Origin of the sequence: Marinilactibacillus psychrotolerans (genome assembly GCF_900101525.1) — a bacterium.
Lineage (GTDB): Bacteria > Bacillota > Bacilli > Lactobacillales > Carnobacteriaceae_A > Marinilactibacillus > Marinilactibacillus psychrotolerans.
The window spans coordinates 1-57,671 of sequence record NZ_FMZD01000010.1; the positions used below are offsets into that span (position 1 = coordinate 1).

Here is a 57,671-nt window from a genome sequence, read left to right on the forward strand (position 1 = left end):
TTGAATTAAAAAAATAATAAATTTTAATTTTAATAATTCCATATACCTACATTTAAAAATATCTAAGGAGACTATTCTTGAGTGAAACATATTATATAGTAAAAGAAATTATAAAAGCGAATTATAAAGAGCGATATGGTAGTAGTATAAGACAAAGAGGTTTAATAATAGCTATTTTTATCACTTTTGGTTTTTCTGTTCTTTCTTTCTTTCTTTCTTTCTTTCTTTCTTTCTTTCTTTCTTTCTTTCTTTCTTTCTTTCTTTCTTTCTATAAATTTTATAATATCTTTGGGAAAATATTCTTAATTATCTCAATAATTTCTTTAGTTTTTTTTTATTATAAACTATACAAAGAATTGAAGGTTATTAATCACGAGCCTACCGAGTTAATTACGAACATGAAGCAATCACTGATAAATAACAAAATTAATTCAGTGAAACTAATAGAATTACTACAAGAAGAAATCGACAAAGAATTAGAGAATATAGAAAAAGAACAAAAGAAATTGTTTAAACGAATTTCCGTAGTATTTGTTTCTGTATTTTGGATACCTTTTGCTTTTTTAACAAAATATTATACTGAACAGTTAGATTCAGTACTAACATGGGAAAGCTATTTATCATTATCCACTTCTTTACTAACGATATCTTTACAATTTATCGGATTGCTTTTTGCTGTTGGAAGTCCAATAGAAGAGTTTATATCAATCACAAAAAAAGAACTTTTATTAACAAATAGGTATTTAAATGATGTCAAATATCTTTACAATATGGAAAGTAGTGAATAACTTAAAATTTTTTTTAGACTACGCAAGATAAAAACCGTGAATCCTTTAATTGCTGTAAACTAACCTACTGATTTGCAAAAAGGATTTGTCTGACAACCTTTGAAATCTTGATTGTCTAGTAGATTTTTATTATTTCAACTATCTACTTTATTAGGCGCATATCACACAGGGGTTTTCGTCTATTTTTTTACAGTTTTAAAGTAAGCACGCTATTATTTTCTTTACATCACTTTAGTTAAATCATATTAAATATAAACCACATGATAAAAGCAAAGAATAGAAACCCAATAATATAAGAACATCCCCAACCGACCAAGAATAATCCTGCAAGTTTTTTTCTCAAAACAATCTCCTCCTATTAGATTCAAAATCCAATACTTTTTCACTTCCAATCATCGTATCAATGACGATGCTAGTATTTCTTTTTTCTTAATTTCTTTGACCCTTAACCTCTTTTTGTTCAATTTATCACAATGCTTTTGCGTTTGCAATTTTTTTTATTTGTTTTATCTTGTTAAAAAGTCTATTATTTTTTATGTTTGCAAAATAAAATCACTTATCAATTAATTCATTACCTTTATATTCTTCTAATATATTTTCATACTCTCATATAATCTAAAAAAATGGCTAGAGTAACTACAATATTCAATCGTAGTCAATCTAACCAAACTCATATATTATTTAATATCTTTATACTCTACTTCCAGTGCGCGTTTAACAGCAGGTCTTTCTTGAATTCGGTTAGCCCACTCTAGTAAGTGTGTATATTCATTTGCTTTTAAAAATTCCGCAGCGTCGCCATACAATTCACCTTGAACAAGGCGTCCATACCAAGGCCAGATTGCCATATCCGCAATCGAGTACTCATCGCCTCCGATGAATGGTTTATCTGCTAAATGTTTGTCCAACAAATCAAGCTGACGTTTTGTCTCCATTGTAAAACGGTCGATTGGATATTCTTGTTTAGTAGGTGCGTAGTTGTAAAAGTGACCAAATCCGCCACCTAAATACGGCGCAGCGCCGGTTTGCCAGAATAGCCAGTTCATCAGTTCTGTCCGCTCAGCCAGTGTAGTCGGCATAAACTGTTCGAATTTTTCGGCTAGATAAAGCAGGATTGAAACAGACTCGAATACACGAATCGGTTCGTCCGTTGAGTGATCTACCATTGCCGGGATTTTAGAGTTAGGATTGATCTTAACGAAATCACTACCAAATTGGTCGCCTTCAGAGATATTGATTAGGTATAAATCGTAATCAGCTCCCTCAACGCCAGCTTCTTTCAATTCTTCCAGCATGATCGCTACTTTGATTCCATTAGGAGTGCCTAGTGAATAGACTTGCAGCGGCTTTTCTCCTACCGGAAGCTTTTGCTCAAATCGACTACCTGCTACAGGTTGATTACCAGATTGACTTTTCTCCTCTTCGTTCCATTCCCACACTTTCGGGACTTCATAATTTGACATCATATCCACTCCTTCTGATTTATCTTCAGTATACTGGTTTAATATTTTATCGTCCACTTTTTAGAAGTAGCTTAGTTTGAAGAGCTCTGCTTGAAAACTGGTTTTAATAATAAGTGGTTTAAACATCATCACTTCAATTCTTATCAGTTAAATGAGATCCATTGGATAATAAACGGTGCTAAAACGGTCAATACTATAATCATAACTATCGTATAATATACGGTGTTTACTATCATAATACCGCTTTTAACTTGCGTTGGTTTCAAGGAGTCGTTCTCTTTTATTATACTTATCACACTTCTCTTGCTAATGTAACCAGAAGCTAGTATAACCAGTAAAATAGCTAAATATATTAATGGTATTATTATTGCTGCATACATACGTATCACATCCCAATCGTCCTTATAACCGTATCACACATAGCAGATTTTTTATAACGATTTAAAAAGCACGACTAGTTTCTGATTAAACCAAAGAAAGCAACCCATTGATGAGGGCTGCTTTGCTTATTGAACAACTTGGATTGAATTTCCATCGCTTGAAACTTGGATATTCCCTTCTCTCGTGAGATAGATTGTTGTTCCTAATTTTTCTAGAGCCGAAACAACCTCTTCTTCTTCCATATTTTTATCCGAGCTGGTGATTATTGCATATTCAGGATTGACCGTTTCAAAAAATGTCTCGCTGTTCGCTGTAAGTCTTCCGTGGTGAGGAACTTTAAGCAGTGTGTATTCTCCTTCTGTCTGATTCATCACTTCTTCAAGTCTCGCCTCTTCTGCATCTCCGTCGAACAAGAAACGATTCTCACCATGTTCTACACTCACAACTAGTGAGTAGTCATTCTCGCTTTCATATGCATCAGCTTCTGGAGGATAGACTGTAAAACTAGCAGATTCTGTTGAAAATTCCAATGTCTCTGTCAGAACTGTAGCTGTAAGACCTGCTTCTTCCATAGCAGTAACAAATTCCAAGTAGTCTGTACTGTCGCTTTCGTAATCCGGTACCAACACATTTTGAACGTCCACTTCATTTAAGACCGTATCTGCACCTCCGACATGATCTTTGTCAAAATGTGTGATAATCAGGTAATCTATGGATTCAATTCCTTCTTTTTCTAAATACTCCACGATCTCTTCCCCATCTTCCTCTTCACCGGTATCAATGACGATAGTCTGATCACTGTTTGATAACACCATACTATCAGCGCTGCCGATTTTGAAAAATGTGATGTTTAAACTTTCCAGAGCACTAGCTTTACTCTGTAAAGAACAGCCAGCCAGTGCTATTGAGACGACGAAAGCAGTCACCATTTTTTTACCCTTTTTAATAAACTTGTTTTTCTTAAAATACATTTTATTTCCTCCTTCTAAATTTTTTATACCTGTCTCACAAGTAAATTACATTAAATAACTAAAGAAATTTCTCCCATCAGATTAGGCTGTTTTAGTTCCATGCTAAATGATTGCAGTTTGATATTTGGATTAAATGCAGGAATAACAATATAAGGTTACATACTCGACACCTTCCTAGGACTCTTTGAGTTCATCTCTTTTAAATGTTTAGAAATTTTGTATGTCTTCTATACTCTTACTATACTCATATAGAAGAATTCATTCTCCGTAATACTGACTGAATCCTGTGGCAATTATGCGGGAAAGAATATTTTTAAAAACAACTCTACAAAAAAGCACAAGATCCTTATGGTTAATCCAAAGGTATCCTGTGCTGAGGTTTACTGATTAAATTGTAGTCACTAAGTGTGATAAAGTGATTAAAAACAGATTCCTTCTGATAAATTCATCAAATGTTAGGATGTTCATTATGATATATTTTATTGCAGATATGCATTTTCATCACGAAAATGTTATTGAGTTCAGCCATCGTCCCTATAAAACGGTTGAGGAAATGAACAAGCAGCTGATTGAAAACTGGAACAGTGTCGTCACCTCTCCAAAAGATGAAGTTTATATTCTAGGTGACTTTCTTTATAGAGGGACTGGCGAACAGGCAAATACCATTTTAAAACAACTACAAGGTAAGAAGTTTTTAGTTAAAGGTAATCATGAGCAATATCTAAAAGATAAAGCATTTGATCTCAGCCTTTTTGAATGGTCCAAAGATTATCATACGCTTAAGTATTACAAGAAAAAATTCATCTTGTTTCACTATCCAATCCTAGAATGGGATGGTTACTTTAGTGAGGCCATTCACCTTTACGGACATGTCCATGACACTCAGACTGTTCATTTTGATTCTATTTTAGGACTTAGAGCTGTTAATGTTGGAGCTGATATTATTGGGTATAAGCCGATTAGTATTGAAGAAGTGATGGAGATTCTGGACACTAGAGTACAAGCCGCTCAGGATGATAATGATTATAGTGAGAATCATAGAAAGAATGTTGAAGAATAGTGTTTTGTATCTCGTAGACTAATACCTCATTAAATCCTTCCAGTATTTATTCTGATTAAGTCAGTTCAGGTTGGAGATTCACTAAAGTTAACAAGTATGAAGTTGTTAAATACATTCAGATATATTCATGTTCTGGCATCAATTATCATTCAGTACATTATCCAAATGAGGATCTTACAATCATTGTCTGTTTGAATAAATCTTCAGATGCGTTTAATATGTAATCTGTGATAGAACTGGAATAATAAAAAATCAATTATTTAAAAACCGAATTTGTAAATAATAATATTTATTTTCATACGTAGTATTTGAAATACTAAATAATCGAGATATTTCGTTGCTCGTCTTTCTTCAAAATAAACTTATTCTGTGACTTATAATCTCCGTAAAGTCGACTTGGCTCGATATTTATCATTTTTCTCTACATCCAACAAGCTGTAATCTATGGTTTATATTTTAAAACGAATAGCTAATAAGGTTATCTTATCAAAATATTCTTAGTTTATTAAGGATCAGTATATTCAAACATCTATTACTTGGCTGAAAGACAATTTAAATACTGATACTTCAAAGACTATATAATGCATTTTTCTACATTTCGCCTATTTATATAACTAGATTTAATCTGATCCTTATTATTTGAATTATTTAGAGTGATGTGTTTCTAATATTTAAAATTCCAGGTAATCATCTGGGGCATTCTTAGTTAATTGTGCACCTGTGTTCTTTTATAAAAAGCTATTCTGGTTGATGGTGTATATAAAAAAATATAAATATTCTATTTACCTTCTAAGTTTTTTTGCGTTGAAGTTCTGGTGGATATATAATGAAAATATAAAAGACTTATTATATCTATTTGAAAATAAAACTTAAAGGACTGGTAAAATGGTTACATCCAAATTGTTAGACCCTCTTAAAATATCTTTAGATATGAATAATCCAAGGTTCTCCTTGTTTCAATTCGAAAATGAAGAGGATATCATAGATTACTTGGTGCAATATGAAGATATAAAATCTTTGGCATTACAGATTATCAATAATGGATATATTAGTTTAGGAGAAAGAATAATTGTGTCAGAATATAAAAAAGATAAAGTACTACGTCATACTGTGTTAGAAGGAAATCGCCGTATTGCTGCTCTTAAAATAATTTTTACTCAAACTGATAGATTCACACGATCTGAACGAGATAAAATCTCTTCTCTAGATAAAAATGATTTCTTAGTAAATTGTGATGTTATAAACGAAACTGAAAGAAATTCTGCTTTATTTAAAATTACATCTAAACACATTGAAGGTATTAAACAATGGTCTGCCACAGATAAACGTATATTTTATGGCAACTTATTCGAAAAATATAAAACTCAAGGGAAAACTTCCACTGAAGCATTAAATGATATTGGAAAAGTAACACCAGAATCTATAGCCAAAGTTCGAAACTCTCTTAAAAAGTTGCATTTTTTATCTCAAGTTCACCAAGCTGTGAAAAAGACTAATCCTGAATTGAATGAACTTTCTCACTTAGATACAGATGTGTTAACCTCAAGAGTATATAATAGAATCAGATCTGATTTAAATTTGAAACAAGATGAAAATTTCTATCTCATAGCAAAAAATGGAAAAGAAAATGAATTCGAAAAAATATTAAATACATTAGGTAAAGCTGCATGGATTAGTAAAACGCTTGATACAAGAAGTTTCTCTAAGCAGGAAATGTGGACTAAAATACTAAATGACAATGTAATTGTTCCTAATTTAGACGAGTTAATCCAATCCTATTTAAAAAGCACCTCAAATATGCAAGTTTCTCCAGATTCAAGTTCTCTTCAATCTCCTACATTGGAGGATTTGCCCGATACAGTAAAAGAAATTAATCCTGAATCGAATTCTCAGATCACACCCTTGGTAGATGGAAATAGTGACAGTAACAGCGAGAGCAATATTCCTAAATACAGGCTCTTTATAGTAGAAAACACTCTCAATGTCAGTACAAACGAATATAACTTATTGAATAATATAAAAATTCTCGATGACCAAAGTGAAGAAATATCTAACAAAAGTTCTCTTTACAGTAATGTTTTATTCGAATGTGCCAATGATAATATTGCAATAAAAGAAAACAAAATTTTACCATTATCAGAAAACGGTATTTACAGTATTAAAGTTAAATTTCATAGTGCTGAAAAGTTTTTTTCTTTAGTGTTAAATATTCCTCAAAAGAAAAAGAAGAAGGAGATAAAAAACTTATTCACTTCAAAATGGCATCATGAATCTACCGCTCTTCTGTCTTCAAAAGAAGAGTATTCTAATATAGTTTCAGTACTAAATCGACTAGATGATAATAAAGATATCTCCATTAATAGTGACAATTTTGTTGTTATTGCTTTATTAATTAGAATACTCATCGAGTACACATCTAAAGCTTACTGGGAAAAATTTAGAGATGATCAAAGAATGCCGAAAGATTTACCTCAAATAGTAAGCTTAATTTCAACACATTTATTTAATACAAAAATAATCGGTAAAGAAACTAAAAAATCATTTGCAAATGGATCGGATCTAGAAACCTTAAATGGCCAGATACACGATTATAAATCTAATATCAGTTCAATAACTCTTGAAACTATTTTCAAGTCTTATCAAAGTTACCTAGATATCCTTTTTGCTGAACTTAACAAGCATAATAGCTAATAATGGAGATGTATGCATGAATAATTATAGTCCCTTAAGGTATCCAGGGGGGAAAAACAAAACTTACGATTACCTAAAATATCTTGTAGAAAAAAATAATATCCAAACTTATATCGAGCCTTACTGTGGTGGTGCGGCTGTGGCATTAAAATTGTTGATTAATAATGATGTAAAAAAAATAATGATTAATGATTTTGATCGTTCAATTTATGCCTTTTGGTATTCAATATTAAACTACACTGACTCATTTATAGAAGAAGTTGAGAAAGCAGTTTTTTCTATAGAAGAATGGGAAAAGCAAAAAACAATTCAAAGAAATAAACAGACTACTGATCTATTATCACTAGGATTTTCAACTTTTTATTTAAATCGCACTAATCGCTCTGGAATAATAAGCGCTGGGCCTATTGGTGGTAAAAACCAAAACGGAAATTATAAAATGGATTGTAGATTTAATAAGAATTCATTAATTAATAAAATCAAATTAATTGCCTCGAATAAGTCTAAAATCAAGTTGTATAATTTAGATGCTATTGATTTTATTAAAAAGAATATAGTTAGAACAAAAAATTCTCTTATCTTTTTTGATCCTCCTTATTTTGTAAAAGGAAAGGATCTGTATACAAATTTCTATGAATTACCTGACCACCAAGAGTTAAAAAAGAATATAGAAAAATACTTGAACAATCACAAATGGATTCTAACATACGATACCCATGATAGTATTCAAAACATATATTCAAGTTTTGAATATTATACTTACCAGCTAAATTACAGCGCCGGAAGTTCGAAAAAAGGCTTGGAGTATATTTTCTTTTCACATACTTTATCTTCCTCTGATATTGAGAAATATCTTTATGTAAGAAAAACAGAATGATTTATGTATTTTAATTTAAAATTAATCGATTTATCTTGCAATAATATAAGCAATGAACGACCAGAATATCTGATCGTTCATTGCTTTCTTTTGTCTTATTTAATATCACGTCTTACTCCCACTCAATCGTAGCAGGCGGCTTGCTTGTAATGTCATACACTACTCGGTTAATATGATCCACTTCATTTACGATTCGTGTTGAGATTTTTTGCAGTACATCAAACGGGATTCTTGCCCAGTCTGATGTCATACCATCGATCGATGTTACGGCGCGGATTCCGATTGTGTAGTCGTAAGTTCTGCCGTCTCCCATTACACCAACGGATTTGAACCCTGGTAATACAGTAAAGTATTGCCATACGTCACGTTCTAATCCTGCATTGGCTATTTCTTCTCTTAGGATTGCGTCACTTTCACGGACGACTTCCAGTTTTTCTTCTGTGACTTCGCCAAGTACACGGATTGCAAGTCCTGGTCCTGGGAAAGGTTGGCGCCAGACTAAGCTTGATGGCATACCCAATTCTTCTCCAAGTGCACGGACTTCATCTTTAAATAGCGTATTCATCGGTTCGATCAGTTCAAACTGCATGTCTTCTGGCAATCCACCTACGTTATGGTGTGATTTGATGGTTTGTGCAGTGGTTGTTCCACTTTCGATGACATCTGTGTACAGCGTTCCTTGTGCCAGGAAGTCGATGCCTTCTAGTTTAGTTGCTTCGTCGTTAAAGACTTCGATAAATTCATTTCCGATGATTTTACGTTTTTGTTCTGGATCGCTGATGCCAGCTAATTTGTTCATGAAGCGTTCTTTTGCATCTACACGAATCACGTTCAGTCCAAATTTGCCTTCCAGACTGTCCATAACTTGGTCACCTTCATTTTTACGCAATAAGCCGTGATCTACGAAGATACAAACCAGTTGGTCCCCGATCGCTTTATTTAGTAAGACTCCAGTAACACTTGAGTCTACTCCGCCTGATAATCCAAGCAGGACTTTTCTGTCGCCGACTTGTTCACGGATTTTATCCACTTCAAGATCGATGAATTGTCCCATGTCCCAGTTACCTTCAAAGCTGCAGGCGTTGAATGCAAAGTTGCGAAGGATTTCATTTCCATGTTCTGTGTGACGAACTTCCGGGTGGAATTGTACTGCGTGGAAGTTCTTGGCTTTGTTTTCAATCGCTGCTATTGGACAGTGCGGGTTAACAGCTGTTACTTCAAAGCCCTCAGGCAATTCTGTAACGTAGTCTCCATGACTCATCCAAACCGTTTCTTCTCTTTCTAAAGTCGTAAACAATTCAGCTGAACGATTCGTGATTTCTAGTGTCGCTTTACCGTATTCACGTGTTCCTGCTGGTTCTACTTTTCCGCCTAGGTTGTGTGCCATCAACTGCATTCCGTAACAGATTCCTAAAATCGGAATCCCTAATTCAAAAATTTCAGGATCAATTGAAAAAGCTTTTTCATCATAGACACTCATCGGTCCACCAGAAAAAATAATCCCTTTAACGTTGGAATCTTTTAGTTCTTGGGCTGAAACAGTATGTGGTAATAGTTCTGAAAATACACCGAATTCTCTGATGCGGCGTGTAATTAACTGATTGAACTGACTACCAAAATCTAGGACAGCCATTTTTTCTACTTGTTGCGTAATGGATTCGCTCACTAAATCTACACCTCTATTTTGAATTTTAAAGACTCTTTTTCCGAGCCGTTTCGTAATGATTTTTACTAGTGTATCATGATTGTTCGCTTTTATGTACCATAATTTCATTTTTTCACCGTTTTCTTTCTAAAATTAAAGAAAAGACAATCATCCACAAAATGACTGTCTTAGAAAAATCCTATTAAAATACGTACATCATACTTATAAAAAGAACCAAGTTATTCCAAAACACGAATAATCCTTAGATTTCTAAAGTCGATAAAACGTATTCAAATAGCGAATAAGGAAATTTTTACATTTGATCATCTACCAAACCGAACGAACGCCAACTTAATATAAAAAACCAATATTCAAAATTTATGAGTACTTACGCATGATTCTTACAATATCAAGACCATATTTATTAGCTTTAGTTTCTCCAAACCCTTCTACTGCTAAAAGGTCATCTTTGGTTGTAGGCATCTTTTCAACTAGAGCTTCCAACTGCTTATTAGTGAAAATAGTGTACGCCTTAAAGTTTTCTTCACGACTCTTATTTAAGCGATAAGTTTTTAACTCTTCATATAAATTTGTTTTATTTATTGGCGCTGCTTTTTGCATTATAGGCATAAACTTGTCTTCAGACTTATGACTAACGACTTTTTTGACAATTTGTTGATTCGTAGGCACTTTATAGGGTTCATACTTTTTAGTATAGTCTTTTACGCTATCTTTATGTACATCCTTATATGATTGTGCCCACATCAGCATATCTTTTTCAGAAATCGCTATTCTATTCGATTGTTTATAGGTATCTTTTATGTATTTTACTAATTGATCTGCTCGAATGACTTTTTCTTTCACTTCTTTTTTTGCGAACTTTGCATTCAGTATAGTTTTAGGATTAGATAACACTACTACCGGCTTATTAGACTCTTCAAAATTTCGTTTTGATAATGATTTAGTCAGTAGATTTCTTTTACTATTCACTCTAATTTTTTTCATTAAATCCATATGGCGTTGATTCTGGGTGATTGGAGAATATACGCCTTCTTTCTTTTTTCTCCTATTAAATTCTGTCGTACGTATAAAATCTCCCGCATTATTTATTTCGATATTCCCATAAAGGTTTTTACTTTCTATTATAAAACATAACTTTTTTGTAAAGACTAAGTAATCTATCTGGGCACTTAAGTCACCATCTTCCAGATAGATATCATGTAGTACATACATTGGCATATGACTATTTTTCAGTTCAAATTCTATCTTCTTTTCTCCTGTTATTCCATATTCAAGATTTTTTATATCTTGCTTTAATATCTTAATCCCTTCAGCATTAAGATGTGGCTCCAAGTCTTTCAATAATTTTAATTGTTCTTTAGCATTACTGCTTTCTTTAAGAAAGACAGGTTCTTTCATATTATTAAAAAAACCCATTTATTATTCACTCCTCAATTGTGATAAAAATGTTCTAATTTAGTATGTTTTCATATTAAATTGTATCATATTACTATTACATCAGTAAAAGGAATATTATTGCTTATGTAAATCATGGTTGTCTCTAATTAATAAAAACTATCCTCTTTTTACTCTATTTTAAAAAAATTCTTTTAGTTTATATTAACAATCTACTACACCTATCAATAATAAATAGTTCATAAATTTCAACTTAAAAAATTCATCCAGTTATAACAGAATCGTTAAAAGAGTGGTAAACTATACCTATTCATATCAACCAAAATGAAAGAAGGAAGAAGAAATGACTCAAGTTAGATTAACTACACTCACTACTAAAGGCGGTTGCGGCTGTAAGATTGGTCCAAGTGATTTACGTGACGTGCTTCATCAACTTCCGGTACAAAACAGCAACCCCAATCTTCTTGTCGGTTTAGATACAGGAGATGATGCGGGTGTCTATAAATTGACCGATGATCTAGCTATTGTGCAGACTGTCGATTTCTTTACACCCATTGTGGATGATCCATATGATTTCGGTCAGGTTGCAGCAGCAAATGCTTTGAGTGATGTCTATGCAATGGGCGGAAAACCAATCACTGCACTGAATATTGTAGCTTTTCCCATTCATACATTGGATAAAGCGATTCTTACGGATATCTTACGCGGTGCAAGTGATAAATTAAAAGAAGCAGATTGCGCTCTAGTTGGTGGTCACTCAATTGATGACCAGGAACCGAAGTTTGGTCTTGCGGTCACGGGTACAATCCACCCTAATCACATACACACAAATGCCGGAGCTAAAAAAGGCGATAAATTGATCTTAACAAAACCAATCGGCGTTGGAATTTCGACTACAGCGATTAAAAGGGAATTATTAACATCAGAAGAAACAAAGCGTGTAACTCAAGTAATGACCACACTTAATAAATCAGCGGCTGAAGTTATGAACCAATATAATGTCCACGCATGTACTGACATCACGGGCTTTGGTTTATTAGGGCATCTTACTGAAATGGCTACCGAAAGTCATCAAGCCATTACCATCAAAAAAGACGACGTGCCAGTGTTAGCCCGTGTTCGTGAGTTAGCGGAACAAGGTGTCATTCCTGGTGGTTCACGTAATAATTTAAAACATGTACAAAACGTTGTTCATTTTGAGGATCATCACGATGAGATCGACCAGCTTATTTTAGCTGATGCAGTTACCTCTGGAGGACTACTGATGGCAGTAAGTGAATCAGATGCTCCATCCTTACTCGAAGCACTTCAGCTCAAAGGAATAGATGCAAAGCTGATAGGCGAAGTCTCCAATGGTGATGCTGGTCATATTTATGTTAAGTAAGGAAGGATTCGTTTTATGCTAACTAATATTACACCGCAAGAGCTTTTTCAATCAAAAGAACAAGGGAAGACCATAGTGGTCGATGTTCGTGCACCAAAAGAATTTGAAGAAGCAACCATTCCGGGTGCAATCAATATTCCTCTCTTCACTGATGATGAGCGGGCACAGGTCGGCACACTCTATAAGCAGCAGGGACAGGAAGCGGCAAAAGACCTTGGTTTAGAGATCTTTTCAAAAAAATTACCTGCCTTTATTCAGGAATTCAAGCAACTAAAGGTCCCTGTTACCGTTTTTTGCTGGCGCGGAGGTATGCGCAGCAAAACTGCTGCAACAGTCGTGGATTTAATGGGGGTTCCTGTTAATCGTTTAACTGGCGGGATCAAAGCTTATCGTCAATGGATGCAAGAACAACTTGATACCCTGTCTATTCCATCATTATATGTCTTGAATGGTCACACCGGAAACGGGAAAACTCTCGTTCTTCACCAGCTTAAAGAAGAAGGTTATCCTGTTATCGACTTAGAAGGTATGGCTAATCATCGCGGCTCGATATTCGGTCATATTGGATTAAAACCAAATAATCAGAGAATGTTTGATCTGTTATTGGGCGAAGCTTTATTACGCTATCAAAACGAACCGTTCATACTGATTGAAGGAGAAAGCAATCGAATAGGCAAAGTCATCATACCAGAGCGCTTTTATCAACTTAAAGAAAAAAGCCCTCAGCTGTTTATTCATCTCCCAATAGAGGAACGCGTAAAAAATATTCTAGCGGATTATTCACCTCATGACTATCACGATGAGTTTGTTGAATCTTTTAAGAGAATCAAACGTCGCATACATACACCTGTAGCAAATGCGACTGATAAATTACTTGAACAGAAAGATTATCCACTCGTAGTAGAGAACCTTTTGACGCATTATTATGATCCTCGGTACACGCACTCATCTGCATGTTCCGAAGATTTAAGTACATTGATCGAAGTAACATCTGTAGAAGATGCAAAGATAAAACTAAAACAGTTGCTTCCGTTAAATGATTAGTTTCATTATAAACTACTAAAGTAAGTAAAAGAACTATTTATGGATCATGAATAGTTTATTATGTACACTAATATCTTTATAGAAAAATTCCAATGTCGTTACTTATCTGGAGTGTTGAAGTTCTAGAAAGCTTTTTTTAGGATGGTATTAAAAACATTTCTAGCTTAATTTGATAAATGATATTTAATAAAAAGATACAGCTGAACAAGAAGCCTATCCTTCTTCTCTTCAGCTGTATCTTAGTTTTGATTTTATTCTGACTTTTTATTCAGGGGAGAAAGAAAGTCAATTATGGGTTCCGCTTCTCTTCAGCATAGTTACTCAGTTATTCATTGGATGTTGTATCTGACTCATCACTCTCTGGTGTTGTCATACCTTCAGGAGGTGTCATACCACCTGTAGGTCTTTCTCCACCGTTGGCACCAGGCATTTCACCTCCTCCATGTGCACCGGGCATTTGACCTCCGCCCATGCCCATGCCAGTAGCTGCTTGCTCGGTTGTTGCTTCAATTTCTGCTACCACTGTTCCACTATAATAGTCAGAAGTATCAAACACTCCATAATTTGATTCACTTGTTAAGCTTTCGATTGTCGAAACTGTATATGTCTCACCTTCCACGAGATCAGCGGATGAGTATACAAGAGACTGACTGTCTTCTTGAAGTTCAAAAGTGAATATCACGTCGTTATTTGAATTAGCTATTTGAATCACGTCTCCTTGTGTTAATGATATATCTGTTATGAATAAGCTTGGTTGTTCTGAGGTGGCTGAAGTTGCCATTGCCATTTGCGAACTACCATTTGCAATCAGCGTGCCTCCTGAAACATCAAAACTTCCATCATAATCCAATGCGCCATTTCCACCATCTTGTGGACCATTAACCACGACTAATCCATTTGTCATTTCAACATTACCGTTACTGTCGATTCCATCTCCATCAGCATTAACGTATACTTGACCGCCATTAACCGAAATGGTAGCCGTCCCACCATCACTTGCAGCATTTAATCCGTCATCTGAAGTATTGACTTCGATTGTGCCTCCATTGATGGTTAATGCCGCACTTTCTAACCCTTCATAACTCTCTTGAATTAAAATATTTCCATCGCCTATCGTTAATGCGGTATTTGCATGAATGCCATCATCTCCAGTAGCGAGATCATACTCTCCTCCGTTAACTGAAATTGTCCCATCAGAATGAATCGCGTCATCTTGACTATCGATGGCAAATTCTCCATCATTTAAGACTATTGTCCCTATTGCTTTGATGCCCTTTGTACTTGTCGATTCTTCTGTATCCTCTTCTACATCTGTAGTATTCTCATTTTCGGACCAGCTTCCCCAGTCGCTCATTGTAGTTTGCATTTCAGCATTTGCACTACCACCATTTGTAACGATATTGAACTGTCCACCATTAATCTCCAGATCCGTTTCTGCCTGGATTCCATCTCCTGAAGCAGTTAAATTAAAGGTGCCATCTTCAATGAGAATATAGCCTGTACCTTCATCTGTATCGTTTGTAGATTGAATGGCATCTTTTGCGGCTGTGATATCAAATGTACCGCCGAGAATAACGATCGAGTCTCGTCCTTTGATTCCATCTTGTACAGAATCAATCGTGTAGTTCCCGTTCGTAATAGTAACATCATCTTTACCTTTTATAGCATTTTTATAATTTGCTGTAATGGTCAGACTACCAGATCCATTCAGTAACAAGTCATCATCACTGAATAAAACTGCATCAGGTTCATCTCCATCTTCGTTTTCGAATGTATAGTCTGTTCCATCTTCTAACGTATTTTCCGTTTCTTCTGCAAGCGTCACAATTGTTTTATCAGCATTGACAGCATAAATAGCTGCCCCAGTCTCATTTGTTATTGAAACTCCATTTAAGACAATGTGTACTTCTGCTTCATCTGCTGCTTCGATTCTGATCTGTCCGTTCGTCAGGGTACCTTCCAGTACATACGTACCTGCTTCAGTAATGGTTACAGTGTCTTCACTGACTGCTGCGCCAGCACCTTCAACTGATGATACACTGTCTTCTAAGGTGATGACTGTACTCGTTGCCAAATCCCATTCCTCATCTGCTGCAGAAACTTCTTCAGAGTCTAATCCCAAAGTTTCAACGGTAACTTCCTGAGCCGTTTCGTCGGTAATTGCATCCTCAGCAACGGTTTCATTGGAACTGGCCGCAGTATCCGAACAAGCACCCAGAAAGATGATTAAGCTAGCTAAAATGGTATATAGTCCTTTTTGGGGATTAATTTTTATGTTCCTGTTCATTTTTTTCACTCCTTATTTTATTATACTAATGTACTATGCATTTAGTTCTCCGTTATAGCTAACTAATGATGCATTTAGTACCCCTTCAGTAGCAAACAGTTCACTCATGAAGGCCGTATCGTTTTCTTTGATTTTAACTTCATAAATCAGTTCTGGTTGTCCATTGACTAATGTTTTAGATTTCAGTTTCAAGCGATTAATTTGTTTTCTCAGAACATCATTTGCTGCTACTTCTGCTGTTTCATTTTTCAGATCCAGCATTAGAATGTAGGATAATTCTTTTTCTTTGTGTAAAGTGAAGACAAAAAGAACAGCAGCGATAAAGAATGATCCGCCGTAAGCTAGGACGTAGTAGCCTGCCCCTAAAATAATCCCTACACCTATAGACCAGAATAGAAATACTAGATCAAGTGGATCTTTTATAGCCGTTCTAAATCGAACGATCGATAGTGCTCCAACCATTCCCAGAGACAGTACAACGTTTGTCGTTACTGCCAGAATCACGAATGTTGTCAGCAAGCAAAGCATGACCAGTGAAGTATTAAAAGGTGTAGAATACATCACCCCTTTAAATGTTTTTTTGTAAATAAAGTAGATACATAGTCCGATTATTAAGGACGATGTAAGCGCAAAAACTGCATTTAGTGCTGAGAACTCGCTCATTTCTTCTAAAAAACTGTTTTTGATAATTTCTGTATAAGATAACATCTTCCATTTCTCCTTTGATTTGTTTATTGGTTTAAGTTGTTAGCACTCTTGAAATCATGTATTTCGAATGGCCGCATGAAGTGGTTTCAGCGATCTGTACCAGCTCTCTGATCCATCCTGGCAGATAAGTATCATACTTCACTTCTAGTACGCAGGCTACATCTGATTCTCTTTGCATAACTGCTTCCGTTTCCAGAAAATCATGAACCCGATTAGAAGCTTTCATATTATAGTCGAGTGTTACACGTGTGTTTCCCATTTTATAAGCAAAGGCTTCGCGATCATACGCAACGATCACTTTAGGTTTCAGCAGCTTTGTTCTAGCATTGACATAAAAATCCTGCTTAAGCGGGTCATTCGAATCTTTTAAAAAGAAGAGATCTCCTTGAATCATTTTTTTTGCTTCTCCTTTTGTCAACATTGTGCTGAGTTTATAGCCTGCATTGTATTCTTTTACTTTCTTTTCTAATCGAATAAAATTTAAATTCTGGTTATAATACCTGATTCGAAATTTCTCTCTTATAGCATTTCCATCTTGATTATCGTAATACGCTTCGTCTTCTATGTTGTCAAAATACAAACTTGAAATATGGTAATGCGTTCCAATTACATGCTCGTCATGAGGGAGTAACTTCCTCAATCTCTTCATTAAAATTTGTTTGGATAATTCGGATATTTCGTGTTTATATTCATGTCTGTAAAATTTCTCTTCCATTTCGTTTACCCCTTCTTTCCTTGTCCATGTGTTTATAATACGCTGAAAGATAAATGCGTTCTCCGTAAAGTTGATAGAAAATTGCGGTAAAATTACCGTAATTTAAAAAAAGAGCCTGCAGAATTCACACTACATCCGTATTCTTCATATAAGAGTGAACAAACTAGGAAGAACAAAAAAACTATTGAACAGTCCACTTTTCAGTGAATTGCTCAATAGTTTAATTTATCAGTCAATACTAGGAGTGTGCTTCATCTGCAATTAATCGCTGGATTTATTAAAATATAAGGTGAAAGTTGTTCCAGCAATGTCTGAATGGACTTCTATTCTACCTTTATAGGAAGCAACGATTGCCTTCACGATTGAAAGCCCGATTCCATGTACGCCTTTTTTACCAAAGTAAAAGCGGTCAAAGATATGCGGTAAATCTTCTTCGCTTATCGCTTCTCCATCATTATAGATACCTAAAATGATGCGGTCACCTTGCTCTTTACAGATGAGTCGAATCGTGTGTTGGGCGTATCTTAGTGCATTCGATAATAGATTCTGGAAAATGCGTTCCAGTTCTCTTTCGTCGTATTTGTAATAGACTGGTGCTTCTGAAAAATCGTAGATGATCTGAACATTGTTTTGTTCAAAGAGTCGACTATAACGTTCGGCTGTATAAGACAAAGTTTCTCTTAAATCATTCGCACTCGTTATCCTATCTGGAGATTTCGATTCCAGCCTGGATAAGAATAATATATCTTCTACTAAGTCACTTAATTTATCTGTTTCCGTTTTAATAATATCTGTTCCAGTTTTTTCTTCAACGATACCGTATTCAATACCTTCGGCTGTATTTTTGATAATTTGCAGAGGTGTTCTCAATTCATGGGAGGCATTCTGAAAAAAAGCCCGCTGTTCTGTATCATACTGACGTAGCTTAGTTGTTGTCTCATTCATTGCCTGTTTTAGTTCATGTAGTTCCTGATCGGAAAAATCATCATTAATCGTATCGTATTCTCCTTCTCCAATTCGTTTCGCAAACACTGCTAGACTTCTCATCGGATTAGCGATTCTAAGTGATATAAAATAAGTAACCACTAAAGCCAGTATAAGCGCGACTACCATGACACAGACCAGGATGAGATTCAGATAATTTTCCAGATTATATAAATCCGTCATATTAATAAAATAAGCAGCTGTAGATCCTGCCAGTGCATCATCTTCTGTCAATGTGTAATAATAGAGATTATTATTCCACTCTAAACGCGCATTTTCAACTTCTTCCAATGAAACGTCTTGATTTTCCAACCCTTCCACAAAATTCAAGGAATCAGTATCCTGCTGAATATTTACTGGAAAATCAGCAGGTAAACGTAATTCATAATCCGATCCTATTAGTGCTCTATTTACAGAAACTGCAAACGCCGGATTATTATCTCTCACTATTTCATTAGAACCCATTCCCCCTTTTTCATCATTATCCATTCTTCCTTCCATAGGAACTCTCTCTATTCCCTGACCGGAAAAGGATAGCAAACCAGTAGCAGTTGTTTCGATATACTGAGTAAACAGCAGATTGAATACAACAATGACAATCACAAATGTCCCAATCATCAAGCTCGATACCATACTGATCAGCTTGAACTGAATACTTTTTTTCTCTGATTTAAACCACTTCATTTTTCTATCTCCTTCAAATGAAAACCAAAACCCCAAACAGTTTGGATTTTTACTGAAGCATCTGCTATTTTCTTTCTCAATCTCCTAATTGTGTCGTCACATGCTCGTGTTTCAATATCTTTTCCGTATCCCCATATTGCATCAAGCAACTCTTCACGCGAAACTGCTCTATCTTTATTCTTCATTAAGTATAAAAAGACATTATATTCATTAGGGGTTAATTCGATTGTTTCATTACCAACCGTAACTTTCATGGATCTGTGATCTAATAAAATGTTTCCAAGTTTATAGGTTTCCTGATCTGTTCCGTTCTGGTTTTCCTTATCCATTTTGATTCTTCTTAACATCGCTTTAACTCTCATGTTCAACGCTATAGCACTGAATGGTTTTGTGAAATAGTCATCGCTTCCCAAATTGATTCCTGTTGCATAATCTAAATCGCTATCTTTGGCAGTCAGGAGAATAATTGGTACTGAACTAACTTCTCGAATATTTCTAGTAATATCAAATCCACTTGATCCTGGCATCATCACATCTAAAATGACTAAATCTGACTCCTTTTCTTGAAAAGCTTCAAACAATAAATCTCCATTCTCAAAGTCTTTCACTTCATATCCTTCACTCTCTAAAAAAGATCTGACTGTTTTTCTGATTGTTTCTTCATCTTCTGCTATATAAATTAATTCCGGCACACTACCCACCCCTATTCTATTTACAGTATACTAGAGAATCCCTGGAAAATTCACGCCAAAGTGTGGCAATCCTGACAGAATTTTACAGAAAAACACTTCGGATGACTAAGAATCAACTTAGTCATCCGAAGTGTTCAAACTAACATTTTGTTTTATTTATTTCTTTTTAATACGAAACTTTCAAATTAGAAACAAGCTCTTCTGCCGAGCTGAATAACGACTCAATAATTTGTTTTGCAGGACGAATTTCTTTTACCATACCTGTTATTTGTCCAGCCATAACTGATCCGTTTTCTACGTCCCCTTCATAGACAGCTTTACTTAATGATCCCAACGCGATCGCTTCAATTTCTTCCCGTGGGGCGTTACGTTCTTCTAGTTCTATGAATTTAGTCAACATTTTATTTTTGATTGAACGAACAGGTGCACCATTTCTTCTTCCTGTTACAACAGTTGCTGTATCATTAGCTTCTAATACCGCTTGTTTGAAAGACAGCGGTACAGGACACTCTTCAGCAGATAAGAACAAAGTTCCAACTTGCACGCCTTGGGCACCCAACGCATACATTGCTGCGACGCTGCGGCCATCGCCTACACCACCAGCTCCGATAACTGGAATATTGACTGCAGAAACAACTTGAGGAACCAAGCACATTGTAGTCGTTTCTCCAACATGTCCCCCGGCTTCAGTTCCCTCAGCAACGACAGCATCTGCTCCTAATTCTTCCATTTTCATAGCCAGCTTAACAGATGGTACGACTGGAATAACTTTTACATTATTTTCTTTAAAGGCTGGCATAAACCGTTTAGGCGTTCCAGCTCCAGTAGTTACGACTTTTACGCCTTCTTCGATCAAGACGTCCACTAATTCCCCGCAATTTTCCATCATCAACATCAAATTAACTGCAAATGTCTTATCTGTCATAGCTTTACATTTTCTGATTTCTTCTCTAAGTTGATCGGCTGTCATTCCGCCGGAAGCAATAATACCTAACCCACCTGCATTCGATACAGCTGCTGCTAGATCAGCTGTTGCAATACGTGCCATGGCTCCTTGAAAAATGGGATAGTCAATTCCTAATAATTTACAAATACTCATGATTCATTCTCTCCTTATTTATATATATTTAAGCTTGGGATAAAGCCATGCTCTTTCTTTTTCTGAACATATAAAAGATATTTAATGCTAATCCACCTAGAGCTACAGCAATCGCTACATAGAATGCTTTTGTAAAATCTCCGTTAGCTGATGCCGCCATTCCAGCTGCAATTTTTGGTGCGAAGTAAGCTGATACAGAATAGCCGATAAAGACAATTCCATAATTAACACCTTGGAATTTCGGTCCAAAATTCTCCATAACAAGTGAGGGAAAAACACCCATAACGCCACCAAAGCACAATCCTAATCCTATTATTCCAATTGTAAATCCAACTGTTGAGCGAACAAAAATTAAAATAAAGAATGTAATTACAATGACACTATACATAACATTAATCGTATTTGAACGACCAATTTTATCTGAAACTGCTCCCCATATCACACGTCCTAAGGTATTGCTTAGGGAATATAGACTTACATATCCTGCTGCTACTGCTGCAGTTAGCCCAAACATACTTTGTCCAATTGGTGAAGCATTTGAAGCAATCATAAGTCCAGAGAATGCACCCATAGCCAACATAAACAGAATTAAGTAGAAATTGACAGATTGAAGCATTTCTTTCCAGTTCTTATTCTCTATTGCTGGTGGAACTGATCCAGTCTTGACCGAAGCCCTTGAAGCAGGAACATAATCCTTGGGAGCGGCTTTTATAAATAAGCTACAGATGAAGCTGATTGCGACATATACTATTCCCATGTAGATAAAAGCTTGGCTTACACCCATACTTTGAATCAAATTGTTCGCGATTGGAGCTGCGATGATTGCAGCTCCACCCATTCCGGCCGTAATCAGTCCTGATGCTAGACCGCGCTTGTCAGGGAATAAACGCATCGTATTGTTTAAACATCCTGAATAAGCAAATCCTTGTCCGATTCCTCCTAATATTCCATAATAGAAATATAGTTGCCATAAGCTTGTTGCCGTTCCAGCCAAAGCAAAACCAGATCCAAACAAAATCCCTCCTGCCATGATACTCCATTTTGACCAACCTTTATCTGTCAAAAATCCACCTAATATCATGGGAATTGGCCCGACTGCTGCATTGATTGCAAAAGCCACCATAACGTTTTCCATTGTCCAACCTGTTTCGGCTGAAAGCGGTCCAGCAAAAATACTAAATGCATAAATCGCTCCTGTACACATCAGTATCCCCATAGAGCTGACTAAAACAGCCCACCTATTTAATGTCTTATGCATGAATAATCTCCTTTTCATCTTTATTTACATTTGTAACAATATCTTTTAATTTCCCCCAATGTTCTTCGAACATTTTTGGGTCCATTTCTTTCAGGTTGTCACTAATTACTGGTTCAAAATCCATTTGATTTAAAATATCTTTTTCAAGATCTATGCCTGGGGCAATTTCGATTAGACGCATTTTCCCGTTTTCCAAATCGAAAACAGCACGCTCTGTGACATATAATACTTCTTGTTCAATCTCTGAAGCATATTGCCCACTGAAGGTTACTTGTTCTACGTCTTGTACGAATTTTTTCGCTTTCCCTTCTTGCAGAATGTTCAGTTTTCCATCTTTCACTTCTTCTTTTAATCCGCCAGCTGTAAACGTACCTGCAAAGACTAGTTTTTTAGCAGCTTGTGAGATATTGATAAATCCACCACATCCAGAAACTCTGTTACCGAATTTTGAAACATTTACATTCCCATATTGATCTGTTTGGGCTAATCCAAGAACAGATAAATCCAATCCGCCTCCATCATAATAATCAAACTGGGCATGGTGATCGACGATTGCTTCACTATTATAAGCATGGCCAAAATCTTTAAGACCTGCGGGGATTCCGCCAACTGATCCTGCTTCAGTCGTTAAATTCAGTTTATCGCTGATCCCTTCTTCTGCTGCGACAATGGACACATTAACTGGAATACCTACTCCTAGATTTAAGACAGCTTCTTGTTTCAATTCTGCAGCTGCTCGTCTTCCAATAACTTTTCTAGCATCTAATGGTAACGGTTCAACAGAATCCAACGGTACTTTTATTTGTCCAGAAAATGCTGGATTATATTGCGTATTTTCAGTTTGGAAGTGGTTTTCTGGTTTGGAGACTACTATATAATCAATTAGTATTCCAGGAACCTTTACTTCTTTTGCATTAAGTGTTTCAGCAGCAGCAACGGATTCAACTTGGGCAATTACAATTCCACCTGAATTTTTAACTGCTTGTGCAACTGGAAGAACTTCCATATGTAGTCCTTCTTTTTCAAGTGTTAAATTACCTTTTTCATCCGCAACGGTTCCTCTAATCAATCCTACATTGATTGGAAATGTTGGGTAAAACAGCCATTCTTCTCCTTCTATTTTAATCAATTTTACAATCTCTTCAGTGGTGCACTCTGAGATTTTCCCACCTTCTAAACGTGGGTCTACAAATGTTCTCATACCAACTTTAGTGATGAGCCCCGGTCGTTTTGCTGCAATTTCACGATATAACTGAGCAATAACCCCTTGAGGTAGATTATAAGCCTCACATTTATTCTCCATAATCAATTCACTGATTTTTGGAGAAGCTGAGACAATTCCCCCAATCCAACGCTTAATCAGACCTTCATGTGCTAAATGGCTCATACCTTTTTCTCGGCGATCCCCTACAGCGCTAGCATGGATCATTGTTAAATTCTTTGGATGACCTTCATTTATAAATCGCTCTTCAATTGAAATAGCCATTTCTTCATTCACACAAGCTAGACCAAATCCAGTCAACGCTACTGTACTATTGTCTTTTATCAATTTTGCTGCTTGTTCTGCGGTAATAATTTTTGACATTTCCATTCTCCTTTGTTAATATTTTCACTAATAATATTAAAGAATAATGCTTACTCTAAATTTTTATTCATGAAATATATGTTTATTTATAGATGTTTCTTAATATCTATTTAAAAAATCACAATAACAGCTCTACTAATTTGCTCACTTATTAACTTTCTGATCACAAAGAAAATTATATCGGTTTCAGAGCATAAAATAAAATTCTAATTTATCTATATATTCCATAACCAAAAAGTTATATAATAAATTCACAATATATAAATGCTTAAAATATTTATCTTGAAAAAGTATTTTTAAAAGGGCCAGTTTTTTGGCTAATTATTTTTTTCAGAATAAATTTGGTAAAAAAATAAACGTTTCAATTAAAAAAACGTTGTCATTATAGAATTATCTAGACATTTCATACTTAATTAGTTACTATCTGAGTAGGGAAGAAGTTCATATAAAGGAATGAAAAAATGATGGATTCAGAAACAATGATTTTATACTTAGAAACACTTATACAGGAAAAAACATTTACTCAAGCTGCAAAAAAGTTATACATTTCACAACCTTATTTAAGTAAATCCATTAGTTCTGTAGAATGTGAATTAAAAACTAAACTCGTTGACCGTAACGCCTCTCCTATTAGGCTGACTTATGCTGGAGAACGTTACCTATACCATTTAAGAAAGATTCGAAATCGATATGCCGAAATGGTCAATGAATTATCTTTAGTCTCACAGTTAGATTATGGAAGAATCAGGATAGGTGTACATGCAATTATGGGATCCTTTTTACTCCCTTTGATCTTACCCAGCTTTAATTCTAAGTTTCCTGGAGTCAAAATAGAATTAATTGAACAGAATCCTTCACTTTCAGAATCCGACTTGATTGAAAATAAAATTGATTTATATCTTGGTATGGATCCTGTAACGAATAAAAAACTTGCCTATAATGAACTTACTAGGGATGAATGGTGTATGATTGTACCGCAATCCAGTTCACTTTATCAGACTGATAAAACAGAAGTCTGTCGTTTTCCTTTTCCAATTTCAACATTAAATAATGAAAAATATGTGTTGACTAGTCACCAATCTGCGATTAGAAAACAAACAGATTTATTTTTCGACAAGCATGATATCAATCCTACTATAGTACTCGAAAGCAACAACATTGGAACCGTGGCAGCATTAGCCAGACAAGGCATGGGGATCACGTTCCTTCCAAAGAGTGCACTACTTGAAAATGAATCTTTTAAAAATTATACTATTTATGATTTTGAGACAAAGGATCTGATGACCACATATTTTATAGCACATCTGAAGAATAAATCCCTATCCGCAAGTGATAAAGCATTCATGGAGAGTGCTCGAGAATCACTTATGGATAGCTACATTCTTTAAATTTTATATAAAATTAATCATTACTTAATAGTTTTTTATCTAATTATCTCTTAAAAATATGTATACTTCACTTATAGATTTTAATATTATACGGAGGTTAATTGGGAATATGGGGTTATTAAATATTGGAAGTTTAGGGTTCGGTTTACTGGCATGGGGGTTACCACTGTTTAATTTGATAAATCCAAAAACTAAAGCATCAGAATTCTATTGGGATGCAATATGGAGTTTATCTTCCTGTGGTATTGCTTTATGCTTTCAAATTATTTATACAAATTATATCGTTACAATCGAAGATTGGATTGCATTAATGGATACAGCCCAAACAATGGCCGTCGCTTCTGCTACTCTATTAATTATGACTATTTTATTGAATTTTACTGCATTAATTATCCTTAAAAAGAAACAAGTAGAATAGTAAAAAACGGTTCACTTATTTGAAGTGAGCCGTTTTTTTACCATTATTCATTTTTTTGTTCGCGTTTTTCTAGTAAGCCAATCAGTCGATCCAATTTCACATTTTTCTCCTTTGTTAAACTAACCATATCGTAACAAAGCTTCAGAAAAAAGATAATTGCAGCAGGAACTGCCAGATATAGTACAATCATGAATAGAGATATAAATATCATGGATTAACCTCCCATAGTTTCTTCTTTTTTAGTGCTTTTTCAATAGTAACTGGTCAATATAATGATCTGTTGTTTTATGGATGATCATGTCCGCTCTGAATCGAGTTGGTAGAATATATTCTTCTAAATTGGTTAAGTTTACATCCTGCCAAACCTCTTTAGCCATATCAAACGCTTCTTTTCGGTTACCCATGGCTACATCATAATAATAATTGGTAGGATTTTGAAAAGCTGTATCTAATAGTAATCCGAATCGTTCTAAATACCACTTCTCAATTCTTTCGGGTTCAGCATCTACATAGAAACTGAAATCAAAAAAATCACTAACAAATATTTTTTCATTTGCTGGAAGCTGTAAAACATTAATTCCTTCAACAATCAAAATATCCGGCTGGTCAATTACTACGTGTTCATCTGGAACGATATCATAAAATTTATGTGAATATACTGGCACTTCAATATTCCTGTGACCACTTTTGACATCTCCCATAAATGTGATCAACCGTTTCATATCATAGCTTTCAGGAAATCCCTTACGGTCTAAGATATTTTTTTCTTTTAGCACTTTATTTGGATATAAAAATCCGTCTGTAGTAATCAAGTCTACTTTTCGGTTAGGATACGCACGATCGATCATTGTCTGTAATAACCTAGCTAATGTACTTTTCCCTACTGCCACACTACCAGCTATGCCAATAATATAAGGATCCTTTTTAGCAGGCTGATTTAATAATGTTTTCATTTCTCGCTGCCGTTCATCATAATATCTGATGTGCGTATGCAAAACCTGGAGAATTGGTATATAAATTTCTTTAACATCTTTCAAAGAAATTCGGTCATTCAATGAACGCAGTGATTCCAGTTCTTCATCTGTTAAAGTCAGCCTAGTATGTTCATTCAATTCTTTCCATTCATCTCTTTCAATAATGTAAAATGTATCTGATTCCTGCATGCGGTTAAATCCTCCGCTCCTATAGTGTCGATTTCGAGTACAAGTTTACCAAATTTTTTCGTTCTTGACTATCTTTATTGTAAAGCGCTTAAAATTTAAGTATTTTCTTATTGATACTTTCATCAATCCCTCTGTCTTTTTTGATTCTTTAAGTATTTTTAAACTTAAATTGGTATGATATATTGGTGTATAATAGTCAAATATAGTAGGATTAAACTACACCAATTTGACGGTATATTGGAATTATATTATATAAAAGAACTTACTAAGGAGTTGACAGGATGAAAACTCTCTCCGATCAAGCCATTGGAACGGCTCACGGAAAGATTATATTAATTGGAGAACATTCAGTGGTTTATAATGAACCTGCAATCGCTCTTCCTTTTCCGGCCGCTAATGTTGAAGTTCGCATAAAAGCTATCGAGGGAGAAAGCAAAATTTTTTCCAGTTATTATAACGGACCCTTAGCAAGCACTCCTGCTTCCCTATATAACCTAAAACATACGATTGAAATGATTTGTGAAGATTTAAATGCAGATTTATCTGGCATGCTTATTACAATATCCAGCCTGATTCCTCCTGAAAGAGGAATGGGATCTAGTGCAGCAGTTGCAACTGCTCTAATTCGTGCAATATATACTTTTTTTGACTATTCTTTAGATAATGAAACCTTACTTTATTATATTGGAGTTTCTGAAAAAATTGCACATGGAAACCCTAGTGGCTTGGACGCTCGTATTACTAGCGGCACTCAGCCCGTGTATTTCATCAAATCACAAACCCCACAAACTTTTGATATAGAAGTTACAGGTTATTTAATTGCTGCTGATACCGGCTTGACAGGACAGACAAGAGAAGCTGTACATGACGTTGCTCAGTTGCTTAAGAAATCCAAAAGAAAAACAAAATTGCTTATTTCATCACTTGGATCTTTGACGGTTCAAGCAAAAAAAGCGATTGAAGAAGATGATATAAATGAATTAGGTATGATTCTTTCAAAAGCTCATCGTCATTTATCGGATTTAAGTGTTAGCAATGAAAAATTAGATCTTTTAGTGCAAACAGCTCTAAAAAGTGGGGCTCTTGGTGCTAAACTAACAGGCAGCGGTCGTGGAGGCTGTATGATCGCCTTGGCAAAATCATTCGATCAAGCAAAACATATTGCAAGTGAATTAATAAATAATGGAGCCGTTGAAACTTGGATCCATTCATTAGGAGTCAACACACATGAGTAAATGGGTACGTGCACATACAAATATTGCCTTAATAAAATATTGGGGAAAAGAAGATGAAGAATTCATTATTCCAAAAAACAATTCTCTTTCTTTAACATTAGACGCATTCTATACAGATACTAGAGTTACATTTGATTCTTCTCTAAAAGAGGACCAACTCATTCTTGATGGCGAAGAGCAAGATGCTTCGGCTTTAAAAAAGGTCTCTACTATTTTAGATATTGTCAGAAACAAAGCGGAGCTTACCGATTACGCACTTGTTGAAAGCATCAATTATGTCCCAACTGCTGCTGGTTTAGCATCTTCAGCGTCTGGACTAGCTGCGTTGGCAGGCGCTGCTAATGAAGCTTCTGAACTGAATTTATCTGCGCAAGAACTCTCTCGCCTCGCACGAAGAGGATCCGGCTCAGCTTCTAGAAGTATTTATGGGGGCTTCGTAGAATGGGAAAAAGGCATAAATGATGAGACCTCTTTTGCACATCCAATTGACAACGCTAATTGGGATATCGGTATGCTTTTTATTATTGTTAAACAAGCCAAAAAAGAAGTATCAAGTCGAGATGGTATGCAAAGAACCGTTACAACCTCTCCTTTCTACGCTGGGTGGTTGTCTACCTTGGATCAAGATTTAACAGATATGAAGCTTTCTATAGCAGAACAGAATATTGATAAAGTAGGAGCCATCGCAGAACGTAATGCTTTGAAAATGCACGCAACCACCTTAGGAGCTCAACCACCTTTCACTTACTGGACAGCTGACAGTATGATAGCAATGGACGCAGTCCGTAAGCTTCGTAAAGAAAATTATTCAGTTTACTTTACAATGGATGCCGGACCTAATGTTAAAGTGATTTGTAAACAATCTGAAATGGATAAAATCCAAAAAGCTTTACTGGCTTATTTCGATGAAGAACAAATTATTTCGGCAAAACCTGGACCTGGAATCCAAGTGTTAGAAAATAGATAGTCTAATGTTCTAACATACATAAGTGTAAACTAAAATCGAATTAGAAAAGGATCGGATCGAATGAATCAAGTAGTAGCCTCGGCCCCTGGTAAGTTATATATAGCTGGTGAATATGCAGTCGTTGAACCTGGACATCCTGCTATCTTAGTAGCGGTAGATCAGTTTCTGACTGTTAAAGTTAGCCATTCAGAAACAGTCGGCACCATCCATTCTTCCCATTATTCAAGCATTCCTCTGCAATGGAGAAGAGAAAACGGCAAAATGATCGTAGATGAAAGAGAAAATCCCTTTCACTATTTGCTTGCAGCTATTGACTATACGGAACGCTATGTAAAGGAATCTAGAAAAGAATTATCTATTTACCATCTAGGTGTAGAAAGCGAATTAGATAGCTCGAGCGGGTTGAAATATGGCCTAGGATCCAGCGCTGCTGTTACAGTGGCAACCGTTAGGGCTTTACTTAAATATTACGATCTGAAGATATCAGATGAACTTGTATTCAAATTATCTGTTCTGGCCCATTTATCAGTAAAAAGTAATGGATCCTTTGGAGATATTGCAGCTGCAACTTATACTGGCTGGTTAGCATACAGCAGTTTTGACAGAGAATGGGTCAAAGAGAAGCTAAATACCCATAGTATCACCGCTCTTGTTGAATTAGATTGGCCTGCCTTTATGGTGGAAAGATTATCTCCACCAGCTGAATTAAATCTTTTGATTGGTTGGACGGGCTCGCCTGCTTCCACTACTGATCTAGTTGATCAAGTTAAAGCCAAAAGAGAAGCCAAGGAAGAAAACTATCAAATCTTTTTACAAAAAAGTAAATCCTGCGTCGAAAACATGATTCGTGCTTTTAGAGATAAAGACTTATCCGCCATTCAAAAAGAAATCAGACAAAATCGTCAGCTTCTTAAAAGTATGAGTGAAAGTACGAGAGTTCCGATTGAAACCTCTGCATTACAGACTTTATGTGATATCGCTGAGCAATATCATGGTGCTGCAAAGTCTTCTGGTGCTGGTGGTGGCGATTGTGGAATTGCCTTATTTGATCATAAAGCTAGTATGAACGATTTAGTCTCAAAATGGACAGAACAAGATATTACCTTGCTTCCCCTACAAGTCTATACTCGTTCATGATAAAATGGATAATAGTCGTTGCTATTAATTGATAATAGCTTAAAGAGTTCTATACGTTTTTTAAACTGACATATTGGAGAAAACACTATGCCAAAACAAAATAATCGAAAAAATGAACATGTATCCCTATCGGAAAAGTTTTATGACCAAGGAAAGTCTTCATTTGAAGATATTCGCTTCGTCCATCATTCTTTTCCGCAGATGGATGTTAGAGATGTAGATTTGTCTGTACAACTAAATGGACTAAACTTTACAGTTCCCTTCTTTATTAATGCAATGTCTGGAGGAAGTCGCTGGACTGGGAAAGTCAATGAAAAACTTGCTATTATCGCCCGTGAAACAGGCTTAGCCATTGCTACGGGTTCTGTTAGTGCTGCGCTTAAAGATCCTGAACAAGTGAGTACGTTCAAAATTGTAAGAGAAACAAATCCCAATGGGTTAGTCTTTGCTAACCTCGGTGCCGGACACGGTATTGAAAATGCAAAAAAAGTGGTTGATATGCTAAAAGCAGATGCTATACAGATCCATATCAATGCTCCCCAAGAGATCGTGATGCCTGAAGGTGATCGAGCATTTTCTGACTGGGTTGATAATCTTCAAAGTATTGTGGATGGCATTGATGTACCCGTTATCGCAAAAGAAGTTGGTTTTGGAATGAGCCGAGAAACAGTTCAGTTACTTGAAGCAATCGGTATTCAGATAATGGATATAAGCGGAAAAGGCGGAACAAATTTTGCCCAAATCGAAAACTATAGAAGAACTGATCAAAAACTTGATGATCTTGAATCGTGGGGCCAAACAACTGTCGAGTCTCTATTAGAAGCACAAGAAGTCGTCCAGCAGGCCCAAATCATTGCTTCTGGCGGAATCCGTCGCCCATTTGAAATCATTAAAGCTTTATCTTTAGGCGCTTCTTTAGCAGGTCTATCTAGTCAATTTATGCATATGGCACTGGAAGATGTTGATCAAACTATCAAAACAGTACACGCCTGGAAATCTGAATTAGCTAGTACAATGACTCTTTTAGGTGCTAAATCTGTTTCTGAGCTTCAAAAAACTGATTTAATCATCTCGGGTCAGTCTTCTGACTGGTGTACAGCTCGCAATATCTCAATCCAAAAATACGCTTCTCGTTCTTAGCGAGAAACGTATTTTTTATTAGCTATCCTTATTAGTGAAAGGGTTTATTATGAAACGAAATCAAACTCAAAAGTTAACGTTAGCCTTGCGCTGGAGAATTATTTATATTTTAATCCAATGTACTTGGGCGATTCCACAGACATTTGTTGGTTTTCTTTTATTCTTAAAATACAGAAACCAGCCTCACACCTTTTACTATGGCTGTATTCGTACTCATTGGAATCGACTTGATGGAATCTCTTTAGGACTTTTCATTTTTACTGCTAATGATTCTACTCCCAATCATTTAAAAAGAATCGCTAAATCACAATCTCAGCAGAAGTCTGAAAAAATGGCTGTACATGAGTATGGGCATACCTATCAGTCACTGCTGCTAGGCCCTCTCTATTTACCACTAGTCGGGCTAATTTCTTTTTCCTGGGCGAGATTACCTAGGTATCAAAGAATGCGTAAAGATTATAGTGTCCCTTACTCTTTCTGCTGGACAGAGCAATGGGCAAACTATTTAGGAGAAAAAATTTTAAAACAACCTTCACTAAAATAACCGTTATGTAATCTACCAACTATCAAGATAGAATCATTACCACACTGCAGTGATTCCCTATTAAATTAAAAAATTACTCTTCATTTAGGCACTCATTTTCCTGTTATTGATTCTCAAGAAAATGAAATAACTAACTACTAGAACTATTAAATAAAACAACTCCGGAAACTTAATAGCAGAGAGTCTGCTATCCCTTAAATTGAACAAATCATAAAGAAAGTTGCTTAATAAAAATATGAATAGTGTACTCCAACTTTGGATAATAGACTTCTGTTTTATAGTTCGTTTACGCTCATCATCATTTGGTCCTATAATATATTTTTTACTCCCTGTAGAGAATCCGTAAAAGCCTATAAAAATAAGTACACTAATGATTGAAATAACAATTTTCAATTTTCATCCTTCCTTTCATTAATAAAAACTTCATCAATACGACTATTTAAGTGCTCAGCGATATCAAATGCTAGCTGTAAACTAGGGTCATATTTATTATTTTCAATCGCATTGATCGTTTGTCTGCTCACATCACACATTACCGCTAATTCTCTTTGGGATATTTTCTGCCTTTCTCTTAGTGGTTTGATTATGTTTTTCACTATTCTTTGTAGCTCCTTTTTCAGAATGTGTAAAATATGTTTGACACATTCTATAATAAAAAAACTACTTTTAAATGTCAAATACTTTTGACACTTAAAGTAGTTAATTTACACTATTCTAACTAGTTTGTTAAAAAATCCCCGCCAACAACGCAATACCACCTAATCCTATTGCTATCGACCATAGTAGACTTTTAGTTTTATATGCGATTAAAAAAACTAGTATTGAGGGAAGTAATTTAATATTTATTACTGGGTTTATATTAAACGTTCCATTCCAAAAAAATATATCTGAAGCCACTAATGCAGCAAAAATAGAAACCGGTATATAAGTCATCCAGCGACTAAATGAAGGTGAGATTTCTTTCTTGCTGAGCAAAAGCATTGGCAGCAGTCTTGGGATGTACGTTACTACTGCCATCCCCGCAATTAAGGTCCATTGGCTATTCAATTTCATTACTCCCTTCAATATCCGGTTTTGTACGTCTATTCTTCCTCACTTCTAAGTAATAGCCTACAAATGAAGCGATTACTGTGGCGATTACAAGTGAAATATTATGCTGAATTAAAACCATCAGCAATACCGTAGTTCCTGCCGATACTAGTCCAGCAATTAAGTGTTCTAAGGAGATGAACTGTAATACTAACATACAGGAAAACATAGCAATTAACGCATAATTCATAATAATCGTGTTTACTTGAAACTGGCTGCCAACTGCTCCACCAACAATTGTACTGATCACCCAAGTTGCATAAGTAGACAAACTCATTGCCATTGCTTCTTCGGGAGACCAGTTCCCATCTCGAAATTTTGTGTAATTCAGTCCATAAGATTCATCGGTTAGAACATGACTGAACAAAGAAATAAATCCAATTGATTTTTCTTTTACAAAACTGGATAAACTTGCTGACATTAATACATGTCTTAAATTTAAAAAGAATACCATTAAAATGACTGAAGGGATAGAAGCACCTAAGACAATCATGCTTGCTGCCAGAAACTGGCCGGCTCCTGCATATACGAAAAAACTCATTATTCCAATGCCTAAAACGGTAACTCCTGCATCATATAAGACAATTCCGCAGGCTACTCCTAAAGCAATATAGCTAATCATAACCGGAGAACTTATTTTCACGCCACTTTTAATTGTTTCTATGTTCATCCAATTCTCCTTGCTTTTATTCATTTTTCTGGTAAAAAAAGAGACATTTAGCGAAGTAAAAAACCTTCGCTGATTCTCTGTTATAAAGCGGTAATTAATTTTTTTTCTGAATAATTTCATGAATGAGTGTTAAAGGTTCTGCTTTTTCTTCAATATGCATATTTATTTTTATAGTTTCTTTTACATTATGATCAATTGGTTTATTTGAATATAGGGTTGCTAGTACATCACCTGCTTTTACAGTATCTCCAACTTTTTTGTGTAAATACACGCCTGCAGCTAAATCAATTTTACTGTCTTTGGTTTCTCTTCCAGCACCGAGTCTCATTGCAGCTAATCCAATTTGATCAGCTACTATAGTAGAAATGACACCTGAGTGGTCTGCTTGAACTTCTACTTTATTTGCTGCTTTAGGAAGCACTTCATCTGTCCGCTCTACTACAGAGGTATCTCCTCCTTGTGATCCAACAAATACTTTAAATACTTCCAGTGCTTTTCCATTTTGCAGATTCTCTTCTAATTTAGTGCGGGCTTCTTCAAGAGAATCTCCCACTCCACCAAGATAAGCCATCTGACTGCCAAGAACAAGACACAGTTCTGTTAAGTCTTTCGGCCCATTCCCTTTTAGTGTCTCAATGGCTTCTTTAACTTCTAATCCATTACCAATTGCATTCCCTAAAGGCTGACTCATATCAGAAATAACAGCCATAGTTTGGCGACCTACGGAGTTTCCAATCTCTACCATTGCTTCTGCTAGTTCTTTAGCTTGTCCTACATTCTTCATAAAGGCACCAGCACCTGTCTTGACATCTAAAACAATCGCATCTGCTCCAGACGCAATCTTTTTACTCATAATCGAACTAGCAATCAACGGAATCGATTCTACAGTACCCGTTACGTCTCTCAAAGCATATAGCTTTTTATCTGCTGGGGTTAAATTGCCGGATTGCCCCACGACTGCAACTTTGTTTCTATTTACTGATTTTATAAATTCTTCTTTTGATAATTCCACATGAAAACCAGGAATCGCTTCAAGCTTATCAATAGTTCCTCCGGTATGGCCTAATCCACGTCCACTCATCTTAGCAACAGGAACACCAACACTTGCTACAAGGGGTGCTAAGATTAATGTTGTCGTATCCCCAACTCCACCTGTAGAATGTTTGTCTACTTTAATACCAGCAATCTCGGATAGGTCAATTTGTTCTCCAGAAGCCACAATTGCCATCGTAAGATTACTACGTTCATCCTTTGTCATCCCATTAAAATAAATGGCCATTGCCATAGCACTCATCTGATATTCTGGAATACTCTCTTCAGTATATCCCTTAATCATCCAATCAATTTCTTGTTTAGTTAATTCTTTATTGTGCTGTTTCTTTTCAATTAAATCGATCATTCTCATACTGTAACCCTCCAAAATGATTTAATTCTCTTATTGTAAAGTCCTGTTAATGCTAATAGATAGATCAAACTTTTATTCACTTAGTTTCAACGACTTATACAATAAAGTTTACAAAACTTCATTTGTATTATGAACATTTAAACAAACGAATAAAAAGAAAAGCTATTTTTGATAACGAATTTAAAATCCTCTAGAGGATCCGCCGCCGCCGGACATACCGCCTCCACCAAAGGAACCACTGCTTCCGCCATTTGAGGATCCGCCTCCGAATCCGCCGTAATAACCTCCGCCAAATCCACCGCCTCGACCTCGTCCGCCTCTATTTCCACCAATAAAACGACCAACGAATAGAATAAGCACTACAAGGATAATCCAATAATTATTCTCTGAATCGGAAGATGACTCTTGGGGTTCAGGTACAAATCCAAGTATTTCTTCCTGATCATAACCATATTCCTCGTTAACAGACTGCGCTATATTTGTAAAAATCCCTTCTACTGCTGTAGAGTAGTCATCAGCTCCTAATGCATCCATCTGGCTATCAATCATCCGTCCAGCACTAGCATCTGTAATAGCACCTTCTAGTCCATATCCGACTTCGATTCGAATCTCTCGATCACTTTCAGAAATCAGTAAAAGTACCCCGTTATCTGAATCTTCTTGTCCAATTTTCCATTTTGTAAACAGTTCGGTTGCATATTCTTCTACAGACAATCCGTCCAAAGATTCAACAGCTGCAACAACGATTTGTGGTTGTTCATCTGTATTTTCATAATTCCGGTTGACATTCAATATAAAATTCTCTACTTCTGAGTCAATAATATCAGCTTCATCGTAGACATAAAAATCAGTTGATGCTTCTGGCAGTGTGCTTGCTGATACAGTCATAATTGGGTTGAACATCACAAATAAAATACCCAAAACTAATATAATAGATTTTTTCAAAGAGATAATCCTTTCTTATAAGCAGATTTTTAATCTATTCAAAATCAACGGCAGGTGCATCTTCAGCACCCTCATTTGCTTCAAAATAAGGACGTTCATCAAACCCTGCAATGCTTGCAAAAATAGATGTCGGGAATGATTTCACCTTTGTGTTATAGGATCGAACAACTTCATTAAAGCGTCCACGCTCAGTTGCAATTCGATTTTCTGTTCCTGCTAGTTCATCCATTAAAGCTGTTACATTTTCGTTTGATTTCAACTCTGGATAATCTTCCACAGAAACCATTAGGGATCTTACAGCTGTACCTAATTGCTGATTTGCCTCAATACTTTCATCAACGCTTTCAGCGGAAGTAACCCCAGCTCTTGCATCTGCAATGGCTGTAAAAATTTCTTGTTCATTATCCATTGCTCCTTGAACAGAGTTAACAAGATTTGGAATTAGATCATATCTTCGTTGTAATTGAGATTCGACCTGTGCCCATGAGGAATCCACTTTACTTTCTGATTCAATCAGACTATTATACGACCCCACTAGAGGAATTCCCATCAAGATTACGGCCAAAACAGCCCCTACAAGTACTTTCATTTTTGTTGACATAAATTAAGCTCCATTCTGTTATTTGTTTTTTAGTTATCCTAGATTCTTAGTATCATTGTATTCTAATCTCCTCACTAGTTCAATTTGTTTTTATTATGTTCATAGAGTCAATAGTAATTTGGGCCAACTTAAGTGCTTATGTCGTACTAGCAGTGAGCCATTTAGCTATAAAAAATCATAATTGTAAACTAGTCGATTTCTATAATGACCTAAAAAATAAGCAAAAGAGAATAGATTACCTCCTCTTTTGCTTATTAAATATATAAAACCTATTTTTTATTTCAATTTAACTTTTCACGCTTGTTTCCTTTTCGTGATAACTTGCTTCTTTTTTTCTAAGAGCAGCTACATCTGATTCACTACAATAAACAAAGTGACCAGGAACAATTTCGCGCAATTTTTCGTCTCCGTTGTTACTGATGTTAGGAACATAAGCTGTACGTTTACGATTGCGTTCATACTCAGGGTCTGGCAGTGGTACTGCAGATAACAGACTTTCTGTATAAGCATGTAACGGGCGATTATATACATCTTCTGCTGGAGCCAATTCCAGTAATTTCCCGGCATTCATTACGCCAATACGGTCGCTGATATATTTTACCATTGACAAGTCATGGGCAATGAATAAGAATGTTAGGTCTTGGGACGCTTGCAGTTCCATTAATAAGTTTACAACTTGCGCTTGGATAGAAACATCCAAAGCTGAAATAGGTTCATCCGCAACGATAAACTTCGGTTTAACAGCTAATGCGCGTGCAATTCCGATACGTTGACGTTGTCCTCCTGAAAATTCATGGGGATAACGACTAGCATGATCGGGATTCAGACCAACCAATTGTAGTAGTTCAATTACACGGTCATTCCGTTCTTTTTTAGAAGCAGCAAGTCCGTGGATATCGATCCCCTCAGCGATAATATCACGAATTTTCATTTTAGGATTCAGAGAAGCATAAGGATCCTGATAAATCATCTGCATATCACGTCTAAACTGAAGTAAATCTTTTTTACTAGAGATTTCATTTACTTTAGTGCCTTCGAAATCAATTTCTCCTGCAGTCGGATTGTATAATCGAATAATCGAACGCCCAGTAGTGGATTTTCCAGAACCGGATTCTCCAACCAGTCCAAATGTTTCACCTTTGTAAATATCAAAAGTAATATCATCTACAGCGCGAACTTCATTTTTTGTTCCTGCATTAAAGTACTGTTTTAAATTCTTGACCTCTAGTATCTTTTCATCTGATATGGCCATTATAAATTGCCTCCTTTACTGTGGAGTGCAGCATATTTTTCTTTATATAGTTTTTGACGAGCTTTGATTTCTGCAGGTGGATCTATAGCAGGAGCATCTTCATGTAATAACCATGTAGCTGCATAGTGAGTTTCAGAAACCTTAAACATTGGTGGTTCCAGCTCAGTATCTATCTTCATAGCAAATTCATTACGCGGTGCAAACGCATCTCCTTTTGGTGGATCCAGTAAATCTGGAGGTGTACCAGGAATTGCATACAAAGAATTGCTTGTTTCTAAAGTTGGCATTGAAGCTAGCAATCCCCATGTATAGGGATGTTGAGGATTATAAAATACTTCATCAACACTACCCACTTCTACAAATTTCCCAGCGTACATTACCGCAACTCGATCTGCTACATTTGCTACTACCCCTAAATCATGGGTAATAAAGATAATGGATGTATTAATTTTTTCTTGTAGTTCTTTCATCAATTCTAGAATTTGCGCTTGAATTGTAACGTCTAGCGCTGTCGTCGGTTCATCTGCAATTAGAATATCCGGATTACATGCTAAGGCAATCGCAATAACCACACGCTGTCTTTGTCCACCAGAGAACTGATGAGGATATTGTTTCATTCTCTTCTCTGCATCTGGCAACCCTACTAATTCCAATAACTCTAATGCTCTATCATGAGCTTTATCTTTATTTAGCTTTTGATGTAATCTTAATGGTTCTGCAATTTGTTTCCCAATTGTCATTGTTGGATTCAAAGAAGTCATTGGGTCTTGGAAAATCATCGCAATCTTTTTACCACGAATTTTTTGCATATCTTTTTCCGAAGTTTGAACTAAGTCTTGTCCATTAAACAAAATCTGTCCTTCTTCAATGTTTGCATTTAGAGACAATAACTGCATAATGCTTCGAGTCGTTACAGATTTACCTGAACCAGACTCTCCAACAATTGCTAGCGTTTCTCCTTTTTTCAGATCAAAACTGACACCACGTATCGCTTGGACTTTACCAGCGTAAGTGTCGAATGTGATATTTAAATCTTTAACTTCTAATATATTACTCATTCATATTCACCCCGCTAATCTTTCATTTTTGGATCAAATGCGTCACGTAGTCCGTCAGCCAACAAGTTGAACGAAATCATTAGTATACATAGAACACCTGCTGGATACCACATTAAATGCGGTAAAAATCGGAACGTTTTATATCCATCACTGATCAATGTACCTAATGAAGCAAGTGGTGCTGGAATACCAATACCAATAAAGCTCAAGAAAGCTTCAAAAAAGATCGCTGCTGGAATAGAAAACATTGTCTGAATGATAATGACACCTGATAGATTTGATATAAGATGTTTTGTCGCAATTTTCCATGGTGACTCACCAAGTGTTTGCGCTGCTAATATATATTCTTGATTCTTCAGCTTCAAGGTCTGGGCTCGAACAATCCGAGCCATAGGTATCCACCCGGTAATTGCTAAAGCAATGATAATAGAAGTAATTCCTGGATCTAAAACAAGGATCATCAAGATAACAACAACCAAGTTTGGAACACCAGATAATATTTCTAAGATCCGCTGCATGACGTTATCAATTCTTCCGCCAGTCCATCCGGAAATTAAACCATAAGTTACACCAATCGTTAAGTCAAATAGCGCTGCTACAAAAGCAATGATTAATGATACGCGTGTTCCGTAGAGTATACGTGAAAGTAAATCACGCCCTAGACTATCGGTTCCTAAAAGATAATAGACATCATCACCAGCATTTACCTGTGCATATTTATCTATTCTTTCTACTCCAGGTTTAGCTGTTCCGTTAAGTCCGTTGATATCAATTCCAGGTACTTTAGGCGGCAAACTTGAATGTTCAGTTATCTGTGCTTCTGGACTGTGCGGTGCAATAATCGGCGCCGCAAAAGCAAGCAAAACAATTATGCATATTATAACCAGACTAACTACAGCCGCCTTATTTTTCTTCAATCTTCTCCAAGAATCTTGCAGGAAGCTTAAAGAAGGGGCTGAGATCTTTTCATTATCTTCTGTAGCTGACCCACTAACACGCTCAAACATGTCAGAAGAAAATTTATTTTTTTGGTCGACTACTGGATTATTATCTTGCGTTCCCATGTTTAATTTCCTCCTTCTGACGATACACGGATACGTGGATCAATGATTCCATATAAGATATCTACTACTAATATAATAAATACAAGCATAGCAGAGTAAAGTATTGTAACACCCATGATGGTTGGATAATCATTTGTAGTAATGGATTTTACAAATTGCTCACCAATTCCAGGAATAGCATAGATATTTTCTACAACTAGAGATCCTGTCATTAAGGCAACAGCCATTGGACCTAAGAGCGTTATTAATGGAATTAACGCATTTCTTACCCCATGTTTAAAAGCTACTCCCCATCTGCTGAGACCTTTAGCACGTGCAAGCTCTACATAATCGCTGCCTAATACATCTACCATCTCGGTACGAATAAAACGAGCAGAATCTGCAAGTGGTGCGATAGCTAAAGCTAAGGTAGGCAATATAGATGATTTAAATCCACCATCCCATAAAGCAATCGGTAGCCAACCTAACTGAACTGCAAACAGCAGTTGAAGTAAAACAGCAAAAACAAAGTTAGGAATGGATCGTCCTAGTATCGCTGTTAGAGTTGAAAGTGTATCGATCCATGTGTTTTGTTTCATTGCTGAGATCACACCTAAAACGATCCCGAAAAATGTTCCTAAAACAACTGCTTGAAATCCTATCTGAAGAGAAGGACCTACTCTAGTAGACAATAGTTGTGAAACTGGAGTATTATCAAATTGGAAAGAAGTTCCTAAGTCTCCAACAAATAGTCCTCCAATATAAGATAGATACTGAACCGGTACTGGATCATTTAGTCCATATTGTTCATTCATAATAAGAATTTGTTCAGCAGAAAGTTTTTCTTGGTTTGTATATGGTGTACCCGGCAGTAACTTCATTAAAAAAAACGTAATCGATGCAATCAAAAATAAGGTCAATAACATGTAAAAAACACGCATTCCAAAATATTTCATGTAATTTTTCATCGATTCAACACCTCCATCATTAATTATGGTTCAAAAAAATAATATATTGTATAGGATATGCTTTTGCAACTAAAAATGCAAAAACTTTTTTGAGTTTTCTTAAAAATAATCTTACTATAAAAAAACTGTTCATTCCAAGTTCACACTACTCTTTAAGTAAACATTCTTTCAATAATATATTTTACAATTTATTGTGATCTCTATCATTTTGATGTACATTAATGAGTAGAACTTTTCATATCAAAGGAGAATGATTCATGCAAAAAAAATGGAATATTTTCACTATCAGTAGTATTCTAGCTATTTTAATTTTTATACTTGAATTTATTTTATATAAAGAAATTACTTTTATTTATACGACAAATATTTTCTTTTATCCAGCAAGTTTCTTTCTTATTATTGGTTTATTCAGTCTTGTTATTCGTTCAGGATCATTTGACTTTTTTTACTATAGTTTTAAAAAAGCTACTCGTCGTTTAAGAAAAAACACTTTGGAAAAAGACAGTGATATAACTGTTTCATATTTATCAGATACTTTTGGAACTCATTACCCTTTCTTTGTTAAAGTAGGTTCTATCTTAATGACAATCTCTTTAATGGCTTTGATTGGCCATTATCTTTTTTAAAAACGATCTATTACTCTAACAATAGAAAGTATTATTCTCTATTGTTAGAGTAATAATTCTTTCCGTCTTTTTATAAATTCATCATTTTAATTTACCATCAAAGAAACTCTCGTTAAGAGAAAAAGTGCATATTTTTAGATCAGTTAAACACTCAAAAAAAGAGTGGATTTTAAAGTCCACTCCATTTTTGCGGTGTTACTGTTAATATCTGTATCTTTTTATTCTTTACCTTCAATATGAGCCCATTTGTATGAGTAATCTGCCCCTGTAAGATGTACTGCGATATCTTTAACATAAGGTTTTTCAAGAACTGCATAAGCACGTTGGTAAACTGGAGCAATACCAGCTGTATCCATTAAGATTTCTTCTGCTTTAAGCATATCTTGCCAGCGCGCTTCTAAGTCATCTACATTTGAGCGTGCGCTTTCGATTAATGCATCATATTCTTCATTGCTGTATCCTGATTTATTATTTCCATTATCTGTATGGAATAATTCTAAGAAGTTAATTGGATCCGCATAGTCAGCACCCCAACCAGCAAATTGAATATCGTAGTCTCTGTTAGTATCGGCATCTAAACGAACTTTAAATGGTACATTTCTTAATTCGATGCTTAAGCCAGGTAGATTACTTTCTAGCTGTGCTTGCATGAATTCAAGAGATTTTTTAGAGTTTTCTGAATCATCACCAAGCATTTCTAATGTGATTGAGTCTTCCCCTAATTCTTCTAATCCAGCTTCCCAATAATCAGCAGCTTGATCAGCATCGAATGAAAGTAAGTCTCCACTTTGTTCACGGAAATCTTCGCCTGATTCAGGATCTGCTGCTAAACGAGCAGGAACAAGACCATTTGCAGGTACTGATCCATTTTGTAACACGGTATCAGCGAATCCTTGTTTGTCAAATGACATCGCAATAGCTTTACGAATATTTTCATTTGCTAAAGGTGTATCTTCGCCATTACGCGCTTGATTCATCTTGAAGTAGAAGACAGAAGAAGTTGGTTCTTCAAGTAATTCTGGGTCACCTTGTTTTGTTTGAACGTAATCACCGGAAAGTCTCATACGGTCAATATCGCCAGCATCGTATAAGTTAAGCGCTGTTGAAGTTTCTTTTACTACGTCAACATCAATGCGGTCTAGCTGAACTGTTTCAGCATCCCAGTATTCTTCATTTTTGACTAATGACCAGTTTAATCCAGTTCCATCCCAATCTGTTAATTCGAATGGTCCGTTATATAGCATTGTGTCACTATTTGTAGCATATTTACCTTCTTGTTCTGTTACATATGCTTCATTTTGTGGCAAGTACATAGCTAAAGTCAATAAACTTTCAAAATAAGGTACTGGTTTTTCTAATTCAACAACTAAAGTTGTATCATCTGTAGCTGAAACACCTAATTCTGACGGTTCCATTTCACCAGCAAGGATAGCTGTAGCATTTTTAACAACTCCATCAATCATGTAAGCATATTCTGCTGCTGTTGCTGGATCTGCTAGACGTTTCCAAGAAAATACAAAGTCATTTGCTGTTACTGGCTCGCCATTTGACCATGTAGCATCTTCTCTAATTTTAAATGTATAAGTTAAGCCATCGTCACTAACTTCAGGTTCTTCTGCAGCCATACCTAACACTAAGTCGTTATCTGGACCTTGACGATATAGACCTTCATTAACGTTGTTCAATACATTAAAACTTACAGCATCTGTAGTCAATGTAGAGTCCATAGTAGGAATTTCTGCACTTTCAACTATGTTTAATACTTGTTCTTCTTGAGCACCTTCAGAGCCTTCACCAGAATCTGTGTTGTCAGCAGAGTCGCCGCCGCCACAAGCTGATAATAGTAAAGCACTTGTTAAAGTAAGTCCGAAAGTACTTAGTAATTTATTCTTTTGCATTTGTTTTCCCCCTGTAATATTGATGCTTTGTCAGAAACAAAGTAAGTAGTGATGTTTTAAATTAGTTTACTCAAAATATTCTATCATCTATTTATCATATTTGCAATACCCTCCCTTAATTTTTTAACCTTTCTCATTCTTAATATAACCGCAATGTATATCTTCACTTCAATGATTCCTTTAGTATTTTACCTACTCAACGTGTTTAATAACTATATCTATAAATAACTGCACCTACGCATAAAAAGAAAATATTTTCATTTTATGCACTGATAGATTTAGAACAATCATCACCGTCCTCTTCAACTGTGTTTTAAAGCATGTTATACTGAAATAGTAATATTTTATGATATTTTAATAAATTATAATATATTTATAAACCTTTTGAAAAGTTATTTTTATCATTATAAGGAGAGATTGGATGACAAGTCATAAACTAAATACCTTTCTAGAGAAAAACTTAACAGAACTAAAAGAAAACGGATTGTACAACGAAATCGATACATTGGAAGGTCCTAATGGATCAGAAATTACCATTAATGGACAGACTCTAATCAACATGTCTTCTAATAATTATCTAGGTTTCGCAAATGATACACGTTTGAAAGAAAAAGCGAATGCTGCTACAGATAAATTCGGCGTAGGAGCTGGTGCTGTTCGCACGATTAATGGTACCCAAAGTATCCATGATGAATTAGAAGCTAAAATTGCTGATTTCAAACAAACGGAAGCTGCTGTCGCTTTCCAATCAGGTTTCAACTGTAACATGGGTGCTATTTCAGCTGTTATGAACAAAAAAGATGCCATTCTTTCAGACGAATTAAACCATGCTTCTATCATTGACGGCTGTCGCTTATCTGGTGCCAAAGTCATTCGCGTCAAACATCAAGACATGGATGATCTGCGTGCTAAAGCAAAAGAAACTATAGAAAGTGGCCAGTATGATAAAGTGATGTATATTACGGATGGTGTTTTCTCTATGGATGGTGATGTTGCTAATTTACCTGACATCGTGAAAATTGCTGAAGAATTTGATCTGATCACTTACGTTGATGATGCTCATGGATCTGGTGTAATGGGAAAAGGCGCCGGTACGGTAAAACATTATGGACTACAAGATAAAATAGACTTCCAGATGGGGACTCTTTCTAAAGCTGTAGGTGTTGTAGGTGGCTATGTTGCCGGCACACAGAATCTGATCGACTGGTTAAAAGTTCGTGCCCGTCCTTTCTTATTCTCTACTTCTTTGACCCCCGGTGCTGCCGCTGCATGTATCGAAGCTATTGATATCATGTCGGCCTCTACTGAAGAACATGATAGACTATGGGAAAACGGACATTATCTTAAAGAAGGGTTAAACAAATTAGGGTTCAATATTGGAAACTCAGAAACCCCAATCACTCCTTGTATCATTGGGGATGAAAAATTGACCCAGTTATTCTCTAAACGTTTAACTGAAGAGGGTGTTTATGCGAAATCCATTGTCTTCCCGACAGTACCAAAAAGCACTGGACGTGTGAGAAATATGCCAAGCGCTGCTCATACAAAAGAACAATTAGATCAAGTACTTGCCACTTATAAAAAAGTTGGAAATGAATTAAATGTCATTTAATTATTCTTTATTTTAAAAGATGTAGCAGTTGAATATTCTGGGTTAAGATCAGGTAATATGAGGATGAACACCCAGCCAACTGCTTTTTCTTTTGCCATAATAATCAGATCAATGGAGGGACTATCTTGAAAAAAATTTTAATTACTGGTGCTTTAGGTCAAATCGGAACCGCCCTAACTGCACGTATGCGTGAAAAATATGGAACAGAGAATGTGCTTGCGACAGATATTCATAAACCAGAAGGTTCTACTGTCGTTGAAAATGGATTATTTGAATACTTAGATGTTACTAATTACACAGCCATTGAAGAATTAGTAGAAAAGTATAAGATTGATACCATTATTCATCTTGCTGCTCTTCTGTCGGCTGTTGCTGAAGCTAAACCGCAATTAGCTTGGGAACTCAACATGGGCGGGTTAATGAACGCTTTAGAAGTTGCACGAATTCATAACTTGAAATTTTTCACTCCCAGCTCTATTGGTGCCTTTGGTCCACAAACGCCTAAAGACCAAACTCCTCAAGTAACTCTGCAGCGTCCTACAACGATGTATGGTGTTACAAAGGTCAGTGGAGAACTTCTTTGTGACTATTACTATCATAAGTTTAATGTAGACACAAGGAGTGTACGTTTCCCAGGACTGATTTCCTATGAAGCATTACCTGGAGGAGGAACAACTGATTACGCAGTTGATATCTACTATAAAGCATTGGAACAGAATGCTTACACTTCTTTCATTGATAGAGGTACATACATGGACATGATGTATATGCCTGATGCAGTTGAAGCAATCATTCGTCTGATGGAAGCACCTGTCAATCAACTCATTAATCGTAATGCATTTAACGTCAGTGCAATGAGTGTCTGTCCAGAAGACTTTGAAAAAGCCATTCAAAAACATATTCCTGACTTTAAATTGTCATTCGAAGTAGATCCTGTTCGTCAGTCTATTGCAGAATCATGGCCAAATTCCATTGATACAACTTGTGCCCGTAAAGAATGGAATTTTTCTCCTAAATATACTCTTGAAAGAATGACAGCTGATATGTTAGAGAAATTAAACAAAAAAAAGTAAATCCCCCGCGCAATAGTATAACGTACTAAAAGAGACTGGGACAAAACTAGATAGAATGTAAAACCCGTCAAATCCAGAAAATTCAATCCTTGATTTGACGGGTTTTTTGATTGTTGTACACTTCAAATTATGGCTTAATAGAAACTTTTTTCCCAGCCTCTTTTATAAGTTTAATCAGTCACTATCTTTAAAGATTTAATATTTTAATTAGTCTAAACACTAATTATCTTTACCAGAATCTACTATAAATAGTAAAACATTTGACTTGATCAAGCATTCTTGGTTTTAAAATATTCTTTCTAGAAGAATGACTTAATCAGTTATCTCTATTGACTTCTTCGACAATGGGTCCTTCACTAGTGCCCACAATGACTGTATTCACACAATCCAAGAAAAGACCATGTTCAACGACTCCAGTAAGAGAATCTAACCATTTTGCTAATTCATGGGGATTTTCAATTACACCCAGATTCAGATCAATTATTAAGTTTCCAGCATCTGTTACAAGGCGTTCTCCCTCTTTATTGTTTCTCCAAGTTGGTTTATATCCTTTTTCCTTAAATAAATTGAATAACTGTCCTGAACCAAACTGAATAACTTCTACTGGCAAAGGAAATGCTCCTAATTTTTCTACAAGCTTTGTTTCATCAACAATCCATATATTTCTATCAGAAAGATTCGCTACAATTTTTTCGAATAAATGAGCTGCTCCTCCACCTTTGATCCCATTATATTGACTAGAGATTTCATCTGCACCATCAATAGTTAGATCAATTTTTTCAACTTCATCTATATCTTTTAAAGGAATATCTAAATCTCTTGCATGATCCGCAGTTTCATATGAGGTCGTTACCCCGACAATATTCAGCCCTTCTTCTTTAACCCGTTTACCCAACGCTTCTACCATATAATATGCCGTTGATCCTGTTCCTAACCCCACTGTCATACCATTTTTCACAAATTCAGCAGCTTTATACCCTACCATTTCTTTTAAATTCATAAAAATCGTCCTTCCCTATCTTATTTGCTCTATGTATCGCTTTCATATCAGTACAATTGTACCATAAATTTAATTCATTCTATGAATCGAATTCTAAAATAATTCTTTCTTAAATCCTACTTTCTTTCTAAGATTAAAAAATGATATAATAATTATTAAAATATTCTAACGGAGTGAGTTTATGCATACCATCTTGCCTTCAAAATTAATAGCTACAATTAAAGCTCATGAGCAAACCGTGCTTGATTATAGAAGAAAGTTACATGAATTCCCGGAATTATCTTTCAAAGAGGTTAAAACAAGCCAATTTATTTTTGATGAAATGAGTGCTCTTAATAATGTTGAAGTTACTCGTCCAACAAAAACTTCTGTGTTAGTAAAAATTACTGGAGCAAAGCCTGGATTAAAAATCGGGTTACGTGCAGATATTGATGCTTTGCCTATTCAAGAAGACCGTCCTGATATTCCATTCGCTTCAACTGTAAATGGAGTTATGCATGCTTGCGGTCATGATGGTCACACGGCTTTATTATTAACAGCGACCAAAATCTTATCTGAACATACTGATCAATTAGAAGGCGAAATATATAGCATTTTTCAGCATGCTGAAGAAAGCCATCCTGGTGGAGCAAAAGAAATGGTAGCCACCGGTTTATTTGATGATTTTGATTTTATATATGGTCATCATCTTGTTTCTAGTTTGGATACAGGATTTATTGATATCAAAACTGGGGCTTGTTCTGGGAATTCAGACCGCTATGATGTGACGATCTATGGAAAAGGTGGACACGCAGCAAGCCCTCACGAGACCAACGATCCTGTCATTATTGGCGCTCAAATTATCGAAAAATTCCAAACAATTATCTCTCGTAAACTAGATCCTTTAACTTCAGGCATTATTTCAAATACTGTTTTCCAAGCTGGAGATCCCAATGCTAAAAACATTATTCCTGATCAAATTATGCTAGGTGGAAGCGTACGAACCTTCGATGCAGATGTAAGAGCCTTAATTGAAGTCGAGATGGAGCGAGTAATCCGTGGGACTTGTGATAGTTACGGTGCTACGTATACTTTTAATTTCCGGCATGGTTATGCAAGTGTAATCAATAATATAGAAACGACTGAAATAGTAGAAAAAATCTCAAGAGAACTTTATCCTGAACAAATCGTTTCTTTACCACCATTTATGGGAGGAGAAGATTTTTCTGCCTTTTCAGCTATCGTTCCTTCAACGTACTTATTTATAGGTTCTAGAAATGAAGAATTAGGATTTGATTTCCCACACCATCATCCAAAATTTGGACTAGACGAGAACAGTTTTTTGACTGGGATCACATTATTTGTCAGTGTGGCGATGAATTATTCAAGATTAGCTAAGTAAAATAGTCGAATAAAAAAGCCTTACTCTACTGGTATGATCCTGCTAGATAATCTACTTGATTATCCGCAATCAATCAGTAAGTAAGGCTTTTTCATTACTTAATCCCTTCTCAGCATTTTAAATTCTAAAAATAAATCATTATATTTTCCAAGATACTCAAAGCCAATATTTTCATAGACTTCAAGATTTTTCATCATTTCATCTGTTGGATAAAATTGTACATCATTTACGGTTTCTTCTGGCAATAGTGCCATAGCATCTTGATTAGGTGTGCTGTATCCAATGTAGTCTGCATTTTGTGCAGCCACTTCTGGATCTAGCATAAAATTGATAAAAGCATATGCAGCTTCTTTATTTTGAGCTGTTTTAGGAATAACCATATTATCAAACCATAGGTTGGACCCTTCTTCAGGGAGTATATAATGCAGAGATTCATTTTCCCACATCATATCTGCAGCTTCCCCGGAGAATGTAACCGCAATGGATGCTTCTTCTTGGATCATATACATCTTGATTTCATCAGCTACTAGTGCTTTGACATTTGGTGCCAAACCTTTCAACAATTCAAATGCTTCAGTCAGTTCTTCATCATTTTTTGAGTTTAAAGAGTACCCTTTTGTCTGTAGTCCAATTCCGATAATCTCTCTTGCTCCATCAATTAGCATAATATCTTCTCTATACTTAGACTTCCAGAGATCACTCCACGACTTTATTTCTTCCCCGTCAATCATTTTATCATTATAGACAATTCCTAAAGTTCCCCAAAAATAAGGAATAGAATATTGGTTATCTGGGTCAAAAGCTAAGTCTAAAAAGGCTGGATCAATATGCTCTAATCCCTCTATCTTTGAATGATCCAGTGGAAGAACTAACTCTTCTTGTATCATTCGATCGATCATATACTCACTCGGTATGGCCAAATCATAGGCCGTACCACCTTGCTGTACTTTTGTATACATGGCTTCGTTTGAATCAAAAGTCTCGTAAACTACCCGATACCCAGTTTCTTCTTCAAATTGGTCAAGCAAATCTGGATCGATATAGTCTCCCCAGTTAAAAATATTCAGCGTATCCGAGCTTGCTGAGCCTTCCGAACGATCTACATACAGACTACTAATATACAAAATACTAGTAATACCTAAAATCATTGCAGCTAACTGTATGAGCTTTTTCATTAAGGAGACACCGCCTTTTGATGATTTGTAGGGTCTATATTCGTTAGTTTACGTTTTCTGTTTCGCTGTTGTTGTTGAATAAAATAGTATCCGCTAACCAATCCTAATGCAAGGATAAATAAAATCGTGCTTAGCGCATTAATTTCCAAGCTGATCCCTTGTCTTGCTCTAGAATAAATTTCCACTGATAGTGTAGCAAACCCATTTCCAGTTACAAAGAATGTCACAGCAAAGTCATCTATAGAATAGGTAAACGCCATAAAATATCCTGCTAATATTCCTGGGGTAATACTGGGAATAATGACACTCTTTAATACTTGCCAGTTATTGGCCCCTAAATCTTTTGCTGCGGTAATCATATTCAGATTCATTTCTTGTAATTTTGGTAACACCATGAGAACAACAATAGGAATACTGAATGCAATATGTGAGAACAATACAGAATAGAATCCTAATCGAAATCCTGCCATGGTAAAGAGTAATAAAAAACTAGCACCTATAATTACGTCTGGAGAAACAAGCAGAACATTATTCAATCCTAATAAAGACACTTGCGTTTTTCTCTGTTTAACGAAGAAAATACCGATTGCGCCAAGTGTTCCAATAATTGTAGCTATTAAAGAAGAAAGCAATGCGACTCTAAACGTATCCAAGGCTATTCGAATCAATCGAGTATCATTCGCAAGCGCTCCATAATGTTCGGTTGTAAAGCCCGTAAACTCATTCATCGTTCCAGCTTGATTAAACGAATAATAGATTAAATAGATAATAGGCGTATAAAGCAGAGCGAATATTAAAAACAAATAGGCATTGGACCAACTAAATTTTAATTTTTTCACTGTTTACGAGCCTCCTTTTTTCGTCCAGAGGTCAGCAGCATTATGATAATCATCAATAATATCAATACGATACCAATCGTAGAACCCATTCCCCAGTTCTGTGTGACAAGAAAATGCTGTTCAATAGCTGTTCCCAAAGTAACGACTCGATTTCCACCAATCAATCTTGTTAACATAAATAATGATAGCGACGGAATGAATACAACTTGGATCCCACTTCTTACCCCTGAAAGTGATAAGGGAAAAACAACCGTTTTGAAAGTGTCCCAACTACTCGCTCCTAAATCGCGGCTAGCATGCAGCAAAGTAGAATCGATCTCTTCAATTGCATTGTATATAGGAAGGAGCATAAATGGAATTTCAATATAAGTTGCAACTAACAGGAAACTTGCATTGGTAAAGAGTAATTGCTGCCTACCGATTCCGATCCAGTCAAAAAATCCATTTATACTACCGTCCTGGCTCAATAAACCAATAAACGCATAAGCTTTAAGCAATACATTGATCCATGTAGGTAAAATTAACAAAAGCATCCATAAGTCTTTACGTTTTGTTTGTGTTAAAAAGTAAGCAGTTGGATAACTGATACAAAAGGTGATGAGCGTAATGATAAAAGCGTAAATAAATGATTGTAAGGTCATGATTAAATACGTAGCCGAAGTGAAATACGTTAGAATATTATCAAATGTAAACGCTCCATCTATTCCAATAAACGATTGATATACAAGTAACCCGATTGGAATAAGAACAAATAAACCGATCCAGATAAAATAAGGGAAAAAGAGCACTCTATTTTGCTTAGACGTCATAGTTTAACTCCACTCCCTTTTCGATATCAATAGCGGCTTGTACACTAGTGCCACTATTAATTGCATATTCTGCTAGACGAGTATTGAAAGCTTCTTCTGTTTCTCCTATACGCATAATATGAATATCTCTTGGTTCAAATGCTAGTCCTACTTCATCACCAACTTCTGCTTTACGCGTTGTATGGACCATCCATTCATTTCCTTCTGGATCTTCTCCAATAATTTCGTAATGTACCCCTCTGAATAATTGAGATTGAACTTTCACTTTCAGATTGCCAAGCGCTGGTCTAGTCATCACTAAGTCCTCAGGACGAATCACGATTTCTACTTGTTCTGCAACATGCATACCCCCATCTACACAGTCAAACACTTTTCCAGCAAATTCAACTTTATAATCCTTAACCATTTTTCCAGTTACAATATTGCTCTCTCCAATGAAATCTGCTACATAGTTATTTAAGGGTTCATCATAGATATCAATCGGTGTACCACTTTGAATGATCTCACCTTCTTTCATAACGAAAATCTTGTCACTCATGGCTAAAGCTTCTTCCTGATCATGAGTAACGAAAATAAAAGTAATACCCAATCGCTGTTGCAGTTCTCTTAACTCATACTGCATTTCTGTCCTTAATTTTAAGTCCAGTGCTGATAAAGGCTCATCCAGCAATAGTATTTCGGGCTCATTAACAAGCGCCCTAGCAATCGCAACTCGCTGACGCTGTCCACCAGACATTTCCGAAATCTCTCTTGTTTCAAACCCCGTTAAGCGGACAGATTTTAATGCTTCTATGACTTTTTGTTTAATTTGATTTTTAGGTATTTTTTTAATCTTTAGACCAAACGCAACATTGTCAAACACGTTCATATGAGGAAATAGAGCATAATCTTGAAAAACAGTATTAACTTTCCGTTTATTTGGTGGCAGAATATTGACTTTTTTGCCATCTAGAATAATAGCCCCTGAAGTAGCTTGAGTAAAACCGGCAATCAAATTTAAGATTGTTGACTTTCCACATCCTGACGGACCTAGCAAGGTATAAAATTTACCCTTCTCTAAATCAAAAGAAATATCTTTTAAAATCATGCTATCATCGAATTGTTTGTGAACATTTTGAAACGAAATAATGGTATTTTCCGCCACAGCTTACACTCCCCTTTATCTACTTTTTGTAAAACCTATATAATTATATCTTTACGTAGAATAAAATCAATTGCTATTGTAGATTATATTTTACAATTCAACAGTCGCCCATTCACAATTCAATGCTATTTTCTCCATTAAACGGCTTAATAATGCGCGATCAATTGAAGGCTATAAAAAACGATCGCTCAAGTAGAACGATCGCTTTACGGTTCATTTATTATTACACGCTTGTACAGAATACTGAAGCTAATTTTAAAAAAAACTGATATTTCCTTTAAATAAATCTTTGTAGTTAATTCATTTTAACCCTTCATTAAAACCCAGCATTTTCTAAAATTTTCTCACAAACTTCGTGACTCTGTAAAACCGTTTCTAATGATACTGGATTCTCTCCACTTATTTCTACGGTTTCTAAGAAAGCATCAATCATTGGAGCAAATCCTCTTTTAAGCAGTGTATTTTCCCAATCCCCGTAAGTTTTAATGCCTATACCGAATTCGTCATACTTTGTAAATTCTGTAAGATTTTCCAAGCGCATAGTGGCTGCCGGGCTTTGGACTTCCATCGTTTCAAGTCTCGCTCCTGATTCTGTATTGACTGAAACCATTATATTAGCTGATTCTGACTCCAGCATTACCCATGCCCTTTTTAGTGCATCTTTTGTTCCCACTATTCCTGTATTAATAATTTTGACTGGACCGTCTACCATATGCAATGCTGTATCTATTGGATGAATCATCAAATCATATATACGATATCTTGAGGCTTTTGTCGGTTGATCAGCCTGATTTTTTTGAAAATAGATCATATTTTTATTCTGAATTTCTTTTAATTCTTTAACTCTTGGTGCAAATCTGCGATTGAATCCTGTCATTAGTAAAGTATTTGTCTTTTTAGATAGTTTAATCAGTTCTTTAGTTTCCTCTAGTCGATCACTGATTGGTTTATCCACAAATACTGCAATTCTTTTTTCAAGCATAGCACGAATAATTTCAGCATGGGTAGTCGTAGGAGTGTGAATAAAGACAGCATCTATATCCAAATCCAATAGATCTTCCCAATCTGTATGTAATTGCTCAGCATTTATTCTATATTTTTCTCCTAAAACTTCTAGTTTTTCTTTATTTCTAGTGCTCAAATGCCATTCTACTTCTGGATGTTCTGTCATCATCATGGGTAAATAGGCTTTTTGTGCAATAGTCCCTAATCCAATCACGCCAACTTTCATTTAACTTCCTCCTAATATTTTATAATTCTTTTCTACTTTCTTCTTATATTATATAGAATTTTAAGCGTTTTAATATAATAAAATAATAAAAGCATACCTATCAGACATTTTTATTTTAAAAATAGTCTTCCTTGTATGCGTTTATTTAAAGCTCATCAGCTAGTTGAACGGATTGTTCAGCATTAATTTTCTTCTTGAACTCTGTTGTAGCTTTTTTGATGATATTCTTCGCATGTACAATCTCGGTTTCAGTTGGATCTTCCCCAATAATGCGGACTTCAGTTTCTAATTGAACATCGTCTTTATCTAAAATAACCTCTTTAATATGTTCGATCAATTCAATATAATCTGTTGCTGTTGCCTGATTTACATTTACAATAAAACCTGCATGTTTTGTAGAGATCTGAGCTCCACCCCAAACTAACCCTTGTAACCCTGCTTCTTGAATAAGCTTACCTGTAAAGTAGCCTGTTGGACGTTTAAATACTGACCCGCACGAAGGATATTCAAGAGGTTGTTTTGTTGTACGAAGCATTGTTAATTCATTCATACGCTCGATAATTTTTTCTTGATCCCCTTCATTTAGTAAAAATGTCACATCAATTACGATATCACCTGTCTGCTGAATTTTGCTGTTTCGATAAACAAATTCCATTTCTTCATTTGTTACTTCTTTTAATTCTCCTGTACGAGATAGTACAGTAACTTTTTGAATGACATCTTTAACTTCTCCATCGTAGGCTCCAGCATTCATGAAGACAGCACCACCTACACTCCCGGGAATCCCGCAAGCAAATTCAAGTCCGCTCAAACTGAAACCAGAAGCTTTCTTACTAACATCAATCAAAGCGGCACCAGCTTGTGCAACGATAGTCTTTTCATGTACAGAAATCTGATCCATTTCAGTTAAAATCAGTGTGACTCCACGGATCCCACCGTCTTTAACGATTAAATTACTGGCATTCCCTAAAATGGTCAACGGCCAATTTTTTTCATGAATATAAGTTACGATTTCTGCGATTTCTTCTTTTCTTTTAGGGAATACTAGTGCATCTGCAGGTCCACCAGTTTTTGTATAAGTATAATGTGCTAAGGGTTCATTTATTTTAATAATTGAATCTTTAAATTTTTGTTGGAATATTTTTAAGTCCATGTATCTTTACGTTCCTCTCAATTAATATCCGTTCTAGTCTGGTAGGCAATTTTCTGAAAAACTAAATTATCAGTTTTTTTTATTCTAACATGAATATACCATATGTAATAGTTATAATTCTAATTGTAACTAAACCGTCAACCTTTTCACTCTAAAACATCATCATTCATTAATGAATGTACAACTCTAATCTTTCGTTTTTACATTCCAGATTAAATTAGATATGATTAGAGTAACATATATTGGAGGAATTACTTATGAAATTGATATCTTGGAACGTAAATGGCTTACGTGCAATTGTTCAAAAAGATTTTCTGAATCAATTCAAAGATCTAGATGCTGATTTTTTCTGCTTACAAGAAATCAAACTGCAAGAAGGACAAATCGACTTGGAATTTGATGGATATACTTCCTATTGGAATTATGCAGATAAAAAAGGGTATTCTGGAACAGCTATCTATACTAAATATGATCCAACAAAGGTTATCTATGGAATCGGTATTGATGAACATGATTCAGAAGGTAGAGTAATCACCTTAGAGTATGATGATTACTTCATTGTTACTTGCTATACGCCTAACTCTCAGTCAGAATTGAAGCGTATTGATTATCGTTTACGCTGGGAAAAAGACTTTCAGGCTTATATTCGGTCCCTTGATTCTGTAAAACCGGTAATTTTATGTGGAGATCTAAATGTGGCTCATAAAGATATAGACTTAAAAAATCCTGATAACAATCGCAGCAGTGCTGGATTTTCTGATGAAGAACGTTCTCAGTTTACAGCATTCTTGCAAAGTGGATTTATAGATACTTTCCGCTATTTTTATCCTGACCAGGAAGAGATCTATTCTTGGTGGAATTACCGATTTGGAGCTAGAAAGCGAAATGCAGGATGGCGTATTGATTACTTTATAGTTTCAAAACAGTTAGAAGACAAATTAGTAGATGCTAAGATCCATACTGACTATACCGGTTCAGATCATTGCCCAGTGGAACTACAGATAGACTTATAAAAACAAAAGACTTTCTTGAGAAATTCAATAAAGTCTTTGTGCTTTTATACATATGGATATTCAATAATTTCAGCTTCAGCTTCATCTATCACAACAGACGTAAAGGCATTTGCATTATGGAACATTCTCTTACAATCTTCACTAAGACGAACGATCTTAAACGTTTTACCCGCATCTTCATAACGCTTTGTGATGGAGCTGATCGATTCAACAGCCGAATAATCTGAAACTTTAGCATATTTCAAATCTAGAATAACTTTATCTGGGTCATTATCAACATCGAAAAGTTCTTTGAAATTTAATACAGATCCAAAAAATAATGTACCATTGATTTTATATGTTTTTTCTCCGACATTCGTTTCTTCAACATTAGCATATATAACTTTCCCTTTTTCCCAGGCAAAAATTAAAGCTGAAACAATAACGCCTGCAATAACTGCTGTGGCTAAATCAGCAAAAATTGTAATAACAGATACGACTATCACGACAAGGATATCCTGTGCAGGAACTTTTCCCTTGTATCGTAAACTTTCCCATTTAAAAGTTCCAACTACAACCATAAACATTACTCCAACAAGTCCAGCTAAAGGAATAGCATTAATGAAACCTGAACCAAACATAATGAAAAACATCAACGCAGATGCAGCCACAATTCCAGATAAGCGATGTCTCCCGCCAGACTTAATATTTATGATGGATTGACCGATCATCGCATCTCCTCCCATACCGCCGAAAAACCCATTAACGGTATTAGCAAGTCCTTGTGCAATAATTTCCTTATTCGTTCTTCCTCTTGTATTTGTCATTTCATCAAGCACTTGTAAGGTTAAGACCGCTTCTGTCAGTCCAACTAACCCGCCAATTACAGCATAAGGGGTAATAATACTTAATGTTTCAAGGTTTAAAGGTACTTGTGGACTATGAAACTCTGGTAATCCTCCTACAATTTCCATACCGGCAAAGTCTTGAACATTCTGAAGATGAATACCATATGATCCTAATACAACTGCAATGATCGTCATTACAACGATTGCAACCAAACTTGAAGGAATTGCTTTGGTGAATTTAGGAATAAAGTGAATCATCAGCATTGTAAATCCTACAAAAGCAATCATGAGTATCAGATCAAGCCCTGACATCCAAACTGATTCTGTTACAGATACACCATTCACTTCCATTACTTGATTGACTTTAAATTGGTCCAATTGAGCTATAAAAATTACAATCGATAATCCATTTAAAAATCCTAGCATAACTGGATATGGAATGATTCTTGCATATTTACCTAATTTTAAAAGTCCTATACTGACTTGAATAACACCCACTAACAATACCGTTGCAAATAGATATTCCAGCCCATGTGTTGCAACTAATGATGCAAATACAACTGCCATTGCTGCTGTAGAAGAACTGATCATTCCAGGTCTTCCGGTAAAGATTGCCGCAACCAATCCAATGATAAAAGCAGTATGCAAACTAAGTATGGGACTGACCCCTGCTACAAATGCAAAAGCGATTGATTCTGGAATCAGAGCCAAAGCAACGGTTAGTCCTGATAATACATCATTTTTAGCTGCTGACTTATTATCTTTTAAAAATTGCAGTAGTCGAAACTTATTCCTCTTCGACAAATTATTATTTTCCATTCTATTCTCTCCTTTTTCAGCTATTCTATCCAAGTAGCCGCAATTAAATATGTTAACACATAAATTATTTAAAACAATAAAAAAATCACTTATAAGTGAATAAGTTAATTGTTAAGTGTTTTCATTATGAGAGTTCTCTTTTTTTCACCCGTTATTCATGCTATCATGTCTCTAGTATGTAAAAACTCAATCGAGGTGCTTTTATGGAAATCGGACCCAGAATCAAAGAACTTAGAGTAGCTTCAAATATGACGGCTAAAGAATTAGCGCATAAAATCGACATCTCTCCTTCATTCATTTCAGCAATCGAACATAA

General features: G+C 35.6%; 52 protein-coding genes (1 of these 52 running past the window's edge). 19 read left to right on the forward strand and 33 right to left on the reverse strand.

The genetic code is table 11. The features are described from left to right. The first annotated feature begins 398 nt into the window (after positions 1-398). On the forward strand, positions 399-788 hold the full coding sequence (locus tag BLT22_RS06755) for a hypothetical protein (protein ID WP_091761880.1): 390 nt from the start codon (positions 399-401) through the stop codon (positions 786-788). Positions 789-1,465: 677 nt separating this feature from the next. Here the strand turns inward: BLT22_RS06755 and yghU are convergent. Both yghU and BLT22_RS06770 read right to left on the reverse strand, forming a co-directional pair. Then, positions 1,466-2,251, reverse strand: a complete 786-nt coding sequence (gene yghU, locus BLT22_RS06760) for a glutathione-dependent disulfide-bond oxidoreductase (RefSeq protein ID WP_091761882.1) — start codon at positions 2,249-2,251, stop codon at positions 1,466-1,468. Between the two features lie 506 nt (positions 2,252-2,757). After that, on the reverse strand, positions 2,758-3,603 hold the full coding sequence (locus BLT22_RS06770; RefSeq protein ID WP_091761886.1) for a ComEC/Rec2 family competence protein: 846 nt from the start codon (positions 3,601-3,603) through the stop codon (positions 2,758-2,760). 469 nt (positions 3,604-4,072) lie between these two features. On the opposite strand from BLT22_RS06770, the gene BLT22_RS06775 reads away from it, so the two are divergent. The 3 genes from BLT22_RS06775 (at position 4,073) to BLT22_RS06785 (ending at position 8,231) form a co-directional block, all read left to right on the forward strand. Beyond that, on the forward strand, positions 4,073-4,663 hold the full coding sequence (locus tag BLT22_RS06775; protein ID WP_091761888.1) for a metallophosphoesterase: 591 nt from the start codon (positions 4,073-4,075) through the stop codon (positions 4,661-4,663). An 885-nt stretch (positions 4,664-5,548) separates the two neighbouring features. Further along, complete coding sequence (locus BLT22_RS06780) at positions 5,549-7,354, forward strand: hypothetical protein (RefSeq protein ID WP_091761890.1); 1,806 nt, start codon at positions 5,549-5,551, stop codon at positions 7,352-7,354. A gap of 16 nt (positions 7,355-7,370) precedes the next feature. Continuing rightward, positions 7,371-8,231: a DNA adenine methylase gene (locus BLT22_RS06785; RefSeq protein WP_091761892.1), complete on the forward strand. Its 861-nt coding sequence runs from the start codon at positions 7,371-7,373 to the stop codon at positions 8,229-8,231. A gap of 112 nt (positions 8,232-8,343) precedes the next feature. Here BLT22_RS06785 and guaA read toward each other — a convergent pair whose 3' ends face one another. Both guaA and BLT22_RS06795 read right to left on the reverse strand, forming a co-directional pair. Then, positions 8,344-9,864 (reverse strand): glutamine-hydrolyzing GMP synthase, encoded by a 1,521-nt coding sequence (guaA, locus tag BLT22_RS06790; RefSeq protein WP_091762022.1) that lies wholly within the window; start codon positions 9,862-9,864, stop codon positions 8,344-8,346. Between the two features lie 390 nt (positions 9,865-10,254). Further along, positions 10,255-11,313: an HRDC domain-containing protein gene (locus tag BLT22_RS06795; RefSeq protein ID WP_091761894.1), complete on the reverse strand. Its 1,059-nt coding sequence runs from the start codon at positions 11,311-11,313 to the stop codon at positions 10,255-10,257. A 322-nt stretch (positions 11,314-11,635) separates the two neighbouring features. Between BLT22_RS06795 and selD the strand changes: the two genes are divergently transcribed. Beyond that, complete coding sequence (selD, locus tag BLT22_RS06800; RefSeq protein ID WP_091761896.1) at positions 11,636-12,676, forward strand: selenide, water dikinase SelD; 1,041 nt, start codon at positions 11,636-11,638, stop codon at positions 12,674-12,676. A 15-nt stretch (positions 12,677-12,691) separates the two neighbouring features. After that, positions 12,692-13,720, forward strand: a complete 1,029-nt coding sequence (gene mnmH / locus BLT22_RS06805) for a tRNA 2-selenouridine(34) synthase MnmH (RefSeq protein WP_091761898.1) — start codon at positions 12,692-12,694, stop codon at positions 13,718-13,720. A gap of 325 nt (positions 13,721-14,045) precedes the next feature. On the opposite strand, the gene BLT22_RS06810 is transcribed toward mnmH, so the two are convergent. From BLT22_RS06810 to BLT22_RS06845, 8 genes are all read right to left on the reverse strand, one after another. After that, positions 14,046-16,007, reverse strand: coding sequence for a carbohydrate-binding domain-containing protein (locus BLT22_RS06810; RefSeq protein ID WP_091761900.1), 1,962 nt, complete (start codon positions 16,005-16,007; stop codon positions 14,046-14,048). A gap of 33 nt (positions 16,008-16,040) precedes the next feature. Next, positions 16,041-16,715, reverse strand: a complete 675-nt coding sequence (locus BLT22_RS06815; protein WP_091761902.1) for a DUF4956 domain-containing protein — start codon at positions 16,713-16,715, stop codon at positions 16,041-16,043. Between the two features lie 31 nt (positions 16,716-16,746). Then, positions 16,747-17,430: a polyphosphate polymerase domain-containing protein gene (locus BLT22_RS06820; RefSeq protein ID WP_091761904.1), complete on the reverse strand. Its 684-nt coding sequence runs from the start codon at positions 17,428-17,430 to the stop codon at positions 16,747-16,749. A 261-nt stretch (positions 17,431-17,691) separates the two neighbouring features. Beyond that, on the reverse strand, positions 17,692-19,098 hold the full coding sequence (locus tag BLT22_RS06825; protein WP_091761906.1) for a sensor histidine kinase: 1,407 nt from the start codon (positions 19,096-19,098) through the stop codon (positions 17,692-17,694). Continuing rightward, positions 19,095-19,790, reverse strand: a complete 696-nt coding sequence (locus BLT22_RS06830) for a response regulator transcription factor (protein WP_091761908.1) — start codon at positions 19,788-19,790, stop codon at positions 19,095-19,097. Before BLT22_RS06830 ends, BLT22_RS06825 begins: the two co-directional genes overlap by 4 nt. 166 nt (positions 19,791-19,956) lie before the next feature. Then, on the reverse strand, positions 19,957-20,889 hold the full coding sequence (locus BLT22_RS06835) for a nitronate monooxygenase (protein WP_091761910.1): 933 nt from the start codon (positions 20,887-20,889) through the stop codon (positions 19,957-19,959). 28 nt (positions 20,890-20,917) lie between these two features. After that, complete coding sequence (locus BLT22_RS06840) at positions 20,918-22,147, reverse strand: L-lactate MFS transporter (RefSeq protein ID WP_091761912.1); 1,230 nt, start codon at positions 22,145-22,147, stop codon at positions 20,918-20,920. After that, positions 22,140-23,732, reverse strand: a complete 1,593-nt coding sequence (locus BLT22_RS06845) for an acyl CoA:acetate/3-ketoacid CoA transferase (protein ID WP_091761914.1) — start codon at positions 23,730-23,732, stop codon at positions 22,140-22,142. The genes BLT22_RS06840 and BLT22_RS06845 overlap by 8 nt, the downstream gene beginning before the upstream one ends. A 461-nt stretch (positions 23,733-24,193) precedes the next feature. Here BLT22_RS06845 and BLT22_RS06850 point away from each other — a divergent pair, with 461 nt between their 5' ends. Next, entirely contained in the window at positions 24,194-25,120 is a 927-nt protein-coding gene (locus BLT22_RS06850) for a LysR family transcriptional regulator (RefSeq protein WP_091761916.1), read from the forward strand. A 109-nt stretch (positions 25,121-25,229) separates the two neighbouring features. Next, positions 25,230-25,538, forward strand: a complete 309-nt coding sequence (locus BLT22_RS06855) for a hypothetical protein (protein WP_091761918.1) — start codon at positions 25,230-25,232, stop codon at positions 25,536-25,538. 43 nt (positions 25,539-25,581) lie between these two features. Here BLT22_RS06855 and BLT22_RS12340 read toward each other — a convergent pair whose 3' ends face one another. Together BLT22_RS12340 and coaA are read right to left on the reverse strand one after the other, a co-directional pair. After that, entirely contained in the window at positions 25,582-25,749 is a 168-nt protein-coding gene (locus BLT22_RS12340) for a hypothetical protein (protein ID WP_171034300.1), read from the reverse strand. Positions 25,750-25,777: 28 nt separating this feature from the next. Then, positions 25,778-26,701, reverse strand: coding sequence for a type I pantothenate kinase (coaA, locus tag BLT22_RS06860; protein ID WP_091761920.1), 924 nt, complete (start codon positions 26,699-26,701; stop codon positions 25,778-25,780). Between the two features lie 281 nt (positions 26,702-26,982). Here coaA and mvk point away from each other — a divergent pair, with 281 nt between their 5' ends. From mvk to BLT22_RS06885, 5 genes are all read left to right on the forward strand, one after another. Beyond that, entirely contained in the window at positions 26,983-27,936 is a 954-nt protein-coding gene (mvk, locus tag BLT22_RS06865; RefSeq protein WP_091761922.1) for a mevalonate kinase, read from the forward strand. After that, positions 27,929-28,903, forward strand: coding sequence for a diphosphomevalonate decarboxylase (gene mvaD, locus BLT22_RS06870; RefSeq protein WP_091761924.1), 975 nt, complete (start codon positions 27,929-27,931; stop codon positions 28,901-28,903). Before mvk ends, mvaD begins: the two co-directional genes overlap by 8 nt. Before the next feature lie 60 nt (positions 28,904-28,963). After that, entirely contained in the window at positions 28,964-30,040 is a 1,077-nt protein-coding gene (locus tag BLT22_RS06875; protein WP_091761926.1) for a phosphomevalonate kinase, read from the forward strand. A gap of 87 nt (positions 30,041-30,127) precedes the next feature. Then, on the forward strand, positions 30,128-31,180 hold the full coding sequence (gene fni / locus BLT22_RS06880; RefSeq protein ID WP_091761928.1) for a type 2 isopentenyl-diphosphate Delta-isomerase: 1,053 nt from the start codon (positions 30,128-30,130) through the stop codon (positions 31,178-31,180). Between the two features lie 49 nt (positions 31,181-31,229). Next, a complete protein-coding gene (locus tag BLT22_RS06885) occupies positions 31,230-31,724 on the forward strand; it encodes a hypothetical protein (RefSeq protein WP_091761930.1) in 495 nt (164 codons plus the stop codon). A gap of 389 nt (positions 31,725-32,113) precedes the next feature. Here the strand turns inward: BLT22_RS06885 and BLT22_RS06895 are convergent, their stop codons facing one another. The 10 genes from BLT22_RS06895 to opp3b all read right to left on the reverse strand — a co-directional run bounded on the left by BLT22_RS06895 (position 32,114) and on the right by opp3b (position 40,755). Next, positions 32,114-32,320, reverse strand: a complete 207-nt coding sequence (locus BLT22_RS06895; RefSeq protein WP_087058103.1) for a helix-turn-helix transcriptional regulator — start codon at positions 32,318-32,320, stop codon at positions 32,114-32,116. A 130-nt stretch (positions 32,321-32,450) separates the two neighbouring features. Further along, positions 32,451-32,777, reverse strand: a complete 327-nt coding sequence (locus tag BLT22_RS06900; RefSeq protein ID WP_087058105.1) for an AzlD domain-containing protein — start codon at positions 32,775-32,777, stop codon at positions 32,451-32,453. Beyond that, a complete protein-coding gene (locus BLT22_RS06905) occupies positions 32,764-33,483 on the reverse strand; it encodes an AzlC family ABC transporter permease (protein ID WP_091761934.1) in 720 nt (239 codons plus the stop codon). Before BLT22_RS06905 ends, BLT22_RS06900 begins: the two co-directional genes overlap by 14 nt. A 94-nt stretch (positions 33,484-33,577) precedes the next feature. Further along, positions 33,578-34,888, reverse strand: coding sequence for a pyrimidine-nucleoside phosphorylase (locus tag BLT22_RS06910; RefSeq protein WP_091761936.1), 1,311 nt, complete (start codon positions 34,886-34,888; stop codon positions 33,578-33,580). Positions 34,889-35,068: 180 nt separating this feature from the next. Further along, positions 35,069-35,833, reverse strand: a complete 765-nt coding sequence (locus BLT22_RS06915; protein WP_236048791.1) for a TPM domain-containing protein — start codon at positions 35,831-35,833, stop codon at positions 35,069-35,071. A 34-nt stretch (positions 35,834-35,867) separates the two neighbouring features. Further along, a complete protein-coding gene (locus tag BLT22_RS06920; protein ID WP_087058111.1) occupies positions 35,868-36,434 on the reverse strand; it encodes a LemA family protein in 567 nt (188 codons plus the stop codon). A gap of 286 nt (positions 36,435-36,720) precedes the next feature. Continuing rightward, entirely contained in the window at positions 36,721-37,686 is a 966-nt protein-coding gene (locus BLT22_RS06925; RefSeq protein ID WP_087058113.1) for an ABC transporter ATP-binding protein, read from the reverse strand. Beyond that, positions 37,686-38,744, reverse strand: a complete 1,059-nt coding sequence (locus tag BLT22_RS06930; protein ID WP_087058115.1) for an ABC transporter ATP-binding protein — start codon at positions 38,742-38,744, stop codon at positions 37,686-37,688. Before BLT22_RS06930 ends, BLT22_RS06925 begins: the two co-directional genes overlap by 1 nt. A 14-nt stretch (positions 38,745-38,758) precedes the next feature. After that, positions 38,759-39,751 (reverse strand): oligopeptide ABC transporter permease, encoded by a 993-nt coding sequence (gene opp3C / locus BLT22_RS06935; RefSeq protein ID WP_280525126.1) that lies wholly within the window; start codon positions 39,749-39,751, stop codon positions 38,759-38,761. 59 nt (positions 39,752-39,810) lie between these two features. Continuing rightward, on the reverse strand, positions 39,811-40,755 hold the full coding sequence (opp3b, locus tag BLT22_RS06940; protein ID WP_087058119.1) for an oligopeptide ABC transporter permease: 945 nt from the start codon (positions 40,753-40,755) through the stop codon (positions 39,811-39,813). Positions 40,756-41,012: 257 nt separating this feature from the next. On the opposite strand from opp3b, the gene BLT22_RS06945 reads away from it, so the two are divergent. After that, entirely contained in the window at positions 41,013-41,381 is a 369-nt protein-coding gene (locus BLT22_RS06945) for a DUF3899 domain-containing protein (RefSeq protein WP_091761938.1), read from the forward strand. Between the two features lie 218 nt (positions 41,382-41,599). Here the strand turns inward: BLT22_RS06945 and BLT22_RS06950 are convergent, their stop codons facing one another. After that, positions 41,600-43,279: a peptide ABC transporter substrate-binding protein gene (locus BLT22_RS06950; protein ID WP_091761939.1), complete on the reverse strand. Its 1,680-nt coding sequence runs from the start codon at positions 43,277-43,279 to the stop codon at positions 41,600-41,602. Between the two features lie 421 nt (positions 43,280-43,700). Between BLT22_RS06950 and BLT22_RS06955 the strand changes: the two genes are divergently transcribed. Together BLT22_RS06955 and BLT22_RS06960 are read left to right on the forward strand one after the other, a co-directional pair. Then, positions 43,701-44,891, forward strand: a complete 1,191-nt coding sequence (locus BLT22_RS06955; protein ID WP_091761941.1) for a glycine C-acetyltransferase — start codon at positions 43,701-43,703, stop codon at positions 44,889-44,891. A 125-nt stretch (positions 44,892-45,016) separates the two neighbouring features. Next, entirely contained in the window at positions 45,017-45,964 is a 948-nt protein-coding gene (locus BLT22_RS06960; RefSeq protein ID WP_091761943.1) for an L-threonine 3-dehydrogenase, read from the forward strand. Positions 45,965-46,280: 316 nt separating this feature from the next. Here BLT22_RS06960 and rpiA read toward each other — a convergent pair whose 3' ends face one another. After that, positions 46,281-46,964: a ribose-5-phosphate isomerase RpiA gene (rpiA, locus tag BLT22_RS06965; protein WP_091761945.1), complete on the reverse strand. Its 684-nt coding sequence runs from the start codon at positions 46,962-46,964 to the stop codon at positions 46,281-46,283. 181 nt (positions 46,965-47,145) lie between these two features. Here rpiA and BLT22_RS06970 point away from each other — a divergent pair, with 181 nt between their 5' ends. After that, on the forward strand, positions 47,146-48,345 hold the full coding sequence (locus BLT22_RS06970; protein WP_091761947.1) for a M20 metallopeptidase family protein: 1,200 nt from the start codon (positions 47,146-47,148) through the stop codon (positions 48,343-48,345). A 98-nt stretch (positions 48,346-48,443) separates the two neighbouring features. Here the strand turns inward: BLT22_RS06970 and BLT22_RS06975 are convergent, their stop codons facing one another. From BLT22_RS06975 to murB, 6 genes are all read right to left on the reverse strand, one after another. Beyond that, positions 48,444-49,520 carry an ABC transporter substrate-binding protein gene (locus BLT22_RS06975; RefSeq protein WP_091761949.1) on the reverse strand — a complete coding sequence of 359 codons (1,077 nt, stop codon included), beginning with the start codon at positions 49,518-49,520 and terminating at the stop codon, positions 48,444-48,446. Continuing rightward, the gene (locus BLT22_RS06980) at positions 49,520-50,359 is read right to left on the reverse strand and encodes an ABC transporter permease (RefSeq protein ID WP_091761951.1); all 840 of its coding nucleotides are present in this window, start codon (positions 50,357-50,359) and stop codon (positions 49,520-49,522) included. Before BLT22_RS06980 ends, BLT22_RS06975 begins: the two co-directional genes overlap by 1 nt. Continuing rightward, entirely contained in the window at positions 50,356-51,168 is an 813-nt protein-coding gene (locus BLT22_RS06985; RefSeq protein WP_091761953.1) for an ABC transporter permease, read from the reverse strand. Before BLT22_RS06985 ends, BLT22_RS06980 begins: the two co-directional genes overlap by 4 nt. Continuing rightward, a complete protein-coding gene (locus BLT22_RS06990; RefSeq protein WP_091762026.1) occupies positions 51,158-52,255 on the reverse strand; it encodes an ABC transporter ATP-binding protein in 1,098 nt (365 codons plus the stop codon). The genes BLT22_RS06985 and BLT22_RS06990 overlap by 11 nt, the downstream gene beginning before the upstream one ends. Positions 52,256-52,628: 373 nt before the next feature. Beyond that, the gene (locus BLT22_RS06995; protein WP_091761955.1) at positions 52,629-53,543 is read right to left on the reverse strand and encodes a Gfo/Idh/MocA family protein; all 915 of its coding nucleotides are present in this window, start codon (positions 53,541-53,543) and stop codon (positions 52,629-52,631) included. Between the two features lie 145 nt (positions 53,544-53,688). Continuing rightward, positions 53,689-54,696 carry a UDP-N-acetylmuramate dehydrogenase gene (gene murB, locus BLT22_RS07000; RefSeq protein WP_091761957.1) on the reverse strand — a complete coding sequence of 336 codons (1,008 nt, stop codon included), beginning with the start codon at positions 54,694-54,696 and terminating at the stop codon, positions 53,689-53,691. A 257-nt stretch (positions 54,697-54,953) separates the two neighbouring features. On the opposite strand from murB, the gene BLT22_RS07005 reads away from it, so the two are divergent. Next, positions 54,954-55,709 (forward strand): exodeoxyribonuclease III, encoded by a 756-nt coding sequence (locus BLT22_RS07005; RefSeq protein ID WP_091761959.1) that lies wholly within the window; start codon positions 54,954-54,956, stop codon positions 55,707-55,709. Positions 55,710-55,753: 44 nt separating this feature from the next. Here BLT22_RS07005 and BLT22_RS07010 read toward each other — a convergent pair whose 3' ends face one another. Beyond that, the gene (locus tag BLT22_RS07010; RefSeq protein WP_091761961.1) at positions 55,754-57,355 is read right to left on the reverse strand and encodes a SulP family inorganic anion transporter; all 1,602 of its coding nucleotides are present in this window, start codon (positions 57,353-57,355) and stop codon (positions 55,754-55,756) included. 203 nt (positions 57,356-57,558) lie between these two features. Here BLT22_RS07010 and BLT22_RS07015 point away from each other — a divergent pair, with 203 nt between their 5' ends. Then, positions 57,559-57,671, forward strand: partial view of a helix-turn-helix domain-containing protein gene (locus BLT22_RS07015; RefSeq protein ID WP_091761963.1) — the start only. 187 nt of this gene lie beyond the right edge of the window; the window shows 113 of its 300 coding nt (coding positions 1-113); it begins with the start codon at positions 57,559-57,561; the stop codon falls past the right edge of the window.

What these genes read in the sequence shown, in the direction of transcription:
- BLT22_RS06755 (WP_091761880.1), top strand. Translation starts at nt 399, where the DNA reads ATGAAGCAATCACTGATAAATAACAAAATTAATTCAGTGAAACTAATA.
- BLT22_RS06820 (WP_091761904.1), bottom strand. Translation starts at nt 17,430, where the DNA reads ATGGAAGAGAAATTTTACAGACATGAATATAAACACGAAATATCCGAA.
- BLT22_RS12340 (WP_171034300.1), bottom strand. Translation starts at nt 25,749, where the DNA reads ATGATATTTATATCTCTATTCATGATTGTACTATATCTGGCAGTTCCT.
- BLT22_RS06995 (WP_091761955.1), bottom strand. Translation starts at nt 53,543, where the DNA reads ATGAAAGTTGGCGTGATTGGATTAGGGACTATTGCACAAAAAGCCTAT.
- mvaD (WP_091761924.1), top strand. Translation starts at nt 27,929, where the DNA reads ATGAGTAAATGGGTACGTGCACATACAAATATTGCCTTAATAAAATAT.
- BLT22_RS06975 (WP_091761949.1), bottom strand. Translation starts at nt 49,520, where the DNA reads ATGAAAAAGCTCATACAGTTAGCTGCAATGATTTTAGGTATTACTAGT.
- guaA (WP_091762022.1), bottom strand. Translation starts at nt 9,864, where the DNA reads ATGGCTGTCCTAGATTTTGGTAGTCAGTTCAATCAGTTAATTACACGC.
- mvk (WP_091761922.1), top strand. Translation starts at nt 26,983, where the DNA reads ATGAAAACTCTCTCCGATCAAGCCATTGGAACGGCTCACGGAAAGATT.
- BLT22_RS06835 (WP_091761910.1), bottom strand. Translation starts at nt 20,889, where the DNA reads ATGAGTATTTGTAAATTATTAGGAATTGACTATCCCATTTTTCAAGGA.
- BLT22_RS06955 (WP_091761941.1), top strand. Translation starts at nt 43,701, where the DNA reads ATGACAAGTCATAAACTAAATACCTTTCTAGAGAAAAACTTAACAGAA.
- BLT22_RS06855 (WP_091761918.1), top strand. Translation starts at nt 25,230, where the DNA reads ATGGGGTTATTAAATATTGGAAGTTTAGGGTTCGGTTTACTGGCATGG.
- BLT22_RS06795 (WP_091761894.1), bottom strand. Translation starts at nt 11,313, where the DNA reads ATGGGTTTTTTTAATAATATGAAAGAACCTGTCTTTCTTAAAGAAAGC.
- BLT22_RS06970 (WP_091761947.1), top strand. Translation starts at nt 47,146, where the DNA reads ATGCATACCATCTTGCCTTCAAAATTAATAGCTACAATTAAAGCTCAT.
- opp3C (WP_280525126.1), bottom strand. Translation starts at nt 39,751, where the DNA reads ATGTTTGAGCGTGTTAGTGGGTCAGCTACAGAAGATAATGAAAAGATC.
- mnmH (WP_091761898.1), top strand. Translation starts at nt 12,692, where the DNA reads ATGCTAACTAATATTACACCGCAAGAGCTTTTTCAATCAAAAGAACAA.
- BLT22_RS07005 (WP_091761959.1), top strand. Translation starts at nt 54,954, where the DNA reads ATGAAATTGATATCTTGGAACGTAAATGGCTTACGTGCAATTGTTCAA.
- BLT22_RS06845 (WP_091761914.1), bottom strand. Translation starts at nt 23,732, where the DNA reads ATGTCAAAAATTATTACCGCAGAACAAGCAGCAAAATTGATAAAAGAC.
- BLT22_RS06900 (WP_087058105.1), bottom strand. Translation starts at nt 32,777, where the DNA reads ATGAAATTGAATAGCCAATGGACCTTAATTGCGGGGATGGCAGTAGTA.
- BLT22_RS06925 (WP_087058113.1), bottom strand. Translation starts at nt 37,686, where the DNA reads ATGGCCATATCAGATGAAAAGATACTAGAGGTCAAGAATTTAAAACAG.
- opp3b (WP_087058119.1), bottom strand. Translation starts at nt 40,755, where the DNA reads ATGAAAAATTACATGAAATATTTTGGAATGCGTGTTTTTTACATGTTA.
- BLT22_RS06785 (WP_091761892.1), top strand. Translation starts at nt 7,371, where the DNA reads ATGAATAATTATAGTCCCTTAAGGTATCCAGGGGGGAAAAACAAAACT.
- BLT22_RS06905 (WP_091761934.1), bottom strand. Translation starts at nt 33,483, where the DNA reads ATGAACATAGAAACAATTAAAAGTGGCGTGAAAATAAGTTCTCCGGTT.
- BLT22_RS06825 (WP_091761906.1), bottom strand. Translation starts at nt 19,098, where the DNA reads ATGAAGTGGTTTAAATCAGAGAAAAAAAGTATTCAGTTCAAGCTGATC.
- BLT22_RS06815 (WP_091761902.1), bottom strand. Translation starts at nt 16,715, where the DNA reads ATGTTATCTTATACAGAAATTATCAAAAACAGTTTTTTAGAAGAAATG.
- rpiA (WP_091761945.1), bottom strand. Translation starts at nt 46,964, where the DNA reads ATGAATTTAAAAGAAATGGTAGGGTATAAAGCTGCTGAATTTGTGAAA.
- BLT22_RS06850 (WP_091761916.1), top strand. Translation starts at nt 24,194, where the DNA reads ATGATGGATTCAGAAACAATGATTTTATACTTAGAAACACTTATACAG.
- BLT22_RS07010 (WP_091761961.1), bottom strand. Translation starts at nt 57,355, where the DNA reads ATGGAAAATAATAATTTGTCGAAGAGGAATAAGTTTCGACTACTGCAA.
- BLT22_RS06990 (WP_091762026.1), bottom strand. Translation starts at nt 52,255, where the DNA reads ATGATTTTAAAAGATATTTCTTTTGATTTAGAGAAGGGTAAATTTTAT.
- BLT22_RS06985 (WP_091761953.1), bottom strand. Translation starts at nt 51,168, where the DNA reads ATGACGTCTAAGCAAAATAGAGTGCTCTTTTTCCCTTATTTTATCTGG.
- selD (WP_091761896.1), top strand. Translation starts at nt 11,636, where the DNA reads ATGACTCAAGTTAGATTAACTACACTCACTACTAAAGGCGGTTGCGGC.
- BLT22_RS06885 (WP_091761930.1), top strand. Translation starts at nt 31,230, where the DNA reads ATGAAACGAAATCAAACTCAAAAGTTAACGTTAGCCTTGCGCTGGAGA.
- fni (WP_091761928.1), top strand. Translation starts at nt 30,128, where the DNA reads ATGCCAAAACAAAATAATCGAAAAAATGAACATGTATCCCTATCGGAA.
- BLT22_RS06810 (WP_091761900.1), bottom strand. Translation starts at nt 16,007, where the DNA reads ATGAACAGGAACATAAAAATTAATCCCCAAAAAGGACTATATACCATT.
- BLT22_RS06950 (WP_091761939.1), bottom strand. Translation starts at nt 43,279, where the DNA reads ATGCAAAAGAATAAATTACTAAGTACTTTCGGACTTACTTTAACAAGT.
- BLT22_RS06910 (WP_091761936.1), bottom strand. Translation starts at nt 34,888, where the DNA reads ATGAGAATGATCGATTTAATTGAAAAGAAACAGCACAATAAAGAATTA.
- BLT22_RS06930 (WP_087058115.1), bottom strand. Translation starts at nt 38,744, where the DNA reads ATGAGTAATATATTAGAAGTTAAAGATTTAAATATCACATTCGACACT.
- murB (WP_091761957.1), bottom strand. Translation starts at nt 54,696, where the DNA reads ATGGACTTAAAAATATTCCAACAAAAATTTAAAGATTCAATTATTAAA.
- BLT22_RS06840 (WP_091761912.1), bottom strand. Translation starts at nt 22,147, where the DNA reads ATGCATAAGACATTAAATAGGTGGGCTGTTTTAGTCAGCTCTATGGGG.
- coaA (WP_091761920.1), bottom strand. Translation starts at nt 26,701, where the DNA reads ATGCAGGAATCAGATACATTTTACATTATTGAAAGAGATGAATGGAAA.
- BLT22_RS06780 (WP_091761890.1), top strand. Translation starts at nt 5,549, where the DNA reads ATGGTTACATCCAAATTGTTAGACCCTCTTAAAATATCTTTAGATATG.
- BLT22_RS06945 (WP_091761938.1), top strand. Translation starts at nt 41,013, where the DNA reads ATGCAAAAAAAATGGAATATTTTCACTATCAGTAGTATTCTAGCTATT.
- BLT22_RS06770 (WP_091761886.1), bottom strand. Translation starts at nt 3,603, where the DNA reads ATGTATTTTAAGAAAAACAAGTTTATTAAAAAGGGTAAAAAAATGGTG.
- BLT22_RS06875 (WP_091761926.1), top strand. Translation starts at nt 28,964, where the DNA reads ATGAATCAAGTAGTAGCCTCGGCCCCTGGTAAGTTATATATAGCTGGT.
- yghU (WP_091761882.1), bottom strand. Translation starts at nt 2,251, where the DNA reads ATGTCAAATTATGAAGTCCCGAAAGTGTGGGAATGGAACGAAGAGGAG.
- BLT22_RS06920 (WP_087058111.1), bottom strand. Translation starts at nt 36,434, where the DNA reads ATGTCAACAAAAATGAAAGTACTTGTAGGGGCTGTTTTGGCCGTAATC.
- BLT22_RS06775 (WP_091761888.1), top strand. Translation starts at nt 4,073, where the DNA reads ATGATATATTTTATTGCAGATATGCATTTTCATCACGAAAATGTTATT.